This is a genomic window from Hymenobacter norwichensis DSM 15439, from assembly GCF_000420705.1.
Classification (GTDB): domain Bacteria; phylum Bacteroidota; class Bacteroidia; order Cytophagales; family Hymenobacteraceae; genus Hymenobacter; species Hymenobacter norwichensis.
Map to the genome: position 1 here is coordinate 173,015 of NZ_ATVL01000011.1, position 57,143 is coordinate 230,157.

The window sequence follows — 57,143 nt, forward strand, 5'->3', positions numbered from 1 at the left end:
ACCAACCTGGAGGTGGCCGTAGCTGCCGCCGACTTAGTAATAGTAGCCGTACCCATGGACGCCATGCTGACCGTGCTGCCGCTGGTGCTCGATGCGGCCACCGGCCGCCAGGTGGTGGTAGATGTGGGCTCCACCAAGGAGAAGCTGCTAGCCGCCGTAGCCGACCACCCAAACCGGGGTCGGTTCGTGGCCATCCACCCGATGGCGGGTACCGAGTACTCGGGCCCGGAGGCGGCGGTGCAACACCTGTTTGCCGGCAAGACGCTGGTGGTGTGCGACGCTCACCGTTCCGACCCCGACGCCGTGCAGACCGTGGAAACGCTGTTCCGGGCTCTGCCCATGCGCCTACTCTACCTCGATGCCGCCGACCACGATTTGCACGCTGCGTATGTGTCGCACATTTCGCACATCACCTCGTTTGCGCTGGCTCTCACAGTGTTGGAGAAAGAGAAAGAAGAGCAGCGTATCTTCGACTTGGCCAGCGGCGGCTTCGAATCGACGGTGCGGCTGGCCAAAAGCTCGCCGGCCATGTGGGTGCCCATCTTCCGCCAGAACCGCACCAACGTCCTCGATGTACTAGACGAGCACCTGCGGCAGCTCCAGGAACTGCGCCGCCTACTGGCCGAGGAAGATTACGACGGCCTGCGCCGCTCTATCGAACAAGCCAACCACATCCGTAAAATCATTTCCTAGCACAACTGTAGCCCGTGCTACACTCACCACTTCGAAACCTTACCAACCCATCATATGAACCAGACTGAACTTGCCCCGAAAACGGCCAACATCCACAAGAAAGCCCTCCTGATTTCTGGCCCGTGCAGCGCCGAAACGGAAGAGCAAATGCTTCAATCCGCCACTGAGCTGGCCGCTACCGGCCGCGTGGATATGCTGCGCGCCGGCATCTGGAAGCCCCGCACCAAGCCGGGCATGTTCGAGGGTATTGGGACAAAGGGGCTGCCGTGGCTGCGCAAAGCCAAGGAAATAACCGGCTTGCCGGTAGCCGTGGAAGTTGCCACCGCCAAACACGTCGAAGACTGTCTGGCTTTCGAGGTAGACGTGCTGTGGGTAGGTGCCCGCACCACTGGTAACCCGTTCTCGGTGCAGGAAATAGCTAATGCCCTGCGCGGGGTAGATATTCCGGTGCTGGTGAAGAACCCCATTCACCCCGAACTGGAGCTGTGGATTGGCGCCGTGGAGCGGCTAGCCAAAGCGGGCCTCACCGACCTGGGCCTGATTCACCGGGGCTTCGCTAGCTACGGCAACACCGACTTCCGCAACGCCCCCATGTGGCACCTGCCCATTGAAATGAAGCGCCGGATGCCCGACCTGCCCATCATCTGCGACCCGAGCCACATCTGCGGCCGCCGCGACACCCTCGCCGCCGTGGCCCAGCAGGCCATCGACCTGGACTTCGACGGGCTGATGCTGGAGTCGCACCCCGACCCGGACAACGCCTGGAGCGACGCCAAGCAGCAGGTAACGGCTGCCGCCCTCAAAACGATGCTGGAGGGCCTGACTTGGCGCCACGAGCCTACCAACCAGCGCGAATTCCAGACGGCGCTGGCCGGCCTGCGGGAGCAAATCAACCAACTCGACAATGAAATCATGCAGCTGATTGGCCGCCGCATGGGCGTGGCGCAGCAAATCGGGCAGTACAAGAAAGACAACGACATCACCATCCTGCAAACCAACCGCTACAGCGAAATCCTGGACCGGAGCCTGCGCCAGGGCGAGAAGCTAGGCCTTTCGCCGGAGTTCGTGCACACCTACCTCGAAGCCGTGCACTTGGAGTCCATCAACCGCCAGAACAAGGTGATGAACTCGTAGCCGGAAGTAACGACAGATATTGACAGGAACTATAACGGGAAGGGCAAGCAGAATTATTATTTCTGCTTGCCCTTCCCGTTAATTATGAACACCTTACGCCAGATATATTCGTTGTTGTAGGTGCTCCTGTAAGGAGCAGGTGCCCGATGTAGTGAACTATCAAATTAGCTTATCAAACCTGTTGCTGTATGTGGAATAAACGGAAGTTATTGGTGGGCGCTGCCCTTGTGCTAGTATCTGGCAGTGCCGTTGCGCAACGGTCGTTTTCGGTGGTGGCTGGCGGGCAGATGTATCTTACAAAGGCCCGGTTTGTGGAGGCCAAGCCAGCTGGTTTCGGGCTAGGCCTGGTACCGCACCTCTACTCCGGCTTCATGGTTGGCGCTGCTGTGGGACTTTCGCCGCGCTATGCTGTGCAGGCTACGGTAGGCATAGACGCATATGGGGTCAGCTTTCAAGCGCACAGGGGGAGTACCATGCGGTTTTCACAGTATGCCACTGAATACGCTCTGGTGCTTAGGCGGCAGTACGCAACGGGGCAAGTAGGGCACGTCTGGTTCACTGATTCGGGTTTCGATATGCTGCATGCTGGGGGTGGAGGCATTACGAGTTTCGGGATTGAAAGCAGCAATATGGTTGGGCCCGGTACTTCCGTATCAGGTACGATAATAAATGGCAAGTCGTATCGGGTAGGGGTACGGCTAGGAGCAGGGCGTGAGTGGGCCCTGAGCAGCCGCCATCATGTGGCGCTTCAGGCCATTGCCAGCATCGGGCTAAGTGATTTACGACACTACCGGCTACAAAACACGACTTGGCAGCAGGGACAAACCATCGACCCTATAGTTAAGGATGTGCTGATTGCCACCCGCGCCAGCTTTGTGGGGGTGCAGGCCCGCTACCGGTTTCAGCTATAGAAGGCGGTAATCTTGTAGGTAGCCAGCGGCCCCGGCAACTTGGCCATCTGCTGAGTTACGCCGTACTTACGGGCTATGCTCTTCTATACCGTCATGAAGCCCCTCGTGCAGGTTGCCCTGCGCGTGTTTTTTCGCCGTCTGGAAATCCGGCACCGGGACCGGCTGCAAACCCCAGGGCCGCTGCTCATGGTGAGCAACCACCCCAATACCCTCATGGACCCGCTGGTGGTGGCGGCCAACCGGCGCGAATCCATTGCGTTTCTGGCGAAGAGTACGTTTTTCAAGAACCCGATTTCGCGGGCCATTTTTACGTCCGGCAACTCCATTCCTATCTACCGCCGTCAGGACGTGGAAACCGGCGGGGTAGCCGTCACGCCTGAGCAGCTAGCCGCTCAGAATGAGGCTACGTTCGGCAAGTGCTACGACTATCTGGACAAGCGCGGGACCATCATGATTTTTCCGGAGGGTACCAGCGTGAGCGAGCGGCGGCTGCGGCCCCTGAAAACCGGCGCGGCCCGCATTGCGCTGGGGGCCGAGGCGCGCCACGATTTCAAGCTGGGTTTGCGGGTGTTGCCGTTGGGTATCAATTACTTCGATCCGCAGCATTTCCGCTCCGATGTGTTCATCAACGTGGCCCCGCCCATCCGGGTGGCCGACTACGCCGATGCCTACCGCCAAGACCCGCTAGCCGCCGCCGACCAGCTCACTGAGGACATCCGCCGGCACTTGGAGCAGCGCCTCGTCATCACGCGCGACGCGGCCGAAGACGAGTTGGTGCAGCAGTTGGAGCGCACTTTCACCGGCCACCTCATCGAAGACGACCCGCGCACGCTCTACGACAACTTCCAGCTTAGCCGCACGCTGCTGCAAGCCGTAGCCTACTTCGACCAGCATGACCCCGGCCGCCTCACCGAAGCCCGCGCCCACCTGACTTCCTACTTAGGAGAGCTGAAACGGCTGGGCCTCACCGATGAAGCCCTGGAGTCGGACCGGCGGGGCCGGACGCGGGGCGAGCGGGCGTTGCGGTCCGGCGTGAAACTGGTGCTGGGTTTGCCGGTGTATCTATACGGCGCCGTGAACAATTATCTGCCCTATAAGCTGCCCTCGGTAGCGGCCCGGCTGGCTACCAAGGAAGTGGAGTTTGTGGCGCCCATCATGATGGTGGTGGGCATGCTGACGTTCAGTATCGGCTACGCGCTGCAAATTGCGCTGGTACACCATTTCACCCAGGATTGGCGCTGGACTGCGCTGTACGCCTTGAGCTTGCCTCTGACTGGCTTCTACGCGCTGAGCTATTGGAACCAGCTGGCCGGCCGGGTGCGGCGAGTGCGGGCCCTGCGGCTTTTCCGGCAGCAGCGCCCTCTGATGGAAGGATTGCTCCGCAAGCGCGCCACCATCCTGCGCCTACTAGCCGAAGCCCGCGAAAAGTACCTAGCTCGGGAAATAGATTGAATGATTGGATAAGTGGGTGATTAGATGAGTGAAGCAGCCTCCATTCAGTCACCCACTCGTCCAATCCTTACCAGCCTACTTTCGAGCCAAAACCTAGCGTTAAGATATCGGTGGGGGAGATGCCGCCTTTATTGGGCAAAAGGCTGAGCAGGTATAGATCGTTGGTACCCAGTTCGGCGTAGGCGGATACGCGGGAGGGATTGGGGTGCTGCACAGTGGCAATACCAGCGTAAGTGAGGCGAGGCGTCACAAACAAGCCAGTACGTACTTTGGTGGAAAAAAAGTAGTAGCCGGGCGTGTAAGTGCTAGGGTCTTTACTGTCGCGGATGGTGGCGCCATGGGTGTAGTTGACGTAGCCGCCTACCCCCGCGCTAGCCCGCCAATGGTTGCCGAAAGTGGGCCGGATAGGCAAGTAGGTAGCCTTGAAGGTAAAGATGGTGAGCGGCTTGCTGCTGAAGCGGCGAGGCACGTAGCCCACCAATACCTCCGGCTCCAGCCGTTGATGCGCCAGCTGTACCCCGCCACCAAGTGCCACCGTGCCCGCTCCGCCTCCTACGTGCAGCGTCAGAAAAAACGGTGCTTTACCGGGCATCAACGGGTCTTGCTGGCCTGACTGGCCTTGCGCAGGTAGGTTACCTGCCAGACCAGCCACCACAAGCCCACTGAAAAGCAGTTGCCGTCCATCGAAAAGCATGGGTGTCAAATTGATAACGAGTGTAAGAGCAACTACAAGTCCATCTTCAGCCCTAATCCCAGCGTGAGGATTTCGGTGAAGTTCATGCCCTTGATGTTGGGTACGTAGCTGGCCAAATACAGGTCGTTGGTGCCTAGCTCGTAGTACGCCGAAATCCGGCGTGTACGGCCAGGGTTGGCGGCGCGGGGGGCCAGGTAGCTCAAGCGCCCGCCCAGTAGTAAGCCCACACGGGTGTCCGTCGAAAACCAGTAGTAGCCTTTGGTGTACTGGAACGGCTCTTCATCGTTGATGGTGCCGTGGGTGTAGCTCAGGTACATGCCAATGGTGAGGGGCCGCAGCTGAAATTTCTGGCCTAGCGGCACGGTGTACGGCGAGTACAGTACCTTGGCCGTAGCAATGGACAGGGCCGAGCCGGCCAATTTCTCCGGTACGTAGCCCACCAGAATGTCGGTTTCCAGCCGGTCGCGCACGGCTACAAAGCCAACCCCGCCGGACACCACACCCGCGCCGCCCGCCGTTTGCAGTGCCACATGGTGCAGCCGATACCAAGGATGAGCCACCGAATCGGGCGCGGCAGATTGGCCCAGTGCGGGCACGGCGGCACTCAGCCAGAACAAGGATAGAAGGCCGCGCATCAGAAAGCTATGGTTTTGAGGCGGAACTTCGGTTGGTCGTTGGCGTCGTTCCACACCGTCAGAATCACGTATTGGTTTTTCTGAAACGAGTAGGAGCTGATGTACGTCACGCCGTCATCAAATGGCTCACTCACCCCAAACGAGTGCGTGTGGCCGTTCAGCGCAAATGTGAGCTTGGGAGCTACTTCCAACGCCTTAGCATACGGTTCGGTCAGCTTTGGATCGAAGTCGCCATCTAGGGGGGGCACGTGGCACAGCACCACTTGGCGCTTGGCCCCATCGAGGCTACGGGTTTGCTGTTGCAGCCAGCCGATATCCGGAATGCGGCCGTTGAAGTTGTACTCCCGGCTGTTGGTGTCGATGAGGGTGAACTTGGTGTCGCCGTACACAAACGAGTAGTTCAGCGGCCCAAACACATGCTGGTATGCCTCCCGACCGTTGCCCACTTGGTCGTGGTTGCCAATAACGGTGAGGTAGGGAATGTCGAGCTTGCTGAGCCGGTCGTCCACCCAGCGCATCTCGCGGGCCAGCCCAAAGTCGGAAATGTCGCCGGCTACTACCATAAAGGACAAGCCCGATTGTTGGTTCACGCTTTCCACCAGCTTTTCGGCGTGGTCGTAGAAGCGCTGGGAGTCGCCGGTAAATACGAAGCGTAGGGTGTCGCCGGCGCGAAGTGGATTGGTAGCCATGCGCGCCAAGTTCTTGGCAGTCAGGTTGCTTTGTTCTTTCGAGCCGTTGTAGGCGTTTGGGCTGAATTCGAGCAGCTCGCAGCCGCTGAGCAGCCCTAGGGCTGCCACGCAGCCCGCCCAGCGGAGCTGGGGCAGAGTAGAAAATAGCATACAGGGAGGCCAAAAGACCAACAAACCATGCCCTCCACAACGGAAGGCAAAGATTACATACTATCGTAGGACCCTCCTGGTTTTTGAATTAAGCAGTGCTAAAGCTTGTCGCTAGCTGGCATCACACAAGCGTTTCCATTGAAAACGCGCCGCACTTTACAGGCGAGCCAAAAAGACTAACCTAAAGCAATTCTGTTTTTCTTTCGAGTTTCCGAAAAATAATGTGCCCGCCGTGCTGAAAACTACACCCTAAGTCCAGGTTCGGTACAACACGCTGCTTCCTACAACGCGTAAGCTCATCGGCAAACAGGCAACTACCTAACGAGCTGGCGTTGCGGTTTTCGGCTGCGGCTTCAGGGTCATTCGGAAGGCCTTGAGAGCCGCCGGATGATAGATGGTGCCGTGGGTTTCCTGGGGCATGGGCTCGTAGTGCCAGGTAAGGCGCTGCCCGGTTTTGCCGCGTAGGATTTCGGTTAGGCGCTGGGTACCCGCTACAATTTCGGGCTCGTTGCTGGTGGCCAGGAAGAGCGTTTTAGTGGTGCCTTTCTGGTTATCCAGCAAGCGGCTGACGTCCTTTACCAGTTGCTCGTTATTCCACCACAGGCTGGGGTCGAAGGCCAGATACGTGTCGAACAGGTCGGGTTCCAGCAGCAGGGTTTCCACCACAAACAAGCCCGCTAACGACTCACCCACAATGGCGGTTTCGGCGGTGGTGCGGTAGCGGCGCTTCACTTCCGGCATCAACTCCTGGCGGATAAACTGCCGGAACACCGCCGAGCCACCCACGCGGAGGGCAATCTGCTTGTCTTTCGGGTTAGTGGTCGGGCCGGTCAGGTCGCGCCGCCGCTCGGTGTTCTCAATGCCCACTACCAGAAACGGCCGCATCGTCTCGTTGCCCACCGATACCTGCACTAAGCCCGCTACGTGCAGAAAGTCCTCGGCCAAGCCTCCATCCGGCATGTACAGCACCGGCAGGCGCAAGTCCTTGGATTCAGCGTAGCCCGTGGGTAAGTAGACGTTGATGCGGCGCGTTTCGCCCAGCACTTTCGAGGCAATGGTAAACGTCTGACCAATTACCAGCGGGGCAGCTTTAGCCGGCTTGATGCTTTGCTGGCCTACTGCTGTGAACAGGAACAAACAAGGCAGTAACAAGAAAAGCAGCGCGCGTAGACGAGTCATAGAGTGGTTTTTTGAGGCAGATTTCAAAGCACTTGTGTAGCAGCGAATAAGCCCACAGTAACAGATATGGACGTCATGCAGAGGCGGAGCCGAAGCATCTTGCGTGCTGACGTCAGGATTATTATTCCAGCGTTAGCACGCGAGATGCTTCGGCTCCGCCTCTGTATGATGGCCTTTGTTAGTGCTTGAAAAACAAGTGTTTACAAGCAAGATGCCACGCGGCCTACTCGTCCAGATACTGGTGCACGAACTTGATGGCCATGGAGCCTTCGCCCACCGCTGATGCTACGCGGGCCATTGCCCCAGCCCGACTGTCGCCGGCGGCGAATACGCCGGGCACGCAGGTTTCGAGCAGGTAGGGTTCCCGGAGGTGTTTCCAGGAGGTGGCATAACGTGGGTCGAGTACCAAGTCGCGGCCGGTGAGCAGGAAGCCTTTCGCGTCGCACAAGGCAAGGTTGCATACCCACTCGGTGCTAGGCTTGGCACCAATGAACACGAACAGCGCCCGTGCGGTCTTCTTGGTCAGCTCCCCGTTGGTTTTCAGCACCACCGCTTCCAGGTGATCTTGCCCGCACACCTCGGCTATTTCCGTGAACGGCAGAATTTCGATATTAGGCGTATTGCCAATCTGCTCAATTAGATACGCCGACATTGAGGCCGCCAACGACTTGCCCCGGATGACGATGAACACATTGCGGGCGTAGGTGGCTAAGTACATGGCTGCCTGTCCCGCTGAGTTGCCGCCGCCCACAATGTACACGTCCTGCTGGTCGCAGGAGCGGGCCTCGGTGCGAGCCGCACCGTAATACACGCCAGCGCCGCTGAGGCGGTCCATGCCGGGCACATCGAGGGTGCGGTAGCTGACGCCGGTGGTGAGCACCACGGCGCGGGTGCGCACTTTGCTGCCATCAGTGAGGGTCAGTACTTTATAGCCGTCCTGCACGCACATCTCCGTTACCTCCTGCGGCGCCAGAATTTCGGCACCTAAGCGCACGGCCTGCGCCCAGGCCCGGTGCGCCAGCTCCGACCCGCTCAAGCCTGTTGGGAAGCCCAGGTAATTTTCGATGCGGGAGCTGCTACCGGCTTGCCCACCAAAGGTTTGGCGTTCAATCATCAGGGTTTTTAGGCCTTCGGAAGCGCCATATACGGCCGCTGCCATACCCGATGGGCCAGCCCCGATTACCACCACATCGTACAGCTCCTGGGTGGCCGTGAGGGTAAGCCCGATGTGCTGGGCCAAGTCGGTTTTGCTGGGCTGCGCCACTGCCACGCCATCCTCGTAAATCACCACGGGTAGGTCGGCGGCCGTGAGGCCTTTGGCGGTCAGTATCTCTTGCGCTTCGGGGTTGGTTTCGAAATCCAGCCACTGAAAGCCAACCATGTAGCCGCTCAGGAAGTCCTTGATTTCGTGTGACAACGGCGACCATTGGAAGCCGATAAGCCGCAGGCCGCTATACTTGGGCCGGTACTCGCGCTGCCAGGCGCCCAGCAAATCGTGGAGGGTAGGGTAAAGGAGCTGCTGGGGTGGGTCCCAGGGCTTCATCAGGTAATGGTCGAGGCGGGCGTTGTTGATGGCCCGGATGGCCGCTTCGGTATCGGCGTAGGCGGTGAGCAGTACCCGCTTGGCATCCGGAAAAATACCCCGCGCCTCCGACAGTAGCTCCACCCCCTCCATGCCTGGCATCCGCTGGTCGGCCAGAATCAAAGCCAGCGGCTCTTCCCGCGCCCGTAGCTCGTGCAAGGTGGTTAGAGCTTCCTCGCCCGAGTTGGCCCGCAGAATGCGGTAATCGCGCCGAAACTCACTGCGCAAGTCCCGGTCTATGGCATTAAGTACTTGCGTATCATCGTCAACTGCCAGGATAATCGGTTTTTTTGCGGTAGCCATAAGGTGAAATTGTGAACTAATGAAAGGGTGAATTTGATGTGCTAGTGAAAGAGTGAGTTGATATTTTGCTAGTGGTTTCTTGCGCCAGCAGAATGTCAACTCACCCTCTCTCTAGCTCACCATTTCACCAATGGGGAGCCAGGCGCAGAACTCGGTGTGGCCGGGTTGGGAGCTAACTTCCAGTTTGCCGCCGTGGGTTTCAATGGTGCGCAGGGCAATGTCGAGGCCCAGGCCAGTGCCCTCGCCGGCGGGCTTGGTGGTGAAGAACGGCTCCAAGATGCGGGGCAGAATATCGGCCGGAATGCCAGGGCCATTGTCGACAACAAATACCCGCACATACTCTCCGTCGAGGCGGGTGCGCAGCGTGATTTCGCCACCCGGCGGCAGGGCGTCCAAGGCGTTGTCGATGAGGTTGGTCCACACTTGGTTGAGGCTGCTGACCTGCCCGCTGACTTTCGGCAAGTCGGGTGCATAGTCACGCACGATGTTGATGTTTTTCTCGCGCAACTGATAGTTAAGCATGTTCACGGTGCTTTCCAGGCCTTCGTGCACATCAAGCGGAGCGAAACCGCCGGCGCGGTCCATGTGCGAGTAGGTTTTCACGTTGGTAACCAGCGTACTAATACGCCCGCCCGCTTCCTGCACATCCTGAATTAGGCGCTGCATGGTAAGCTGGGTGGAAAGCCAAATTAGCGCCGCTGGGCGCGACGGCTCGGGCAGGGCTGCCGTGGCCGTTTCGAGTTGCGCGGGCATTAGTCCGGCATCGAGTAGGCCGGTAGCCAGCGTGTAGGGGTCGGGCACTTGCTGGGTATCCAGCCAATCAATCAGCTCGTCTTCCCGGTCGGCGCGTGCTAGGCCCGAGAGTGGTGGGCCGGTGGGTGGGGGCGTGGCGGCCAGGGTGGTAAGGGCAGCCAGCGCGGCCGGCTCGGGGCAATGGTGCAGCAAGTTGCCGAACTGGGTGGGGGCGGCGTGCAGGCGAGTAGCCAGTGCCTCGGCGGCCCGCACAATGGCGGCGGCCGGGTTGTTGAGCTCATGCGCCAGGCCTGCCGACAGTTTGCCTAAAGCCCGCAGCTTTTCGTCGCGCTCCTGGCCGCGGGCCTCGTTGCGGACCCGGTCACTCATCAAGCCTACCAGCCGCTGCACTAAGTCGGGGCTGATGCGCTCTAGTTCCGGGAAGTGCTTGCGGTGGAGCAGCAGCACTACCGTTTCGCCAATGGCCACGCTCAGTCCCGCAATAACTTGGAGGCGAGAGTACGGCAGCACCCCGCTCACTTGGCCGGCTTCCACCCGAAAAATCGGTTCCCGGTTGCCGTTGCGAATGGCGTAGAACTGGATACCACCCTTGAATATCATCACCATAAACTCGGCCGGGTCGCCGGGCTGCATAATGGTCTGGCCCCCGGTGAATTCACGCTGCTCACCGTTCGCAAGCAGCCATTCCAACGTTTCAATTGGCAAATCGGCTAGCAGTGGAATCGTAGTGAAATCAACGAGGGTAAGCAACGGAGCAGCCATAGCAAAACGTGGAATAAGCAGCAAGAACGGTGGTCCTGACGAAAAAAGCAGGACAATTCTGATTACTAAATATACAACAACAAGATAGCGCCCTGAATGAAGGCGCTTTTCAAAGTGAGCGTAAGGCAACAAAGGGCTGGATAGACTAGAAGCATCTCTTTGATTATACCGCTCGAAAAGTTTGCCTTCTTCATAGCTACGGCATGAGCGGCCGACGGCCCAGCTGAACGTAGGGAGACTTTTTGTCTTGCACCAGCAGTGTGTCAAAAACTGTTTCTTGCCAAACTTTTCTGCCCGTTCCGGCATTATAGCTATTCCTCCCAACCCCTGTCAATGGCCAAGCTCAAGACCCTCTATTTTTGCCAAAACTGCGGTGCCCAATCGGCCAAATGGATAGGCCGTTGCCCGAGTTGCGGTGAATGGAATACCTACGTTGAAGAAGTAATTCAGAAAGAAGAAACTACGGCTAACAACGCCTGGAAAGCTAGTACCTCGGTAGGGACCACCAGCAAAGCGGCCCGTCCCCGCGTTATATCCGACATCATATTTGAAGAAGAGCCCCGTATCCGCACCCAAGATGGCGAGCTAGACCGGGTGCTGGGTGGCGGCTTGGTACCAGGTTCATTGGTGCTGATTGGGGGCGAGCCGGGCATCGGTAAAAGTACACTCATGCTCCAGATTGCCATGACGTTGCGCCAGCTTAAGGTGCTCTACGTGTCAGGTGAGGAGAGCGAGCAGCAAATCAAGATGCGGGCCGAACGGCTTGGCGAGCAGCACCCCAACTGCTACATCCTCACCGAAACCAACACCCAGAACATCTTCAAGCAAATCGACCAGCTGCAACCCAACGTGGTAGTCGTCGATTCCATCCAGACCCTGCACTCAGGCCTCGTGGAGTCGGGGGCGGGTTCGGTGAGCCAGGTGCGCGAGTGCACGCAAGAGCTACTCAAGTACGCCAAGGAAACTGGCGTGCCCGTGCTACTTATCGGTCATATTACCAAAGACGGCTCTATTGCCGGCCCAAAAATCTTGGAGCACATGGTAGACACCGTGCTGCAGTTTGAAGGCGACCGGCACCTGAGCTACCGGATTCTGCGCACCATTAAGAACCGGTTCGGCTCCACTTCCGAGTTGGGTATCTATGAGATGCAAGGCACGGGTTTGCGGCAAGTGAGCAACCCCAGCGAGATTTTACTTAGCCAGCGCACCGAGAGCCTCAGCGGCATGGCCATCGGGGCCACGCTGGAAGGCAACCGGCCGCTATTGGTGGAAGTGCAAGCCCTTGTAACACCCGCCACCTACGGCACTCCTCAGCGCAGCTCCACCGGCTTCGATGCCAAGCGCTTGAATATGCTGCTGGCAGTTCTCGAAAAGAGAAGCGGCCTGCGCCTCGGCCAGCACGATGTGTTTCTCAATATTGCCGGCGGCCTGCGCCTCGATGACCCCGCGCTGGACCTTGCCGTGTGCGCCGCTGTGGTCAGCAGCCTCAACGACGTGCCGATTCGGGGTGAAATCTGCTTGGCGGCAGAGGTGGGCCTAAGTGGAGAAATCAGGGCCGTGAGTCGGCTCGACCAGCGCCTGAGTGAGGCCGAAAAGCTTGGTTTTGCTGAGATGTACATATCCCATTTCAACGCGCGCGGTTTGGATATGTCCCGCTACGGGATTCGGGTGCAGCCAGCTGGCCGTTTAGATGAAGTATTGCAGGGTTTGTTTGGATAAAACAGGCAAAATGAATGTTCTTTAATTCACAACGAAAAAAAGGCCTTAGTTGGATTGGATTATCACAACCTAAATGCCTTATCTTCGATACGTGAATTGACTTTTACCGCGAATGATGCACATGTGAGTTGATTGCTTTCATGTATCATACCGGTATTATCCTCGTGTTATCAGCTTGAAATGTCTGCTCAGATGCCGTATGCTATTCGCTTTATAAAAGGGGCCCTGCTGGCCGCCGGGCTGAGCGCCTTTTCCTTGGGTACGCAGGCGCAAGGAACCGTCATGCTGACTGGCCGGGTAACAAGCCGCGCTTCCGATACGGTAGCCATATCAGTTCGCGAAAACCCCCTCGACCCCAAAGAGCAAATCACCTACGCTCGCCTCAACGACAAAGGCGAGTTTCAGATGGCCATTAAACTGGATGGTCCCGCCCGCGCTGATCTAGTGCACGGCGACGACGTGACGGACCTATTTCTGGAGCCTGGCGACGCCATGGATATTCGCTTCAAAGGCAGCGACTTGGCTACTAGCGTTAAGTATAAGGGCCGCGGCGCCGAAGCCAATACCTACCTCAATGAGGTAGACGAGCAGTTTGTGGAAAACGACGGGTTTCAGGTGCTGCCCGAAAACATCATGCTCTATGAGCCCGCCTTTCTGTCGTTTCTCGATTACCGCCGTAAGCAGGAAAAAAAGTTTCTGGCTAATGCCATTGAAGACGGCCATTTCAGTGAGGCGTTTAAGCGTTACGCCCAGGCCGAAATCGACTACACCTACGCCAACGACCGACTCACCTTTCAGGATTTGCGCGAACAGGTGGTAGCCACTGAGGGCCGGCTGAAAATGACGCCGACTTACTACGACTTTCTGAACGATAAAAGCCTCATCAGCAACGAGGCCGCCATGAAAAGCGAAACGTATCAGGAGTTTCTGCTGAACTACGTGCACTACTCAGCCGTGGCAGCGGGCAAGCAGCGCAACCACCCCGATTTCTACCAAGTCTGCTACGACATTGCCAAAACGCAGCTTAGCGGCACAGTACGGCCTGTCATTATGGGTCGCGTGTTGCAGGAGTCGTTCCGGTTTGGGCACGTGAAGCAGTCGGCGGCTATGCTAGCTGATTTTCAGGCCATTGACACGCAGAACCGTTACTTCCCGGTTTTACAGCAGGATTTTGAAACGCACAAATCCTTTGCTATTGGGGCGCCCGCACCCGATTTCGAACTGACCTCCGCTAATGGGGAAACCGTGCGGCTCCAGGATTTCCGGGGCAAGCTGGTGTACCTTAACTTCTGGCGCACCACTAGCGGCCTATGCCTGCGCGACCTACCCTACGCCGCCGAACTGGCCAAGAAGTTTGAAGGCAAAAACATCGTGTTCATCAACATTGCCATCGACGACAACGAAGGCGCCTGGAAGCAACTGGTAGTTGGCAAAAAACTGCCGGGTGTGCAGGTACACGCTAATGGCCTTCGCTCACCCATTGCCCGCGCCTACGCATTACAAGACGTGCCCGCGTATTTCCTGCTGGCCGAAGACGGTACCTTCCTCAACACCAAGCCCAAGCGCCTGAGTAGCCACGCCGCAGTTGATGAAATCAAAGAGTCATTCGGCAAAGCTAGCACCTACACCAGCCTGATGCCCTCCGAGGCCATTGCTAAATAGGAGCAAAATCTTAAAACCGAAAAAGCGCCGCCCAATCCATTGGGTGGCGCTTTTTAGTTAGGCGAGACTATACTTAATCCGCTCCGGGCTAAAGGCTTTTCGGCTGGCAGAACGTTGGAGTTGTTCACGCACCTATTAGGCGTTTTGCTTCTCAGCTACTTGCCCTTACGCGGTGCGGAAGCCGGAAGCCTGCTTGATGCTCCGGTCGTTGCCGGAGGCTGGGTCAGCGTAGCTGTGCTCACCTACCTCAATGGATACTTTCTTGCCGAGTAGCTGCTTGGTATCGAGGTCTTTACCAGCTTCCGGATGGATGCCTACGGCCGAGTAAAGCGACAGGAGAATGGGCATGGCATTAGGGGACGTGTAAAAGCGCTGAGTGATGAACCCGTCTTCGTTTTCCATGCGGGCCGCAAAGAACGGCACGTTCTGGTGTTCACTGGTACCTTCCTGAATGTCAGTTATTTCAACGGTGTGGCGGCCGTCGGGGAGGAAGCCTTTGTCTTGTCCTTCTTCAACTTGAATTTTCATAGCTGTTTGCTGCTGGATGGAGTTCTTTAAACGGCGGCCAATACTGTTAGGTTTCTGCCAATTCAATTAGCCATGCAGGTTGAATTCAACTATTGACTACAGTTGATGGTTCATGCTACTCAACTATAGGGTCTACCTTTACATCTGATGGCCTCACTGCTTACTGACTCGCTCAACTTCCTCTCGAAAGCTACGCCGCGCCGCGTCTGGAACACAACGCAGGTAGTGGGCGGCTACGCGCTGAGCAAGCTGACTGGCAAAGCCCGGCACTGGGGCCTACCAGTGGCGCTGAGTTTTGAGCCCACCACCAGCTGCAACCTACGCTGCCCGGAGTGCCCTAGCGGCTTGCGGTCCTTCACGCGCCCCACCGGCATGCTGCCCGACGACCTGTTTCGCAAGACGATAGACGAGGTAGCGTCGCGGCTGTGGTACCTGATTTTCTATTTCCAGGGTGAGCCGTATCTGCACCCCAACTTCCTAGAGTTGGTGAAGTACGCTTCCGACAAAGGCATCTACACGGCCACCAGTACCAACGCCCACTACCTCAACGATACCAACGCCCGGCGCACAGTGGAAAGTGGGCTGGACCGGCTGATTATTTCCTTGGACGGCACCACCCAGGAAGTGTACCAGCAATACCGAGTGGGCGGCAAGATTGACAAGGTGCTGGAAGGTACGCGCAACCTGCTGCGCTGGCGTAAAGAGCTGAAATCGAGCACGCCGCGGGTGGTGTTTCAGTTTCTGGTGGTGCGGCCCAACGAGCACCAGATGGACGAAGCCCGACAGTTAGCCAAGGAAATGGGCGTGGATGACGTGTGGTTTAAAACCGCCCAGATCTACGACTACCAGAACGGCTCCCCGCTCATCCCCACCATCGATTACTACTCGCGCTACGAGAACACGGGCAACGGTAACTGGCAAATCAAGAACCGGCTGCTCAACCACTGCTGGAAGATGTGGCACAGCTGCGTTATCACTTGGGACGGCCTGGTAGTGCCCTGCTGCTTCGACAAAGACGCCGAATACCGCCTCGGCGACCTGCAAACCCAAACTTTCCGCCAGCTCTGGCACGGCCCAAAGTACCGCGGCTTCCGCGCCTCCCTGCTCAAAGGCCGCGACCAGATAGAAATGTGCCGCAACTGCACTGAAGGCACCAAGGTGTGGGGATAAGTGAGTTGGTGAGATAGTGAAATGGTGAGTTTGATGTTCTAACTGCACAAGTGGCGCAAATAGAACATCAAGCTCACCATTTCACTATCTCACAATTTCACTTACTGGTGTCCCTTCGTGAGGTTTTTGCCCAAGTCTTCTACTTGCTTGAGGAATTCGTCGGTGTCGGTGTCGGCGTACACGCCGTAAGCCGAGGAGATGGTGCCTTTGATGCCATCGTTGGCTTCGATGGCGTAGAGGATGGACATATCATCCGGGTCACTTTCGCCTTCGAAACGATAGAAGTCTACGATGGATACCTCGCTGGCGGCGTAGCTTTTGCTGCGCTCGTTGCTGATAGTGTGCAACCGGCCTCCCTCTACACGAAAGTCAGCGGTGAAACCGTCTTTGCTGAGCTTCTGCTCCACTTTTACGAGCGAGCGTTCTTCTTCTTTGTCTTGCATGATAGTAGGAGTTCGGTATGGGAAAGGAAAGCAGAATCGTTAAAGTAGGGTTAAAACAAAACCCCCGTGCCAGCTATACGGAGCCGGTACGGGGGCAGGTTGCCGAAAATAGGAAATGCTGAATGCCGCGCTACTGCGGAGCCCGGGTGGCCGCCGCTTCAATGCTGCGTTGCAGCCGGTCCACGTCGATGGTGCCGCACGCACCGCCGCAGCCTTTGGCGCAGCCCGCCGAGGATTTGTCGAAGAATGCCCGCCAGAAAATGCGGCCCACATAGAACGAGGCCCCGGCGAACAACAATACGATGATGAGTGTCTGAATCCACATGATGCCTGCAAAACTACCAAGTTTCCATTTTGGTTGCCCGGATTTGATTTTTTGTTGCGCTGGTCTATGGTTCTAAACTGCGTGAACAGCAGACGGTTTAGGATGCCAGCATCTATGTAAATGACCGTCATGGTAAAAGGTCGTCATGCAGAGCGCAGCGAAGCATCTCGCTCGAATCGTTGAATTGGCTCTGCAACGTCAGCACGCGAGATGCTTCGCTCCGCTCTGCATGACGTTCCTCTTTCATGTGAAGTTTGCATAATACACACCCTTGTTACTCGTGCAGCTGGAAGCTGAAATTTCAATCAGGCGGCTTCCGGGTTGAGTAACTTGTAATATTTAAGCTTTTAGTTGAGAATTTGGTAGATACTTGTGGGTAAGCCTACGCTTGATGTCCTACATTTGACCATATGCCTGCATCCTAGCCGGCGTGTTCTGCTTCCAAATAACTCCAATCTGAATGCAAACTTTTACTCTTCGCAACAAGCTGGCGGGCGGGCTGCTGCTGCTGGGTGTAGGTGCCTACGCGCAGCCCAGCACGTACCCACGCAACGGCGTGTACGACAAGCGGCCAGGCCTGTACGCCTTCACCCACGCTACCATTTTCACCGATTACAAAACCAAGCTAACCGACGCCACGCTGCTAGTGCGCGACGGCAAAGTGGAAGCTGTAGGCCCGAACCTAAAGATTCCGGCCGGGGCCGTGGTGCAGGATTTGAAAGGCAAGTACATCTACCCTGGCTTTGTGGACCTGGCCGCCAACTACGGTTTGCCGGAGGTGAAAGCGCCCGAACGAACCGGCCGCCGCCCGCCCCCGCAGTTCGAGAGCAAGAAGGCCGGAGCCTACGACTGGAACCAGGCCATCCACCCAGAAACGCAGGCTGCCAACGAGTTCAAAGTGAACGACGAGCAGGCCGACGTGTACCGCCGCCTGGGTTTCGGGGCGGTGCTCACCCAGCAGCCCGATGGCATTGCCCGCGGCACGGCGGCGCTGGTGACGCTGGCCACCGTTGGCCACCGCGAAAACGAGGTGCTGCTGGTAGAGCGGGCCGCTGCCGGTTTCTCCTTCGATAAAGGCACCAGCACCCAGAACTACCCCGGCTCCTTGATGGGCAGCATTGCGCTGCTGCGCCAAACGTTTCTGGATGCCGACTGGAACCAGCGCAGCTCCAATAAAGAGCAAAACCTGTCGCTGAAGGCTTGGCAGGAGCAGCGCAGCTTGCCGCAGCTCTTCGAGGTGACCGATAAGCTGAACGCGCTGCGGGCCGACAAACTGGGCGACGAGTTTAAGACCCAGTACATCATCAAGGGCCGCGGCGACGAGTACCAGCGCGTAGCCGACATCAAAGCCACCGGTGCGCCGTTCGTTGTCAGCCTCAACTTCCCCGATGCTTACAACGTGGACGACGTGTATGACGCCTCGCGCATTTCGCTGGAAGAGCTGAAGCACTGGGAAATGGCGCCCGCCAACGCGGCGTTGCTTTCCAAAGCCGGGGTGACTATTGCGCTGTCGGCGGCTGACCTCAAGGACAAGAAGAAGTTCCTGCCCAACGTGCGCAAAGCCATTCAGTACGGCCTAACCGAGGAGCAGGCCTTGCGGGCCCTCACCGCTACGCCCGCCGAACTCATCAAAGCCCAAGACAAAGTTGGCAGCCTCCGGCCCGGCCTGACCGCCAACTTTCTGGTGTGCTCCAGCCGGTTGTTCGCCGAAGACAACGTGCTGCTCGACAACTGGATACAGGGCGAGCGGTACCAGCTCAGCAACCTGCCCGCCGACTACCGCGGCGTGTATAAGCTCAACTTGGTTACCACGGAGAAGGTAAAAGACAATCAGTTCAAGATTGGAGCGGATATGGCTATGATCATTGATGGAAAGCCAGAGTCTCCCCAATTGAAGATAGCACTAGCGCCGGGTGACACTCTGAAAGGAAGGATTGCCGTAAATGGAGAGCTAGCTACCATTGTTTTTCCTTTTAGTAAAGCTAAAAACGCAGAGCTAGCACGCCTCACTGGCTACTACACCCCCGAAACGCGCGTTTTTCAAGGCGACGGCCAATTGCCGGAGAACTTTCAAGTAAAGTGGAGCGCAAAGCGCCAGGAGGCCGCCAGCCAGGCCGCCAAGCGCGACTCCGCTAAAGCGCCTGAGCCAGTGCAGTTTGGGGCGGTGCTCTACCCGTTTGCGGCGTACGGGCGCAGCGCCATACCGCAGCAGGAAACCGTACTCATTCGCAATGCCACCGTCTGGACCAGTGAAGCCGCGGGCAAGCTGGAGAATACCGACGTGCTGCTAGTAGGCGGCAAAATCTCGAAAATTGGGAAGAGCCTAGCCGCCAAAGACGCCCGCGTAGTGGACGGCACTGGCAAGCACGTAACGCCCGGAATTATTGATGAGCACTCGCACATCGGCATCATTGGTGGCGTGAACGAGGGCACCCAGGCCGTAACGTCGGAAGTGCGCATCGGCGACGTGCTCGACCCCGAGGATGTGGACCTGTACCGCGACCTGGCCGGCGGTGTGACGGCGGCACAGCTGCTACACGGCTCAGCCAACCCCATTGGGGGCCAGTCGCAGCTGATTAAGATGCGCTGGGGTGCCGCGCCCGAAGACCTGAAAGTGGCCGGCGCCGACCCGTTCATCAAGTTTGCGCTGGGCGAAAACGTGAAGCAGTCGAATGCCGGCGAAGCCAACGTGCTGCGCTTTCCCCAGTCGCGCATGGGCGTGGAGCAGGTGTTTGTGGATGCCTTCACGCGGGCCAAGGAGTACGAAAAGGAGTGGGCTGCCTACAACAAGTTGGGCAAAGGCAAGCAGAAGAAAACCGACGCCCCGCGGCGCGACCTGGAACTGGAGGCGCTGGTGGAAATCCTGAACAACAAGCGCTTCATCACCTGCCACAGTTACGTGCAGAGCGAAATCAACATGCTGCTGAGCGTGGCCGACCGGATGAACTTCAAGGTGAACACCCTCACCCACATTCTGGAAGGCTACAAAGTGGCCGACAAAATGAAGGCCCACGGAGTAGCGGCCAGCACCTTCGCCGACTGGTGGGGATACAAAAACGAGGTGCGCGACGCCATTCCTTACAACGCCGCCATCATGCACGACGCCGGCCTGAATGTGGCCATCAACTCCGACGATGCCGAAATGAGCCGCCGCCTCAACCAGGAAGCCGCCAAAACTATCAAATATGGCGGCCTATCAGAGGAGGAAGCCCTGAAGCTAGTCACTATCAATCCGGCTAAGATGCTGCACATCGACAACCGCATGGGCAGCCTCAAGGAAGGTAAAGATGCCGATGTGGTGGTGTGGAGCGGCCACCCGCTGAGCGTGTACTCGCGCGCTGAGCGCACCTTCGTGGACGGTCGGCAGTTCTTCGACCTTGAATCCGACAAGGTGCTGCGCCAGGAAATGGAGCGGGAGCGGCTGCGGATTGTGCAGAAAATGCTGGCCGCCAAGAAAGGCGGCGCGCCCACCCAAACGCCAACGGCCAAAGCAACCGGCCACTTCCATTGCGACACTGAGGGCGAGGGCAAAGAACTAGACCAATAGTAAAGAACGACCAACTCCCCTCCTCAGCTGAGGAGGGGACGCGGCGCCGCAGGCGACGCTGGGGTGGTTGGCCTCGTTGCTGACGTTGCTAAACTCAGCAGAAGACCCGGCAGACGTAGCCAACGAGTAAACCACCCCGCCCTTCGGGCACCCCTCCTTTCAACAAGGAGGGGAACCATCCTTCTTATGAACTCAACTATGAAACAGTTTCTTCTCTCTTTGCCTTTGCTAGCGGCTTTCACGGCGGCGGCGCAGGTGCCCGTGCCGGCTCCTGCCCAAAGCAAACCTATTTTGCTGGTGGGTGGCAACCTCCACGTCGGCAATGGCACGGTAGTACCCGATGCCGCCGTGGCGTTTGATAAAGGCCGTATTACGTATGCCGGAACCCAAGGCGGATTCACACAGCGCACTGGCTACGAGGTGATTGACGTAAAAGGGCAGGAGGTGTATCCGGGCCTGATTCTGCCTAACACCACGCTGGGACTCACCGAAGTGGAATCCATCCGGGCGACGGTGGACGAGCAGGAAGTGGGCACCATGAACCCCCACGTCCGCTCCCTGATTGCCTACAACACCGACTCCGACATCATCCCGACGGTACGCACCAACGGCGTGCTGCTGGCCCAGATTACGCCCCGCGGCGGCCTGCTTTCCGGCCAAAGCAGCATCGTGCAGCTGGATGCGTGGAACTGGCAGGACGCCGCCGTGCGCCCCGATGACGGCCTGCACCTGAACTGGCCGGCCATGGTGCTCAAGCTCAGTGCCGCCGAAGACGAAAAAGCCCTGGAGCGCCGCAACAAGGACCGCCAAACCCAGCTGCGCGACCTGGAAGCCATGCTCACGGAAGCCGCCGCCTACAAACAGCTACCAGCCGGCCACCGCGAAAACCTGCTCTTGTCTTCGCTAAGCGGCTTGTTCGATGGCTCCAAAACCCTGTTCATTCACGCTGATTACGGCAAGGAAATCGTGGAAGCCGTGAGCTTTGCCAAGCGCCTGGGAGTGCAGAAAGTAGCCGTGGTAGGCGCCCGCGACGCCTGGATGATGCTGGACTTCCTCAAGCAGCACGACATTGCTGTAGTACTGTCGCGCACGCACGCCCTACCCCGCCGCCCCGGCGACGACTACGACCTGCCCTACAAACTGCCCAACATCTTGCAGCAGGCCGGTGTCCGCTACTGCCTTGATTATGAGGGTAGCATGGAAACGGCCGGCTCCCGCAACCTAGCCTTTATTGCGGGCACTTCTGCCGGCTACGGCCTCACCAAGGAGCAAGCCCTCACCGCCGTAACACTCAGCCCCGCCCGCATCCTGGGCATCGACAAAGACTACGGCAGCCTGGAAGCCGGCAAAAGCGCCACCCTGGTCGTGAGTAGCGGCGACTTACTCGACATGCGCACCAACAACATCACCCGCGCCTACATCGACGGCCGCGCGTTCAGCTCCGAGAACAAGCAACTCTACTTAAACCGCAAGTTTAAGAGTAAATACAGCCTGAAATAGAAGCCCACCTGAACAGGCAAAATAGCCCGTCATGCAGAGGCGCAGCCGAAGCGTCTCGCGTGCTGACGCTAAATTACTAATTCAACGATTCGAGCGAGATGCTTCGGCTGCGCCTCTGCATGACGTTCATTAATATGGTGTAATGCTAGCAGGCCAATAAAAAGGCCCGACTCTATATAGAGTTGGGCCTTTTTAAATTCGTGGACTGTCAGGCTATTACTTCCAGTGCTGCCGAATGGTTTCCTGCATCTTCTCGTGGATGTGGCCGTTGCTGGCTACCACTTCGCGGCCGAAAATAGGGTCGCCATCCTCGGTGAACTGCGTGACGCGGCCGCCGGCTTCGCGTACCAGCAGGATGCCAGCGGCTACATCGTAAGAGTTGATGTTGAACTCGAAGTAAGCGTCGAAGCGGCCGGCGGCTACGTAGGCCAAATCCAGCGCGGCGGAACCCACGCGGCGCAGGCCGTGGGTGTTCTGCATGAATAAGCTCAAGATAGCCAGATATTGGTCGAGCCGGTCGAACTTGTAGTAGGGGAAGCCAGTGGCCAGCAGCGTGTCGTGCAGGTCGTCGGCGGTGGATACGCGCAGGGGCCGCTCGTTGCAGAAGGCGCCGCCACCCAGCGCCGCCCGGAAGCATTCGTCCTGGTTGATTTCATACACCACGCCTACCACTAGCTCTTGGCGCTGCATCAGGGCCACGCTCACGCAATAAGCCGGCTGGCCGTGGATGAAGTTGGTAGTGCCATCGAGCGGGTCGATAATCCAGTTGAATTCCTCGGCCCGGCCCACGGTGGTGGTACCTTCTTCGGTGATGAAACCAGCTTCGGGCAATAAAGCGCTTAGCTCGGCTACTAACTGCCGCTCACTCTGCTGGTCCACATACGATACCATGTCGTGCAAGCCTTTATTCTCCACGCGGCCGCGGTCGAAGTTCTGGGCTTCCTGCCGAATAAACTGGCCAGCGCGGCGGGCAATGTCGGCCACTTGGTGGCTGAGTTGGTTGAAATCCATGAGGTAAGAATATGGCACAAGCTACCGCTTATGCCGTGTGCAATTGAATGTCGAGCGTGTAACTACAATCATGAGGTAAGTGGGAGCCACTGGCCATCAACCAGCTTCTCGAAACTGCTCTTTTGGAGTTGACTATCAGTGTGACCTTTTACGCGCACTGGAGTAATCCAGTCCTGTTGGCAACCTTCCAAAGGGTCTGGCACTACCTGCCAATCAGTGGGGGCAACTCCATACTCCTCACCGGCGGATTCTGCCTCAGCCACCGAGTCATACCACTCATCCCATAAGCAGCTTGCATCCTCGATTTTGTTGTAGCCAAATAGGTACACGCCACCATCTGTCTCGTGCATCATCAGGCGCTTCAACTCAGATACAGGCTGAGTGATGAAAGCTGTTTTCCTCATCGTTAGCCAACCTTTTGTCGGCCACGGGCAGCTTGTACCACCACAAAGCCCAGCAGCAATACCGCCAGCACCTGCGTGGTAGGGCCTAGTAGCTCGCCGTGCTGCACGTAGAAGGTTTTTTCCTCGTTTAGGTGCACGGTGCCGCGCTGGGAGGCTTGCACCCACCAGTTGGTTTGCTGCGTGATTTCGCCTTTCTGGTTGATGAAACCTGAAATGCCGGTGTTGGCTGAGCGAGCAATGTCGCGGCGGGTTTCGATGGCGCGCAGGGTGGCGTATTGGATGTGCTGCAAATGGCCCGGCGAGTCGCTCCACCAGCCGTCGTTGGTGATGATGCCGATGAGCGTGGCGCCGTTTTTCACGTATTGCGCCATGAAGTCGCCGTACACTGACTCGTAGCAGATGCTTGGTCCGAGGCGCAGGTTGGGGTCAGTGGTGTTGAACACGGTGCGTTCTTCCTGGCTGCCGTAGGAGCCTACCACGCCGCCCAAGTCAATGTTGGCAATGAGCTTGGTGAGCACCACTGGTACCTTCTCCACGCCCGGCACCAGCCGCGACTTATGGTAGAACGTAACTGCGCCGGTAGCGCCCGGAAAATGCGCGGCCGTATTGAAGATGTCGTAGTACCCTAGGTCGTCGCGGAAGCGGGCGGTGGGCGTGGCCGTTTCCTTAGTTGGGCCGTACATTTTGATGCTGGTGATGCCCGTAATAAGCTCCACGCCAGGGTGCGCGGCTAACCACTGGCGCAGGCGCATCACCTTGGGGTTCATCTCGAAAGCGGCTTCGGAATACACTTCCTCCAAGGCCGTTTCGGGCCAGAGCACCAGCTTGGTTTGGGGCGTGAGCTGCTGCTCGGTCAGGCTGATGAGGCGGCTAAGCTGCTGGTCGTACGGAATGAAATTGGGGTTGCTGCTGAACTTCTCTAGGAATGGGTCTACGTTGGGCTGTACCACCACTACCTCGGCAGTTTTGCCCTTTTCCTGGTAGGTAGCCCCAATGCCATACGACAGCGCAACCGGCAGCAAGATAGCCAGCAACGGCGCCAGCCAGCGGGTAGCTAACGGCCGGCCCAGCGGTGCGGTTCCGGGCTGGTGCACAACGCCGGCTTGGCTGGTGCGAGGAGCGTTGCTAGAGAAACCGAACCACGCCCGGAACACCAGAATATTCACCACCCACATCCAGAGCGAGCCGCCCAGGAAGCCAGTGTACTCGTACCACTGCACCCACTGGTTGGCTTGCGCGAAGCCGTTGCCGAGCGTGAGCCAGGGCCAGGTCAGGTCCCAGTGCAGGTGTAGCTGCTCGAAAGCAATCCAGTAAATGGGCAACGAAATGTAGCCCAGCTTGGGGCCCGCCAGCCGCTTGGTGTGGTAGAAGGCCATGGTGGGAATGCACATCAGCAGGGCATTGAGCACCACCGCCGCAATGCCGCCGCCCAAGGTGCTGAAACTCACCCACCACGTAGTGAAGGCGTTCCAGAGCACCAGGGACAGATAGGTGTAGCGGAACACTTTCCAGCCGCTGGCGCCGCGCTGCGTCAGGAGTTGCTCCATGCGCAGGTACGGCACCCAGGCCACCAGCAGCACTGCCGCCAGTGGGGCCGGATGCACCGGCCAGCCCAGCCACAGCAATGCGGCACCGAGCACGGCCAGCAAACTGGGCTGCCAATATGCCAGGCCAGTAGCCGGGGCGGTGGCCTGCACTTCGAGAGTTGATTTAGTCGTCACTTTCTTCTTCGGTAGCGTAACGGTCTTCTTTAATACGTTCTTCTTTGCGGCCCTGCACCACCAGCACAATCTCGCCTTTGATGGCGGCCCGGGCGGCGAAGTTGGCGGCCAGTTCGGAGAGCGGGGCCGTTACGGTTTCTTCAAACAGCTTGGTTAGTTCCCGGCTCACCGACGCGGGCCGGTCGGCACCCAGTACCTCGGCCAGCTGCTCCAGCGTTTTTACAATGCGGTGCGGCGACTCGTAGAAAATCATGGTGCGGTGCTCATGCGCCAGTTCTTTGAGGCGCGTCTGGCGGCCTTTCTTCACCGGCAGAAACCCCTCGAACGTGAACCGCTCGGCCCCAAAGCCCGACTTCAGCAAGGCCGGCACAAAGGCGGTGGCGCCCGGCAGGCACTCCACTTTCAGGCCCCGCGCCAAGCACTCCCGTACCAACAAAAAGCCCGGGTCGGAAATTCCGGGCGTGCCCGCATCCGATACCAGGGCCATGGTTTCGCCGCGTTCCAAGCGTTCCAGCAGGCGCTGCACTTGCTGGTGCTCGTTGTGAAGGTGGTAGCTGAGCATAGGCTTCTTCAACCCCAGGTGCTGTAGCAGCCGGCCGCTGGTGCGGGTATCCTCAGCCAACACGGTATCCACTTCGCCCAAAATCCGGATGGCCCGCAGGGTAATGTCCTCCAGGTTGCCAATGGGCGTGGGCACGAGGTAAAGCAGCGTCGGGGTGGTTTCTGACATGGCGCAAAGGTAGGCAGGGAACAGGTGAGGAGGTAATGAGGGTAGGAGGGTAAGCGTTGTGGGTGAGAAGGTGGCACGATAAATTCTTTCCCCTGTTGCCTTCTTACCCTCCTGCCCACCTACCCCCTCGCACCCCCGTGCTGGGCGGCCATCTCATCAATGGCGGCGGCCAGCCGATGGTCGCGCTGCGTGACGGTGTTGCCCGCGTCGTGGGTGCGCAGCCGGAACTCCACGGTACTGTATTCGTTGGCCCACCACGGGTGATGGTCGAGGCGCTCCGCCGCGGCGGCCACGTCGGTCATGAAGGCAAAGGCCGCCTTGAAATCGGGGAAGCGGAAGGTGCAAGTCAGGGCGTTGTCGTGTTCAATCCACATAACGGGTCAGGTTAAGAAAGCTGGTCGCGTACTTCCATCAAAGCAAAGCCGAGCAGGTTGAGGCCGCGCCACTCGCTGGGGGTAGCGGCGTGCGGACTATCCTGCGCCAGCCCAATGCCCCAGATGGCATCCACGGGGCTGGCTTCCACTAGCACGCGCGACTCGGTTTGCATCAGATACTCCCGCAGTTCCGGATGCTGGCTGAACTTGGCCGCGTTGCCCCGCACCACCACCTCGAAACGGGCGTCATTCCAGCGGGCTTCATCGAAGTTCTGCACCCGGCGCCCTAGCTTTTTGGCTTGGTCAGGGTGGGTGGCTTGCAGGATAAGCGTACGAGTGGCTTCGTCGTTGAACAGGCGGGCTTTTTCGGCCATCATGTAGTGCTCGGCGGTGGCGTAGGTGTCGCCCTCCACAGTAAAAGACGCCGGGTGCCATTGGCTGAAACACTCTTTGCCTAGTGCGGCTTCCGCCGGGCGGGTATGGCCCCAAAAGAAGAGATACTTCACTGGCTGACTAGCGTCAAGGTGTTGGAGCAGGCTGGTAACGGAGCGGATAGGAGGGAGCATAGTAGAAGTAGTACCGTTGAGAAAGGAGGAGCGAATAAAACGCAGAGGTGAACAGCCTAATGTTGGGCTACCCAACTCCGCAATAGGCGGTCATCTGGCGTAAGCGCAACAGTCAGAAAATTAGGGTCTATAGTAGACCATCCAACGGGGTATTCCAGCAGCCTAACGGGACGGCCATTTACCGGGTAGAAATGCTGAATTCTGATACTATGTTGTAGCAGTTGTTTTTTAGTCAGCTTTGCCGAGCCCGGTAAGTTTAGGGAATCGGGCAATGACATAGGAGTAGGCAAGATATAAGTAGTTTGCTCCTGGTACGGTGGCCCAAGTAGCTGCATGACTTGCTGGCGCGACATGCCTACGTGTAGTTGCTGATTCATCACTTCCTCTACCATATGACGCCTGGGATTATACCTGTCTGTCATATCTGCGTTTCTTAGCCATACCTGCTGATCAAAAGCCGTTGAGGGTTGGCATCCGCTAACTATAGCTGTTATAACCACGCCCCAATAACACGGATAATTTAAGGCAATAGTAGAAGCTAGATGCCGTAACAGTATCTCAACAAGACGGCTGGTGAAAAGGGTAGGAGTAGGTATAGCGAACCAGATAAACGGCAGGAATATTTTAGGGAACTGAAGCCACCAAAGCTAAACCCAAATCCGCACGCCTCAGTACACATACATAATCACCCACCACGAACTCACTTCTGCTATGGCTATTGACCCCAATGACCGTCCCGTCCGCGTCATCAACCTCGACGACACCACTGAGCAAGAAATGGCTGCCGGCCATATCACCCCCGGCGGCGACCCACCCAAAAAAGAAGCGGCCCGCGGTGGTTTTGGCAACCGGGAAGGCAAAGAAGGCTACGGCACCGACAGTGGCACCGGCATAACGGCAGTAGCCGTAAACGAAGACGCTGACCGGACCGAGCACCCCGCCGATAATATTCGCTCCGACGACGAAGGCCGCCCAATGCAGCCCAATGAGGATATTCCCAATCCCGACCTCATCAACGACGACGATGACGACGCCCCAATAGAAGCGCGCCGCCCGGTAGATGAATTGGACGCCGATGATGCCCGTTCCGGCCCCGACGAAATGGAAGACCCAGATTCCGGTGTCGGCATGGGCCAGATGGAGCAGCGCCAGCCCACCAACGCCGACCTCGCCCGCCAAGGCACCAACGCCGACCTCACCGACCCCGACGCCACCGATACAGCCATCGACCAGTAGTAGTTTGTGTGTTACCAGTGGTTAGCTGCTAGGTTATAGACACTGGTAACTAGTCACTATTGATCAATATTTCTCACCCTTTAATTTTCACTGCCATGTCTGACCACAGCAATAACACCAACCAGCAGTCGAAAGAAAACCACGGCAGCCCTACTCAAAGCGAACAGCCCAAAGGCGCTGGCAACTTGCCCGTAAACGACCTGGACGAGCAGACCGAGGAGAGGTTGCAGCAGGAAGCTGACGATGCCGGCCTCCGTCATCCCAACCGCAACCTCGATAAGCCGGACCTTGACAAGCCCGCTTACAACTAATAAGCACCGAGTAACGAAAAGCACTTGCCGCAACAGGCAGGTGCTTTTTTCATTTCCTGTATTGCTCAAACGAAATCCAAGCGGAATCATCTAGCCGCCACCTGCTCGTTCCATATTCCTCACCTGTTCTTGCTGCCTGACCTATGGCCCGCTACGTCACCACCGATTTGCATGGCTGTCTGCAAACCTTCCGGCAGCTGCTAGAGCACGAGTTGCACCTGACGCCGGACGACGAGCTATTTGTGCTGGGTGACTACGTAAACAAAGGCCCCGATAGCCGCGGCGTGCTTGACTACCTGATGGCCCTGCCGCAGCGTGGGTTTCGGGTGCACTGCCTGCGCGGCAACCACGACCAGGAGTTACTGGATGCCGCCAAGGGCCTGCACCACCTCACCTGGGCCTCTGCCGCCGACCGGCAGCTCACCCTAGAAAGCTTTGGCGTGACGCGCTCCGAAGACATTCCGGATGTATATCTGCGCTGGCTCGACGAACTGCCGTACCAGCTCGATACGGAAGGCTTTGCGCTGGTACACGCGGGCTACAACTTCCGGCTGCCCCCCAACCAGTTGCGCACCGATTGGCACACCATGCTTAACATCAAGCAATTCACCTATGACGCCTCCCGCCTCCAAGGGCGCCACCTGATACACGGCCACGTACCCACGCCCACTGCTGAAGTGCAGCGCCAAGTCCGCGTGAAGGCCGGCGCTATCAGCCTCGACACAGGTTGCGTGTACCGGCATAACCCAGAGCTAGCTCACATGGCTGCCCTCAACCTCGATTCTTTCGACCTGACGCTACTGCGTAACCTAGAAGCACCTTATGGCATAGCCCGCCGCTGAGGCCACCGCCTGCTATAGCCCACTGCACCTCACTCTATGCTATTATATGGAGTGGGTCTTTTGTGCTTGTGCTATCACTTATCTAGGATTCGTTTTCAGTAAATATGAATTTATAATATGAGAACCAAAATATTTTCAAAAACCAACTGGTATAATTACAAAACAAGTATTGTTATTATGAGTCTGATTGGTTCTTTGTGGAATCATTCTATGTTGATAAAAGACAGTTTTAAAGATGCTTATACATAGCTTTGATAGTGTTGTGAATTGCGTTCATCTACAAAAAGTCAGTGTTTATCGAGAATTGCTGGATGCTTAATACAGATTAAATCTAAAATTTACTTGTGATTTGGTTTTTGCACTTATATTTGATGAGTGATACAAAGGGCAATGTCACTGGGTTGTTTAAAATTTGAACTATACGGTTTTCGAAAGTCCGTTTAGTTACGACTCTAACCCAATGCCACTCGGTGCACCTGCCACGCACGGTGTTATAATCATCTCAAGAGGCTGTTGGATTGTGGCGGCAGCGCGCCCGCTTTTTTAACTGTAACTACACGACCAAATCAGAATGAAAACACAACTACTTCGTTCGACCTTTTCCGCTGCCACTGAGGGCAATCCCGTGCGCGGACTGCTGGCTGGATCTTTTCTGCTGCTAGCCTCATCGGGCTGGGCGGCACCCATCGTGAAAACGGTTGGGGCCGGCGGCAACTATCCCACTATTAGTGATGCCTTAGCTTCAATCGTTGGGGTGCCTTCCGACGCAGTTAGCATTCAACTGCTGGATGCCAACTACACCGAAAACGTGCGCATCACGCAGGCGGGTACAGCCCTCAACCCTATTACCATCCGGCCCGCTGCCGGAGTAACCACTGTTATTGAAGGCACGCTTACCTTCGATACGGGTAGCCGCTACGTAACGGTGAGTGGCAACAATGGCACCGTTAACCGGGCGCTTACTCTCAAGCAAACCGACGACCTAGTGACAACCGTTCTGTTTCAGAACGACGCGCAAAACAATGCCGTGGTGAATGCCCAAGTGTTGGGCAGCTGCCGGCAGCCAGGCTTCGGGGTAATAACTATTGGTAACGCGGCCAGCGGCGGCACCGGCAACGACCACAATACGTTGCGCGGCAACCGGATTGCCAACGCTTCGAACTCCTTGCTGCCCAGCACCCTAATTTATGCCCTGAACCTGCGCAATGGCGTTGCCAACGATGCGGTTACCGTAGTGGACAACGAGCTAGTGAATTTCGAGCGCAATGGCTTGCAAGTATTGGGCGGCAACGGCCTGAACTGGAACGTATCCAACAACAGCATCTATTATGATGCGGCCATCGTGCCCACCGCCGCCCAAACGGCCATCGACTTCGAGCCAGGCGTGGCCTCTACCAACAACACCATCAGCGGTAACAAGATTGGCGGCCGCAATGCCCAGAGCGGCGGCGGTTCTTGGTTGAACGATGGCGCTTCGTTCCGTGGCATTGTGGTTACCTGCGGTATGGGCGTTAGCAGCACACTCTCCGGCAATTCGGTGAGCAACGTGAGCATGACCAACACCTTCCAGCCACTCACGGCCATGAGCCTGGAGAGCGGCCAGACGGCGGTGGCCAATATCACTGTAACGAATGTGAGCAGCGGCCAAGGTGGCGTAGTTAGCCTTAACTCCAGCGCGGCCACCGAAGTAACCAGCTTCACGGTAGCCAGCGGCCAGATTGTAAATGTGGAAGCCGGTGGCCGCCTGAACGTAACGGGTACGCTCCGCAACAACGGCCTACTGAAAAACGCCGGTAACGTGCTGGTAGTAGGTGACTTCATTAATGCCAATACGGGTACTTACAACCAAACCCAGGGTACGCTCGAAATTACGGGCAACATGACCAGCCAGGGGGGCTTGTTCACCAGCGTTGGGGGCTTGGTGAAGCTCACCGGCAACGGGACGCAAACCGTAAGCGGCGGGGTATATTTTAACCTGGAAGTGAACGGCACCGGCACCAAAACCATTACCGCCGATGCCGACATCATCAGCCAGCTCACGCTGACTAACGGCGTGCTAGCTACTGGCTCCAACACCCTCAAACTACTGGAGCAGGCCAGCATGACCGAAACCGATAACAGCTATGTGCTGGGTAAGGTGCTGGCCACCCGCAACGTGCAAGCTGCTACCACCCAGCGTTTTGGCGGTATCGGCCTGGAAATGACGCCGAATAGTGGTTCGGTACTGCCTGGCACTACCGACGTGCTGCGCGTAACTGGCACGGCACCCATTGCATCCAACGGCAACCAGGGCATTCTGCGCTATTACGACGTAAACGCTGCCACTTCCAGCGGCCTCGACCTGAGTTTGAAGTTCTCTTACCTCGACCACGAACTGAACAGCGTTACGCCCGCCAACCTGCGCTTCTTCAAATCGGTTGATGGTGGTGCGAACTGGATGCCACGCGGCATCACTAGCCGCGGCACCGGCTACGCTCAGTTGAACAACGTAGATGGCTTCTCGCGCTGGACCTTGGGTGACGTGCAGCGTCCGCTACCAGTGGGCATCACGGCCTTCCGCGCCGTGCGTCGCGACCGGCAAGCTCTCGTAACCTGGACTACCGCTACCGAAACCAACAACCGCGGCTTTGGGGTGGAAGTAAGCACTGATGGTCGGCAATTCCGTCCGCTAGGCTTCGTGCTGGCGCAGGAAGGTTCTGCTACCACTACCCGCTCGTATCAGTTCATCGATCAGGAAGACAACAAGAAAGGTGTGCGCTACTACCGCCTGCGCCAAGAAGACCGGGACGGCCGCACCACCTATTTCGGGCCGGTTACCGTATCGTTCGACCAAGCCGTGGCCGCACAGTTTGCCGCCTACCCCACCGCCTTCAGCCAGAGCCTAACGGTGGAGCTAACCGCCGCCGCCGCCGCTCCGGCCGCCTTCACCCTCACTGACGCCTTGGGCCGCGTAGTGTGGCAGCACACCCAATCGGTAGCTGCCGGCTTCAACCAAACCCAGCTGACGCCAGAGTGCCCGGCCGGCAACTACATCCTGACCGCCAAGCTCAACGGTACCGTGCTGCGCCAGCGCGTGGTGCGCCAGTAGAAAGTTTATTAAACGTAACCCAAGGTGACCTATCGTTATCCAGGCATTCGACAGAGCTAAAATACTTTCTGTGGCCAGCGCCAATTATTAGCAAGAGAAAAGCGCCACTCCTTTGGGGTGGCGCTTTTATTTCACCTAACCCAAGGCCGCTACATACTGAACGCCCTATCTTGTTCGTGTAGCGTTAGGCGCTGATACCTAGTGGACTGGCGCTAGGCAGGCTATTTCAGTACGAGCCGTTGTTTACTACATTCCTTATCCTCTACTTAATTACACATGACGAAGCCCCACGCCAATGAACTGCCGGCCGCCACTGCAGTGCCCGCCTTGCCCGTACCGCACATGCGCCACGTAGCCACGGCTCCGGCGCAACTCCGGAAGCGGGCCTGGGTGAAAGAGCGGGCGTTTCTGCTCCAGAATATCGTGCGCGGCAACCTGGTGCATAATACGGGTGGGGCCCTGAACGTCATGCGGCTGCTCACGCTGCATAAGATGCCCGCCGGGCTACTGTCGGCGGAGCACCCGTGGGTGACTGGCCAAATGCCAGATGCCCAAGGTGCCGTCTGGCCCCGCAATGTGGTGTTCCGGACGGCCGTGGGCTCCGAGTGGGCTGTGGCGGACTACGTGCCGGAAGCCGACGAAATTATTGCCAGCAAAGTGGGTAAGTTCCTGGCTGCCATGGTGGGTAAGTCGGTGCCGACACCGGAGATTCCGCATGGCACACGCCGCCGGATGCCGCACGCCATCAACTACTTGCACGGGGCAGTGCACTACAACGGCCTTACGCTGCTGTTCAACAACTTTGCGGAGGCGCTGGAATACCTGGCCGATACTCGTTTCCGTAAGGAGCTGCGCCGGCTTATTCGGATGGAGCGGCGGGAGGTGACGTTGGTGTTTCGGGAGCGGAACTACAACCCAGTGGAGTACGCCTATTTTTCGGCCTTCGTGATGTCGCACTTGCCATGGTTTGCCAACGTGAACGGCGCGCAGCGGCGGGTTATGTGGGGCAACCCCTCGCCGTATCCGGCCGTGAACATTATCAATGGCAAGTGGGTGGCCGATACCGAGCGCCTGCGCCGCGGCGACACCGCCAGCATTGTGCGGCCCCCTGTGGAGCTAGGCCAGTATTTCCAGGGGGAGTATGGTGTAGCCACGCGCGGCGCCAACAAGCTGGAAAAGACGCACGCTTTCCTGATCAATAATTGGGTGCGGCGCCGAGGCTTCCGGGGTGGGCTGTATTTCGTGGACCGCCGCAAAATAGAAGCGGAGCGGTATCAGCAGTACCAGGCTACCAACGGCCAGAGCTTCATCGGCAACGAGACAATCCAGAATCCGCTGCGGCGGAAGAAGTGAGTGAGGAGGTTAGTTTTATGTTCGGTTTGCACCAGCTACGTAGTTGAAACATCAAACCCACTCAGTCACACCTTGTCCTGCCGAATAAGGCGGCGGTACACGTCCACCATTTTTTGCTGCGACAGGCCTAGCTGGTACATAGCCGTAATGAGGTAGTAAATGCCTTGAAGTCGCCAGACGCCATTGTCGCGGTACTTGCGGGCCGACGTGACGATAGGACCGGGCAGCACCCGAAACGGAGCAAGCCTTTTCAGCCGGCGCGCAACGTCCTGGTCTTCAAACACTAACATGTCTTCGCGGTAGCCGCCAGCCTGCTCAAAGACGTCTTGGCGTACAAACAGGCTTTGGTCGCCGAAGCGAAACACGTTCAGGCCAAAGCGCGTGAACCAGGCATTGGCTTTCAGGAACCAGCTCGGGTGGTCGAAGGCCAGGCGGTAGCAGCCGGCCCCAGCTCCCTGCGCCACGGCCTGCCTGATTTCGGCAGTGAATCCGGCGGGCGGATAGGTGTCGGCGTGCAGGAAATACAGGATGCGGCCAGTGGCCTGAGCAGCACCGAAGTTGAGTTGCACGGCGCGCCCCTTGCGGGAGCATAGTACCACCCGCGCACCCGCCTGCCGGGCTTCGGCGGCCGTGTCGTCGGGGCTGTGGGCGTCTACCACCAGCAACTCCAAATCGGCATCCGGTCCGGTAACTAGGCGCAGGTGGTGCAGCAGCCGCCCAATGCTCCCGGCTTCCTTGTAAGTGGGAATGATGATGCTGATGGAAGCCGCCCCGTCGGAAGCGGTGGGCCAAGGAACAGAGCGCATCTTCACCGAGACGAGAAAAGGGCTTTTGCGGTTGCTACTGTTCCGGCTGCTCGCCGCCGAACAGATTTCCGCGCTACAGGTCGTGCGGGAAAAGCTCAGGGGCCCGCAATGCCGCCTGCGCTTCGGCCCAATAAGGGTTTTGGGTGTTCTGGGATATGCTGTATAAGGTAACGCGCGCTTGTTCGCGCTGGCCGGTGCGCAGCTGGGCCATAGCCAAATGATAGCGCGCTTTCCCTGCCAGCTCCGACGCCGGCAGTTGAGCGGCGCGGGTCAGGTAAGAACGGGCCGCCCCGGCCTCATCTTGGCGCAGCAGCATAACCCCCGTATAGTAAAGCAGCGTATCGTCGCCGAGGGTGGAGGCCGGAATCCGCCGCAAGGAGTGCAGCGCTGCTGAGTAGTGCCCGTCGCGGTACTGGCGCATGGCCTTGATTAACAACGGATTGTTGGTGCGTTGAGCAGTTGCTTCCGGTAGGCCAGGGTCGGGCACGTAATAATGGGCCCAGGCACGTTCGGCATCGAGCGGGCGTGCCCGAAACAGAAACCAGGCTCCTAGGCCAAGCGCCAGCACGAGGCCGACTACCAGCAAACTCCAGCGTATGCGGGCTGCTTGGGTGCGTGTTTCAAGGTTGGTTAGTGCTGTTTGCCGTTCGTCGAGGCGCTTATCCAGATTGCGTAGGCGTAGGCGCAAAGTTTCGTGGCCGGCCACCCAGCGCAAATCGGCGGTGAACTGCTCGTATGCTTGAAAGGCAGCGCTTAGGTTTTCGTCCTGCGCCAGCCGTTGTTCAAACGCTTCCTGCTCTGCTTCCGACAGTTGCCCGTCGGCGAATCGTTCTAGTTCATCCAGATAAGGGCGCAGATCCATTTAATAGTTGATTGGTAAATAGTTGACTTTTTGGGCGTTGCTAGAAAAAGAGTCATATGCTGGTCGTTCAACAATCAACAATGCAGCAACCAGCTGGTAAACCTTCCCTTATTCACCCCGCAGGTGTAGCTCATAGAGGCGGCGCAGGCAACTAGCTTTTTGTAACCGCCCAACAGTGGCGTTGGCAAAGCCCATTTTACCAGCCAGCTTCTTGAAATTATAGCCTCGGAAATAAAAGAACATGAGCACTTGCTGACAGTCGGAACCAAGCTGCCCGAACTGCTCTAGTAAGCGGCTGCGGCGGCTGGCTTCGGCTACTGGCAGCGCCGCGGAGGTGGCTTTGAGTTGCTGTGCAGCCATGTGGTACATGTGTTCGAGTACGTCGTCAGGCAGCTTGGTCAGGCGGCCATCGGCCACTTGGTCGTAGAACTCCAGCAAAACCGACCGAAATAACTCGTGCGCGGCGGCTGGGGCCAACTGGTGCTGCTGGCGGGCCCAGGCGGCAAATATGTCCCGGTGCTCCTGATAGAAGGTGGTCAGGAACGTCTGGTTGCCCACGCGTAGGTGGGTTAGCGTAGCGGCAAGAGGCTGTGGCATAGCACCAGAAATTAGAAAAAACGACGGCTTTACTGAGTGGTATCCGCTCGAATATCAAACAAGATAACGTGTAATTCCGGGTTGAAGATTAGCAGCAAGGCCCGTTTTTAGGTTTCCACTCCGATAAATAAGCAGGTTCGTGCCAGCAGACAATCGAATACAATCTTTGTGCAATTGCCGCTGCCAGTCGTTCAACCGCCCCAACTGCCGTATCTTGGCACTGCCCGCAGCTAGCCGAACGAGCGGTACCGCATCGGGGTTGTAGTGCTGCATGTTTTTCAAACGCCGTCCGAAGTTGCCCGCCGAGCTGTCCGATGCCGAGCTGCTGACGCGCTACCGCCAGCACGGCGAAGTGGCCGACTTGGGCGTACTCTACGAGCGGCACATGCCCGAGGTATTTGCCATCTGCCGGCGCTACTTGGGCCCCGGTGATGCTGATGCCCAGGATGCGGTAATGCAGCTCTTCGAGCAGCTAGTAGATAAGCTGCGGGTGCACGAGGTGGAAAACTTTCCGGCGTGGCTGCACGCTACGGCCCGCAACCACTGCCTGATGGTGCTGCGGGCCCGCCAGCGGCCGGGGCCCGACCGTGGCGGGGCATTGGTGCTGCATTTTCCTGATGCGGCCGATATGGAATCGGTGGTGGCCGAGCATCTGGAACCTGATGACCCCGACGAAGCCACCTTCACCGAAGCTCGCCTGCAAGCCCTGGAGCACGCGCTGGCTGCCCTACCCGCCGGCCAACGACGATGTTTGGAGTTATTTTTTCTGGAAAAGAAATGCTACCGCGACATCAGCCAGGAAACTGGTTTCGACCTGAATTCAGTTAAAAGTCATCTGCAAAACGGCAAGCGCAACCTTCGGCGCTACCTCGAATCAGCTCCGCCCACCACGTCTTTCACTTCCGATGCGGCCCGATAATCAGTCCCCTGCTTCCTTCCTGTCTGCCGGCTTACCGGCGGGGCAGCACTTGCCGATGGCAGTGCTGCGGCAGTACGTGGCCGGGACGCTGTCGGCGGCCGAGCAGCACAGCGTGGAAGCACATACACTGGCTTGTGCCCGGTGTGCCGATATCCTCGAAGGCCTTTCACAAACCAGCCTATCTACCACCGACCAGTCCCTAACCGACTTACAAGCTAGGCTGCGTACCCGCGTCGCCGAAGAAAAGATAGAGCCCACGCCGGTAGTGCCGCTGTGGCCCTTCCGGCAGATAGCGGCAGCTGTGCTGGTGCTGCTGGCGGCAGCAGCTTTGTGGCTGGGTGTGCGCCGTACCACCGAAGGCCCGGCTTCTGCTCCGCAAATAGCTATGCAGCGGCCCGCCCGTTCATCGGATGCAGTACCGCCCCCGGCGCCCATGTCGGTTCCCGAAGCGGCTGGCGCAATGGCAGCTGCTACCGCGCCAGCAGACCAGCAAACCTCTGCCCGCCGTCCATCGGCGAGCCCGCCGGTAGCCTTGCGGCGGGCACACCGGCAGCCAATTGTTTTGCCTGATGATGAGCAGGGAAACCGTGACGTAGCGGTCCTGATGGAACCCAGCGGCGCAGGCAACCAAGCCACTGGTGTGGCGGATAGCAAAGAACTTGTTGTAACGGATTCTGGTGGTGTGGCCCGAACGGATAAGCAGGCTGCTTCAGAAGGATACGCGTTGAATAATTACAGAAAATTGGAGCCAGAGCCTATGGCACCAAGGGCTGCAAAAAAGAAATCTTCGGATGGTACAAGAGCTCTAGCGGGTAGTATCATGTCGGCAACGGCCGCGCCGGCTGGTATGCGGCTGGTACGCGGCCAAGTAACCGACCAAACCAACGGAGCCGTTTTGCCGGGTGTAACGGTGCTGGCCAAAGGCACAGCCATCGGGGCCAGCACGGCAGCTGACGGTTCGTTTGCGCTACTAGTACCGGACTCAGTGAAAGCCCTGACGTTCCATTACATAGGATATACTGTGTCGGAGAAAACCCTGAAAGCTGCTGATAGCACCGTGGCCCTGGCCCTGGCGCCCGACACCAAACAGCTCAGCGAGGTAGTGGTAGTGCGGCGGGAGCGGCCCCCAGCGCCAATGTCTGTTGGGGCATTGCCGGCTGGCGGCTACAAAGCTTTCCGGGAGTACCTAAAGAAAAATTTGGAGTACCCCGAGAAAGCGCTGAAAGACAATAAAGAAGGTACTGTGAAGCTCCGCTTTACAGTGGACGTAGATGGCAGCTTACAGGATATCAAAGTGATGAGTAGCCTGTCAGAAGAGTGCGACGCGGAAGCTATTCGGTTGTTGAAAGAAGGTCCCCGGTGGTATCCCGCCATTAGCAAAGGCCGCCGCACAGCCCGCTCCGTTGATATTAGCGTACCGTTTAGAGTAACTGAGTAGCGGAGTGATTATAAACACGGCGCTACGCAGCAGTAGGTTAAATTCCAACAAAGCAAAAGCCCTTGGCGCGTGGTTCGCCAAGGGCTTTTGCTTTGTTATGAGCTGCTCTTAGAGTGTTCATAGCTACAACCACTCAGTTGTTTTGCTATGCTCTAGCCGCTGTAGCCGCCGCCGCTTTCGGGTTCAGTGGCACTGCCGCCGGCTTTATCGGGAGTAGGAAGTTCGGGCTCTGTTTTTACTTCCACTTGGCTGTAATCGGGTGCGCCGTTACCGGCAACGGGTACGGGCGCTTCTTGGTTTTCGTCGTTGGGGGGAGTAGTAGCAGGAGCTTGGGCAGTGGTTGGGGTGTTGCCGGGTACAGCCAGAGCGTCGGACTCAGATTCGAAGGTCGTTTTCATGGGGTGGCGTTAAGCTAGTGAGTGTACGTGTACGCAGCCGGGCCGCGTAAAGCTGTACTGAGGCTACGCAGAATTATGGGGTGATACACTACCGAATGCCACCCGGCGAAACCCACCAGGTTTTCCCACCTGAAAAGCCCGGCAAATACTAGCAAGTGCACTGCCGATTTAGGTATTTTACAGTCTGTCTTACTCCCACTCTATTCTTAGTTTTTATGTTCTTGTCTACCCGATGGCTACGGCCGGTATTGGGCATGTTAGGCGTGGCCGGCAGTGTAGCAGCGCAAGCTGCTGCCGGTCCTCAATTCGTTGAAAACAAAAGCCAGTGGGCCGCGCCAGTGCGGTTCCGGGCCGAGGTGCCGGGCGGCAGCGTATTCCTAACTGCCACTGGCTTGGTGTACGACTGGCGCAGTGCCGCCGACCAGCAACGTGCCCACCATGCTGCGGAGGTGGCAACCCGCACCCACCAGCCAGCCGCCGAGGTAGCTATGCACGGCCACGCAGTATTCGTTGATTTTGTGGGCGCAACGGCCGCCGCGCAATCGGTAGGGCAGCAGCCACTACCAGCGTATCACAACTATTTTATCGGTAGTGACCCTAGCCGCTGGGCCAGCCACGTGACGCTGTTCGAGGAAGTGCGCTACCAGAGCCTCTATCCCGGCACCGATTTGCGCGTGTATGGCACCGACAACGGCAGCCTCAAGTATGATTTCATTGTGCAGCCGGGTGGGCAGCCTGCTGCCATTGCCCTGCGCTACCGCGGCACCGATGGCCTTAAGCTGCAGGCCGATGGTACGCTACTAGTGCACACTTCCGTAACCGATGTGGTGGAGCAGCGCCCGTATGCCTACCAACTGATGCGCGGGCAGCGCCGGCCGGTATCCTGCCGCTACCAACTCACCAACAATGTGTTGCGCTACAATTTTCCGCAGGGCTACGACCATAGCCAGCCTCTGGTAATCGACCCGGTGGTGGTAGCGGCTACGTATTCGGGTAGTACTGGCCAGGTGTGGGGCGCCGCCACCGGCTACGACAACGCCGGCAACATCTATACGGCCGGTTTCGGGCAAAGCAATGGGTACCCGGTTACGCCCGGCGCCTATCAGGTATCGTACCAGGGCAGTACCGATGTAGCCATCAGCAAGCTCAACCCAACCGGCTCTCAGCTCTTGTACGCTACCTATCTGGGCGGAACCGGCGCCGACGAAGTCCGGGCCTTGCGTACCAACAGCGCCGGCGAGCTGTACGTGCTGACTAGCACCTTCTCGGCAGACTTCCCGCGCACGGCTGGCTGCTACGATGCCAGCGCCAACGGCTTAGCCGATGTGGCTGTTACGCACCTGAATGCCACTAGTACGGCCTTGCTGGGTTCAACGTATGTGGGTGGTAACACGGTGGATACCCCCATAGAATTAGCCGTAACCAATACTGGAGTTGTAGTGGTGGGAACTACTGCGTCGTCTAACTTTCCTACCACTTCTGGCGCTTACGACCGGACTATTGGAGGCACCGACTCATTTGTAATCAGCCTGAATTCCTCCATGACCACGCTACAGTGGAGCACCTTTCTGGGCGGTGCTTTAGGAACGGAAACCAGCACAGCAATACAGTTGGAGCCCAATGGCAACGTGCTGGTGACGGGTACTACCGGTTCTGCCGATTTTCCGGTGACACCCGGCGCGTTGCGCACCACATACGCTGGTTTCAACGACGGTTTCGTGGCTCGTTTGCGAGCCGATGGCGGCGCGTTGCTGGCTTCTACGTTCTTTGGCTCGGCAAACGGAGCCAACGCCGTAACGCACCTGGACGCCGATGCCGCCGGCAACATAGTGATATGTGGCACGGCCGCCGGCACTCTGGCTACCACACCAGGCGCCCTCGCCGCTCCCAATGGTCGGGTTTTCGTGGCGGGCTTGAACAATGCGCTTACCACCCAACGATTTCTGGCTAAGCCGTTCAATAGCTTCTCTATTGCCATTCAGTCGTTTAAGCTCGATAACTGCGGCAACATACACTTGGCCGGTTTCGATAGTGGCTCCGGACTGCCTGTAGTAAACTCTTTGCCCAATGGGGTTTCGGGTGGGTTTTATACCACCACGCTGGATGGCGCTGGCACCACTCGGCTGTTCGGCTCCTACTTCGGCCCGGTCGGGCAGCACACGCATACTTCCTCGCACCGCATTGATGAGCAGGGCCGGCTGTACCAAAGTATTTGCACGGGTAGCGGCTTCCCTACCACCAGTACGGCGTATGGTCGTACGTCGCGCACCAATGGGCTCGATGTACTGGTGTTCAAGCTCGACCAGAACTCCGGTGCTGGAACTTCGGTGCGGGCCGCCGTGGCCCCTATCGATTCGGCTTGTGCGCCGCTACGGGCAGCATTTGTAAACAACACCATGGGCAGCACCCGTTTCCGCTGGAACTTTGCCGATGGCTCCGCTCCGGATACCACCCAGGCGCCGGTGCACCTGTTTCAGAACCCAGGCACGTACCGGGTGCGGCTGGTAGCACTGGGTACCGGGCTGGCCTGTTCCCGCAACGATACCACCTACGTAACCGTGCGCGTGAAAGCTAAGCCCACGGTAGCCTTGCCCCGTAACCTCACTATATGCCCCGGCGGCTCGCTCACGCTGAATGCCAGCAACCCTGGCACCACGTACCGGTGGAGCACAGGCGCCACCACAGCCAGCATTGTAGTGCGGCAGCCCGGCAAGTATTCGGTGCTCGTAGATAATGGCCGCTGCTCTACTCGCGACAGTACCACGGTTCGGTTGGTAGCTTCGCCCACTCTCTCGGCCGATACCACGGGCTGTATTGTAGGTGGAGTGGTGCTGAAAACCACAGCCGAGCCGGGCAGTGCTTACCTCTGGTCGACGCTGGCTACTACGCCCAACATTGTGGCTACCACCTCCGGCCGCTACACGGTGCGCATCACTCAGGGCACCTGCATCGAGGAAAAAGAGGTGAATGTAACGCTGCTGCGGCCGGTGTCGCCACCCAACGTCATTACGCCCAACGGCGACGGCAAGAACGATACCTTCCGGCCCTCCGAAGCCACCACCATTGAGCCTGGTACGCGCCTGCGCCTCTACAACCGCTGGGGCCGGCAAGTGTACACCACCGACGAGTACCGCAACGACTGGGGCCCCGGCCAGCCCGCCGGCGTGTATTACTACACGCTGGAAAACCTGCACTTCTGCACGCCCTACGTGAAAGGCTGGCTGGAAGTAGTGAAGTAGCGCGGCGCCTTCCGCGTGCCTTCCGTACTTTCGCAGCGGGTAGCGTTGCCGGTTGCCATTTCAAGGCCGTCGGCGCTGGTCACCTGAATCTTGTTACTTCCTCACTTCATTCCCTAGTATGCAGTTCCGTACCGAGAAAGACACCATGGGCACCGTGCAGGTGCCGGCCGACGCCTACTTTGGCGCCCAGACCCAGCGCTCCATCGACAACTTCCAGATTGCGCAGGACATCAACCGGATGCCCAAAGAAATCATCCGGGCATTTGCCTACCTCAAGAAGGCTGCCGCCCTCACCAACCGCGACGCCGGGGTACTGGATGCCGACAAAGCTGAACTGATTGGCCGCGTGTGCGACGAAATTCTGGAAGGCAAGCTCGACAAGGAATTCCCATTGGTGGTGTGGCAAACCGGCTCGGGTACGCAAAGCAACATGAACGTGAACGAGGTGGTAGCCTACCGCGGCCACGTGCTGCAAGGCGGTAGCCTCTCGGACGAGAAGAAGGTGCTGGCCCCCAACGACGACGTGAATAAGTCGCAGTCGAGCAACGACACCTTCCCGACGGCCATGCACATTGCGGCCTACAAGATTCTGGTGGAAACCACCATTCCCGGCATCGAGAAGCTGCGCGATACGCTGAAGAGCAAGAGCGAGCAGTTCATGCACATCGTAAAGATTGGCCGCACCCACCTCATGGATGCCACCCCGCTAACAGTAGGGCAGGAGTTTTCGGGCTACGTGTCGCAGCTCGACCACGGCTTGCGCGCCATTAAGAACACGCTGGCGCACCTGAGCGAACTGGCGCTGGGCGGCACAGCCGTAGGCACGGGCATCAATACGCCTAAAGGCTACTCTGAAAATGTAGCCAAGCACATTGCCGACCTCACCGGCCTGCCTTTCATCACGGCTGAAAACAAGTTTGAAGCCCTGGCCGCTCACGATGCTATTGTGGAAGCCCACGGTGCTCTGAAAACGGTAGCGGCTTCGCTGATGAAAATTGGCAACGACATCCGCCTGCTAGCCTCGGGCCCCCGCGCTGGTATCGGCGAGCTGCACATTCCGGATAACGAGCCCGGCTCCAGCATCATGCCCGGCAAGGTGAACCCCACCCAGTGCGAAGCCATGACCATGGTAGCGGCGCAGGTAATGGGCAACGACGTGGCCATCAACATTGGCGGCATGAACGGCCACTTCGAGCTGAACGTGTTCAAGCCGGTGATGATTTACAACTTCCTGCACTCGGCCCGCCTGATTGGCGACGTGTGCGTGAGCTTCAACGATAAGTGCGCCGTGGGCATCGAGCCTTTGGAAGTGAATATCAAGAAGCACGTGGATTCGTCGTTGATGCTGGTAACGGCCCTCAACCCACACATTGGCTACTACAAAGCCGCCGAAATAGCCCAAACTGCCCACAAAAACGGCTCAACCTTAAAGGAAACCGCCCTGCAACTCGGCTACCTCACCGAGGAGCAGTTCGACGAGTGGCTGAAGCCCGAGGATATGGTGGGCGAAATCAAGAAGTAGTAAGCTAAGACAGGCAGGGTAGAGCTAGCCTATTCCAGCCACTAGCTACAACCTTCCGAGTATAGTTCACGAACAACGGGCAGTCTGCTACCATGCAGGCTGCCCGTTTTCATGCCTGCTTACCCGCAATTTGTAGCGCCTTTCCGGGCCTTTCTCGACGTAATTCCCTGCAACGGCCGGGTGGTAGTGTATTGCCATTTTGATGCCGATGGGTTGGCGGCCGGGGCCTTGTTTGGGCGCGGCTTGCGCCGAATTAATTCAACTTGGGAAGTAATAGTGCTACCGTCGGGCAAAGGCGAAAATGCTTTCCTGACGCCATCTGTGCAAGACAAGCTGCTGGCGCACAAGCCTGATGCGCTGCTAGTTACCGATCTGGGAGTGCACGCGCACGGTACGCTGGAAACGGCCGGCGTGCCTGTGCTCTACGTCGACCACCATATCCCGGAAGGCATGCCCCCCGCGGGTAGCACCGTACTTACCGGCTATGGCTTGCCCGACCCCGTGCCGTGTTCGGCGTGGCTGGCGTATGAGCTGCTGGCCGCCGAAACCGATATAACCGACCTGCGCTGGGTGGCGGCCATCGGTATCCTTTCCGACCTCGGCGACCAGGCCGCGTGGCCGCCTCTGGCTGAAGCGAAAAAGCAGTTCACCGCCAAGTGGCTGAAAGAGGCCGTGGCTATGTGCAATGCCGCCCGGCGGGCCGGTGCCTTCGACCTCGACCTACCCCTGCGCTACCTAATGCACGACGAAAATCCGCGGGGCTTGGCGCAAGATGCTACCCTAGCAGGCTACCGCGCCGAAGTAGCCGCCGCCCTGGCCGTGGCGCGCAAAATGCCGCCTAAGTTTCCGCCGGCCGGCCCTAATGCTTCACCCGTAGCCCTTATCACCATCAACTCGCCCTGCCAGATACATCCGTTGGTGGCGCAGCAATGGATTCAGCGCCTACCCGACCGGGCAGTGCTGTGTGCCAACCTCGGTTACCTGCCCGACGGGACTATTGCGGTGGCTGGCCGTGCTGCCAGCCGCAACATTCATATTCCCGATCTGCTGCGCGAAGCTTTTGCCCGAACTGGTGCCGAGCCCCCTGCCAATTTCGCGCATGGGCATCCGCAGGCCAGTGGCGGGCACTTACCACCTGCGCAGTACGAGTTGCTTTTGCAGGGTTTGGGCTTTTGAAACAAAGCACTGCTACCATCTTCTTTTTTTCGGGCATCTTTAGTGGTTCATCCTCACGCACTATTTCGTATGGATTTCTCGCAGGACATCATTCTCGAAAATAACCGGGCCCTGTTGCGCCCTCTGGCTACCACCGATTTCGAGGCGCTGCAAGCCGTAGCCTTCGACCCCGAACTGTGGCAGTTTACCCTCACCCGCGCCGACGACAAGATTAGTCTAGCCGGCTACATTGCGGCGGCCATGCAGGGCCGGGAAGCCCACCTCCGGTATCCGTTTGTAATTATCGATAAGGAAACCAACCGGGTGGCGGGCAGCACCAGCTACTACAACATAGCCGCCGAGGATGCCCGGCTATCCATCGGCTATACCTGGCTGGGTACTGATTTCCAGCGCACTGGCTTGAACCGGGCCGTGAAGTATTTGCTGTTCCGGTACGCGTTTGAGGGGCTGGGCTGCGAGCGGGTGGAGCTGGAAACCGATTCGCACAATCAGAAATCGAAGGAGGCTATGCGCCGAATGGGAGCCGTGGAGGAAGGTACGTTGCGCAGCCACCGATACACGCAAAACGGCCGCCGCCGCGACACCGTGATTTTCAGCGTCATCAAGCCCGAGTGGAACGTGCTGCGCCAAGGTACTTTCCACGAATTCGACGCCCGTGAATCCTCCTAGCCCTAATCTTCAACCCCGGCGGTTTCCGGCGGTGCTGCGCCAGCGGGCGGCCAGCTTTGGCTACGCGTTCCGAGGCGTGGCTGCGGCGTTGCGCTCCGAGGTGCATTTGCAGTTTCATGCCGTAGCTACGGTGGTGGTAATAGGGTTGGGGTTCTACTTCCAACTGGGCCCGACGGAATGGGCATTGGTAGCCTTGGCCGTCGGGCTAGTTTGGGGGCTGGAACTGGCCAATACAGCTATAGAGGCTGTAGTGAACCTGGTGTCGCCAGAGTATCACCTGTTGGCCGGGCGGGCTAAGGATGTGGCCGCTGGTGCGGTACTGGTAGGTGCCGTGGCGGCGCTGATTGTGGGGCTGTTGGTATTCGGTCCGCGGCTATGGGCGTTGATGAATTAGGGTGTGCGAATGAGAGGATAAGAGGAGCCCAGGCATAATAGGTTGATCTATTTCTGTTCGTTTCCACTTGTCTTTATAACCTCTTACCCGCACACCCACTTACACTCCTACCCTAATAACAGAACCCTGCGCTCCGGCGGGCGTAAGCTGAACGTCAGGCTACGCTAGTGGCAGGCCTGACTAGTTTTCGCGCCTACTTTCTCTCGCCTTATGCGCCCCTTTACGTTCGTTTCGTTGCCCGCTGTGGCCTTGCTGCTACTTAGTGCGGCCTGCCAGAAAAATGTGGTGGTTACCACGCCTACCGACACGCCTTCTGCGGGTACTACCGGCATCATTTCCACACCTGCACCTGTTGCCAAGAACACCACAACTCCTGTGCCCGACGGGGGCGTGGCCCAGTTTGATACTACGGCCCGGCCTGGTTGGCTGGAAAAACGAATTCAGCAGATAACCGCCGAACCCCCGCAAAATCCAGCGGCGCGCATTATGCGCTATCGGTACGAAGGCCAGGTGGTATACTACGAAACCCTAGGCTGCTGCGACCAGTTTACCAGCCTCTACGACCAAAACGGTAAGCTGATTTGCCATCCCGAAGGCGGTATCACGGGTAAGGGTGACGGTAACAGTGCCTGCCGCTATTTTGCAAAACGCCGTACCGAAGAGCGTCTGGTTTGGCAGGACTCGCGGTAAGAGGGTTGCCTAGATGGCAGCAAAACTGCTATCCGCTTGGTAATATTGCAGCGCAGCTACAAAAGCTGTACACATTTCATAAACCATTGCTACGCATCTGTAATTAAGGGCTCTGGCTAAATGCAGCCATTGTTCTTGCAGAACGCTGTACTTACATTACTGCCATGATCAACACCAACGAAAAGCTGGGGGCCTACAACGTGTGGGCCAATGCCACCCTGCTCGGTCACCTCGATAAACTAGTAGCTGGCGGAGCCACACTCCCGGCCGGAGGACTTCGCATATTCAGCCACGTACTCAATGCCCAAGCCATCTGGCTGGGCCGCCTGACTGCTACGCCTAGCCCCGTAAAAGTGTGGCAAGAGCATGATTTGGCTGGTTTACACCACTGGCATGAGCAAACTTCGGAGCGGTTTCAGCAGTATGTGAACAGCGCCGATGATGCCGAATTGCAGCGCCTGATTTCGTACACCAACTCCATCGGGGAAACCTACACCAGCCAGGTGTCCGACATTTTCACCCACGTGCCGGTGCACGCCAACTATCACCGCGCCCAAGTGGCCAAAGAGCTGCGGGCGGCGGGCCTCGAACCCATCAATACCGACTTTATTACCTACTGCCGTGAACTGTCGGCTAAAGAGGCCCTGGCCGACGTGCCCAGCCTGTAGCCAGTAGGGTAGGTAAGATAAAAAGCCTGTTTTGGGGTTGTCTTCGGCTACCGAAACAGGCTTTTTTCTGTTGTATCAGCATCCGTACCCGACTCATCTTCTCCCATTATGCCCGACTCGTTGGTTGTTCCCGTCCTGACCACAGAGCGCCTCGCCTCTGCCTACACGTACCCTGCTTACCGTCAGCTGATTGATGCCGCGCTGGCCGACGACAAAACCACCGGCCCCGAGCAGTCGGAAGCCCTGACGGCCTATACCCGCCTCAACGTGCAGCGCATGCAGCGCCTCGATAAAACCACACGGGTACTGCCCGAACTGACTGCGGCGGTAGCTAACCTGCGCCAGAGCTACATCTGGCTGATTATCACTGAAGGATGGTGCGGCGACGCGGCTCAGATTGTACCCGTGCTGGAAGCTGTGGCGCAGGCCTCAAGCGGGCGTCTCACCACGCGCTACGTACTGCGCGACGAGCACCTCGACATCATGGACCGGTACCTCACCAACGGCAGCCGCTCCATCCCGAAGTTGGTAGTGCTGAACCCTGACACCCTAACGGAGGTGGCTCACTGGGGCCCCCGCCCGGCAGCAGCCCAAAAGCTCTTACTCGAACTGAAAGCCCAAGGTGCCACCCACGAAGAGTACGCCGAGAAAATACACGCTTGGTATGCGCAAGACAAAACCCAAGCTACCCAGCAGGAAATTCTAGCGCTGGTGCAAGGGTTGGAATAAGTAGTAGCTGACACGAAACAGAAGCGTCCTTCAGCAGAATAGCTGAAGGGCACTTCTGTTTGAAAACAACGGTGCTTACGGCTGAGGCTTTTTAGAAACGTAGAGCACCCCGTTCTGCTCGCCGCAGAAAGAAAAGTCTTTGCCACGGCCACACAGCGGTGCCGAACCAGTTACATACAGCCGGGATGAAGCATCAAAATAAACGCTCGTTAATTGGTGCTCTTGGGGCAAACTCAGTTGCTTTCCCATTGAAGTCCTGATGCCTACCGTTTCAATGTATGAGCTGCTGGATTGTGGCGAAACTGGAGTGACCAGGAAGTCGATGGAGTATTCCATACCCGAAGCGGAAGTAGCTCGGTTGCGCGCTACTTTGGGCTCAAAATCGTTGCGGCGCCTCCAATCAGTATAGGGCTTCCAGGTCATGCCTTGGTCTAAGCTGAAATAGGACGGATAAATGGCATAGGCAGTGGCGTTGTTAGACGCTGACCCGAGTTGCGCATTGAGGATGAGCAACGTGTCCTGTAGCTGTAAAAAGCCTAATAAACTACTATTGCTCCTGTAATCGGCGGTACGCCAGGTCCGGCCCCGGTCAGTTGTCCGGTATATCTTGTAACCAGTTGTGATAAGCAAGGTGCCGTCGATGTCGCCGTGCACAGCTTCAATTGCTCGGTCGTCGGGTGCCCGCAGAGCGTACCAGTCGGCGTACTCGGGCTGGACTTCATCCTCCGCATCTTTCTGGCAGGCTCCCAGTGAGAGAAGTAATAGGCAAGAGATAAGTGGCAGTTTCATAAGTAAATAGAAATTGAGGATAGAGCTAAAGGTAAACAAGCAGCCCATAGCGGCCGCCTCTTTGAGGTTAAGTTCTCGAAAATAAAAAAAGATATGCGGGGCACTCGATAGAATCTGCCAGCGCTAAGGCAAGGGTTATAGTAAGTAGTGATACCTAAACAAAAGCCGCTTCCTCGAACAAGGAAGCGGCTTTTGTTTATCAGCTGAACCAGTGAGTTTAGTTCAGTTGAATCTGGCCCAGGTCGGTGGTTTGGTCGTTTACGACGCTGACGTTGGAGCGTACCACGTTGCGGTAAGTGGGCTGGCCGCTAGGGGCCGTAGTGGTCGGGAACAGCTCTACCCGGTAGGTACCAGCAGGTAGACCACTCAACTGGAAAGCCCCGGCCGCATCAGCCGCTGTGCTGAAAGTATCGGGTACGGTGATGGACGACCGGATGGCTAGTACCTGCGGCAGGGCCGCCACTGGCGTAACTGTGCCGCGGAGGCTAGCCTGCAAGTTCTGCGCTACCACCCGGATAACAGGCTTCAGCAGGTACCGCTCTTTTCGGTCGTTGCCGGGGCGCCAGTTGCCACGCTCCACAATGGACTTCGCCACATCGAAATCCAGCAGCAGTTGAAAGGTCTGGCGAGCCTGCAATGACGCTTTATTTAGCTTGAGCTTCACGCCGGAGGTCTGGCCGCTGGGCGTTTTAAGGTCGTAGCGCTGCCCATCCCGGCCCACAACATAGCTATCAGGACCCAGCAGCAGGCGGACTTCTTTCAAGTCACCGGGCTCGAAATCGGTGCTGACCAACAGGGCTGAACGGCCGTTTACATACTCCAATACGTTGATAGTTTGGGCTTGGAAGGGGAGTAGTTTCCAGCCTTCGGGGTCGTTTTCCTCTTTGAGGTGCACTTCCAGCTTCAGTACGTCCAGCACCACCCGTTGAAAATCACCTGGGCCATCCATCAGCCGGACTTCCAGCTTGGAGTTACTGGATTCGGCTTTGCTGCAACTAGCAAAGGCAGAGGCACTTAGCAGGGCCAGCGGAAGGAGGTGGCGTAATTTCATAGAGAGGCAACAGGAAATGTAGAAAACGAAAGAAGCAGCTCGGTACGTCATCTGACCGCCAAGCTGCTTCGCTGGAGGCAACGAGCATGCCGGCTCGTGCCTCTAAAGTACAATAAAATTCTATTGACCGGTTTTTGTACTATCCTTAGTAGCCGGCTCCGTTGGTTTCGGTGGGTCTTGTGGCGTAGGAGCAGGCGTGGCCTTTTTCGGCTTGCCAAATAGCAGGTTGTTGAGGCCCTGCTTGGCTTTCGATTCCAACTCTAGGCGCTTCTTCTCTACCTCCTGCTGGGCCTTGGCCTGTAGCTCCTGCTGGCGGCGCTGCAACTCGCGCTGCACGCTGTCTTGCGCCACTTTGGCCTGAGCTTGTAGCTTGAGCTTCGCGTCGTCTACTTTGGCTTGCACCACGCTCGTTACAATGTCTTTGGCTTGGGCCTTCACGCTACCGGTGGTCAGTTTCACCTGTGGGCTGCTTACGGTACCGCCAATGTTGAGGCCTAGTGTTACTCGCTTGGTGCCCTTGATGTCGGTGACGCCGGTAAGACGCGTTAGCTGGCCAGTGAGCTGGCTGCCGAGCTTGCCAGTGGGTACGTTCAGGGCCGTTACGTATTCTAGGCCGCCGTTGCTGATGTTGTTGGAGCCGCCCACCGTCATCTTGATCTGGCCCACGGTGAGGTCGAAGGGCTTCACAATAAAGTTGCCGTTGATGATTTCGGCGGCCACGTCCTTATTGTTCACCGCGAAGCTTTTAAGCTCCTGAAGCTGCGTGAGGCTGCTGATTTTGGTGAGTACCGGCGAGCCGCTTACTGCCGCCCGCACCACTTCAAACAGGCCCTTGCCAGTAAGCGTGCTGTAATTCGGCATCATGTCGGGGCCCATTTCGCCGCTCACCTTGAAGTTGGTGGAGAAGATACCTTCCAGATTGTCGGCCAGCGGTATCATGGCCTTCACCGAGTTGAAAGCGTTGAAGGCATTCTGGAAGTTCAGGTTCTTGATGTTCAGCCCGAAGTCGAATTTTGGGTGCGCCAGGTTCTTGCTGCTATACGAGCCATTGGTAGCAAAATTACCGCCCAGTGTGTTGAATGTAAGGCCATTGAGGATAGCGGCTTCGTCGCGCACGGTCACGGTGCCCTTCACGTTGTCGAGCTTGAGGTTGTCGTACACCACTTGCCCCACCGTCGAGTTCAGCACCAAATCGAAGTACTTCGGAATCTGCAACACACCGTCGGCCTTGGTAGCAGTAGCCGGGGCTTTGGTGGCGGCCGTAGCCCCCGCCGTCGGCTTGGCCGATACCTCGTCCACCATCCACTCGTTCACGTTGAAGCGCGAACTACTTACGTTTAGGTTGCCGCGCAACGGCTGGCCGGGCGTAAACAAGTAGCCCATGTAGTTGCTGATGGTACCCGACGCCGCAATGTCCGACGAGCCCACGAAGCCGCTCATGTTTTGCAGCACAATCTTGTCGTTGTTGAAGCTGGCTGTGGCTTTGGTTACCTTCATGCCCTGCGGCAGGTCGGGGCTCTTGTAGGTTACGTTTTGGGCATTCACCGTACCCGAAGCCACCACCGTCTGATAGCGCCCGGCTTCAATGTCGGCCATGTTGCCTTTGGCGGCAATGTTTCCGTTGAGGCGGCCCGTTACGGTCATGCCTTCCAGCGGGAAGATTTTGGTGATTTTGGTTAAGTCCACCACGCCTTTCACATCGGCATCGAAGCGCAGCTTGTCCACGCCCTGGGTGGCCACCCGGCCTTCGAGTGGCTCGCCATCAAGCAGCATCCGGAAGTTGCTGATGTCCACCCGCGTATCGTTGAGCTGGCCGGTGGGATTGAGCACAGTGCCCGTTACGGTGAGGTTCTGAATGGGCGCCGGGAACTGCTTGCTTTTCACGTAGCCATTGCTCAGGTTCATTTTGGCCTGCACCACCGGCATCTGCTTATCGGAGTACGTGCCTTTGGCCGTGCCATCCACGAACAGTTTGCCCCGCAGCACTAAGTCCTGCACGGGGTACACCTTCATCATTTCGGCCAGGTCCACGTTGGCTTTCACGCGGCCGTCCACCTTCATGGGCTCCAGTCCGTCGATGGCTACGTTACCGTCAATGGGGTTGGCGCCCAGGTCCAGGTGGAACTGCTTCACGTTCACCTTCACGTTGTTGGTGAAACCCGAGGGGTTGTCCACCACCATATCCACATTAATGTTCTTGGCCGCCTGTGGCAGTTGCGGGTAGTGGAACGTGCCGTTTTTCACTTGCAGATTCACGCCGTAGCCAGGCATCTTCACTTCGTTCTGCACACCCTTGAAGTAGCCATCAAACGCCACCTTGCCGCCGGCTTCCACATCCTTAAACTGCTCGGTATATACGCCCGGCACCAAGCTCAGAATATTCTTAAAGTCGGTTTCTAAGGCCTTGAACGTTAGGTCGTAGGTGATATCCGTAGCGTTGGGCAGTCCAATAGAGCCCGCAAATTGCGCTGGGAAGTCGTTGAGCTGCACCTTATTATCTTTGAAAGTGAACAGCATCTTGTCCAGGTCCATGGCCATCGTCACGTCGGCGGTCAGCTTCTTCTTGCTCACGTATTCGGTGCCGTCGTAGGTCATCGAGAACTGCTCGGCGCTAGTCTGGCTTTCCATGTCGAACACGTTGCGGGCGAAGTCGCCGGAGCCGGTGTGGTTGAGGCCGCGCAGTTCCATCCCGAATGGAATGGTGCGGTCCTCATAGCGCAGTCGTCCGTTTTTCACCTCCCAGCCTTTAATAGCAAGGCTCACTTGGCTGGTATCCTGGCCCTTGGCCGCAGCCGCCGAGTCGGAAACCATGATGTCGTAGTTGGCTAGGCCACTTTTCAGCACTTTCACGCTGATGTCGGGCCGGTCAAGGGTCACGCTGTTTATCTTGATTTCGTTGCCGCTTACCACGCTCATCAAATCCAGCCCCACCCGAAAAGAGGGTAAGTAGGCCAGCGTGTCGCGCGCAAACGAGTCCTGCCCAATCACGCGCAGTTCATCAATGCCCAGCGCTAAGTCAGGAAAGCTGCTGAACAAGCTCAGACTCACATTCTTGGGGTCATACTGCACCTTGGCATTCACCCGCTCGGCCAACTGCTTATCAAGCGCCTGCTTGATTTTGTCCTTGAACAGAATGGGGGTGAGGGCCACGCCCGCCACCAGTACCACCAGAAAAATCAGTAAGCCAATCCAGAATTTACGCATATTGTTTTTTGCTTAATACTTGGTTGTCAATAGCTAAAAGGTGAAGCTGGGCACATTGAGCACGCCAGAAAAGTCGCGCCTGCTTCTGTTAGCAAAACAAGCACCACTTACCAGGAACCGCCACTCAGAATTGCCGGGGCAACGTTTGAGTGCCGACCAGCTTCCTCTCCCTTACGCACGGAAGGGCAGCTGTTTCGGACTGCCGCAAAAATAGCAGCCCTATCTTGTGGGCTCGGGGTGCTGGGCCAGAAAACGAGGCCACTCATCGATTTATGGCCCCGATATTCTACTAATGAGCAAGAAATTCAGCAATTTAGTTTCGGCAAAGAACCTCGACCGGGCACTAGGAGCCGTTGGTCGCTCGTTTATTACGTTGAGAATGGGGCAGATTGGATGCAGAACTATGGGGACTCGCACGCTACGGCAGCCGTTGTTGGCCGGGGCTTTGGCGCTGGCATTGCCAGCCGCCGCGCAGGACCTGTATTTCGCGCAGCCATACGCTTCGCGCTTGCACCAGAACCCCGCTTTTGCCGGCTTCCTCGACGATGCCAGCATTACGCTGAGCTACCGCAACCAGTTTCCAACGCTGGCCGGTACGTTTCAAACCAGCCAGCTAGCTGCCGACTATCGGTTTGAGGATCAGCATAATGCCGTGGGCCTGCTCATCAACCACGACCGGACCGGTGGCCTCGGCTACACCCGGTTTGAGGTGGGCGGCATCTACGCCTACCACACCCGGCTTACCAAAACCTTGGCGTTCAGCGGGGGGCTGCGGGCCAGCTACGGCAACCAGCGCATCAGTTACGGAAACCTCGTTTTCGGCGACCAGCTTTCCGAAGATGGATCCACCGACATGCCTACGCGGGAGCCAATTGACTTCAAGCCGGTTAATTATGCCAGCGTGGGCGTAGGCATGCTACTCTACTCCGAGAACTTCTGGGTATCATTGGCAGGGCAGCATCTCAACCAGCCTGATATAGGTTTTCGGACCCAGGCCAGCTTGCCGTTGCGCTATGAGTTGAGCACGGGCTACAAACACTACTTTGTGCGCCGCACCGAGAAGCAGCAGTACCGTGAAATCAGCTTGACGCCCACTGCGCACTATGTGCGCCAAGGCGGTTCCGAGCGGGCTGAGTTGGGATTGTACGGTACGGTTACGCCACTCACGCTCGGGCTGGTGTATCGAGGTGTGCCATTGCCGGGCGCGCCTAAGCCACAGCAAATCCTAACGGCTATTGCAGGGCTCACCGTTGGAGCCTTTCGGGTGGGATATGCTTACGATATAGGCCTCAGCGCGTTGAGCGCCGAATTGGGTGGGGCGCACGAAATATCTTTGTCACTTCGCGCGTTTGATTCATTTGATGCTGCTTGGCGCCGACTAAAACGACAGAATTACCCGGCGGCACCTTGTCCGGCCTTTTGAATTTTTGTATTATTGCAGCAGTTTGCCTCTTCTAAAGTCTTTTCTAACAGGTAGTTTAATACTAAATCATGAATTTTTCCAAGTACCTGCATTTTGCGGTTCTAGGGGCCTGCGTCCTGGCTTCCTGTAGCAAAGACGGCCATGGCACCGCTACCAAGCCCGGTAAGTACAGTTCCACCACGGGCATGGAGTACAACACCGAGGAGGGCATGAAGGTGGCCGACTACAAAGGCATTCCTGAAGGCCCCGGCCTGATTTTCATTGAAGGTGGCCGCACGGTGCTCGGCTCACAGGAAGAAGACGTAACCATGACCCACGACAACGTGGAGCGTACAGTTACTATTGCTTCCTTTTATATGGACGAAGCTGAAGTGGCCAACATCCACTGGTTGGAATACTTGCACTTCATCCGCAAAGACTCTTCCGAAGAATTCTACCAGTCGGCTTTGCCTGACACCACCGTGTGGGCCCGCGAACTGTCGTTCAACGACCCGTACGTAGACTATTATCTACGTTATCCCGGCTTCCGCTACTTTCCAGTAGTAGGGGTAAGCTGGTTGCAGGCCAACGATTATTGCACCTGGCGTACTTCTAAAGTAAACGAAACGCTCGCGGCTAATGCTGACGGCGGCGGTGGCGGTGGCGGCTTGTTCAAGAAAAAGAACAAAGGCGGCGACGCAGCCGAAGGTACTTCGGAAGGTGGTGCTAAAATCGCCATCGAGAACGGCAACACCCTGCCGAACTACCGTCTGCCCACCGAGGCAGAATGGGAATACGCTGCACAGGCTCTCGTAGGCACGCAGGAAACCGGCAACGAAAACCAGGAGAACAAGCGTATCTACCCCTGGGATGGTCGCCAAGTGCGGAACCCATACGGCGGCAAGATGGGCCAGTTCCTAGCTAACTTCAAGCGTGGCCGCGGTGACTACGCTGGTATTGCTGGCTCCTTGAACGACGGCGCTATGATTACCGAGTATGTGTACGCTTACCCACCAAACGACTACGGCTTGTACAACATGGCCGGCAACGTAAATGAATGGGTACAGGACATCTACCGTCCGCTCTCGTTTGAAGACGTGGAAGATTTGAACCCCTTCCGCCGCAACGGCTTCCTTGACCCCGCTGAGAAATACGACAAGAAAGGATATCAGTCACTCATCGACGACCACGTGCGCGTGTACAAAGGTGGTTCGTGGCGCGACGTAGCCTACTGGCTCTCGCCCGGCACTCGCCGCTTCATGGGTGAAGACTCGGCCACGGCTACTATCGGTTTCCGTTGCGCTATGATCAACGCCGGTTCCAACAAGTAAGCTTCACGTATTTCGTGGACGACTACGAAAAGGCCACCTCACATGAGGTGGCCTTTTCAACTTTATACTGTGTCAGTCAATAAGTTGCCTTAAACAAGCACAGCAGCTTTACGCCGGATATAACATCCGTGATTATCGGTCAGCGCTGGCAATGGTGGCTATGCTGACCTCGGCGGCGCCCGCGGCTAATAAGGCAGCGGCGCAGGCTTCGAGCGTAGCGCCGGTGGTCAACACGTCGTCTACTATAAGTACGTGCTTGCCCTGGATGGCTGCCACATCAGCGGCTTCAAAAACTGCGGCTACGTTCTGCCACCGTTCAAGGCGGTTTTTGCGGGTTTGCGAATCGGTGTGCTCTAGGCGGCGGAGGGCATCGGCGTGCCACGGAATCCCCAAACTTTCGGCGAGGCCCGCGGCAAACGGGTCGGATTGGTTGTAGCCGCGCTTAGCCAGCTTGCGGGTATGCAGCGGCACTGGTACTACTGCATCAAACTGGTAACCTTGCCGAGCAAGGTCGTGGCCGTACCAGCGGCCGAGTACCAATCCAATGTCGCGCTGGCCACGGTATTTGAGCTGATGAAGCAAGTGCTGTACTCGGCCTCGCCGCAGGAAGCGCAAATAGCTGAGGGCGTAGCGTACGGGTACGCGGCCCCAGAAGCGGCGCGCCAGCGGATTAGCGTCGGCAGGCAGCAGGTGGTAGTCAGTGTAAGGAAGTTGGGCCCGGCAGATGGTACATAGGTGGTCTTCGCCACGACTTAGCGGTTCCTCACAGGCCAGACATACTTTAGGAAAGATCAGGCCAACGAAATCGGCAATGATAACTGGAAGAGGCATAGCTGATTACTGATAGATGGTAGTGAATAGCGAATGAATAAGTCGCTGCGGCGGTTTATTGCAGCAGCCAAGCGGAAAAAGACGGCCTCTTAAACTTAACTAAGTTTGTAGTGCAAAGCAGATAATATAATAGCTCTTTCGCAGAGCGTATGTCTGTTGCCAACGCCTTTGGAAGGCACACACTTAACTCAGCAACCACACATGTCACAAGTAACTGAATTCAACGAGTATCGCCAGCGCATGAACGAGAAAATCATGGCGGCTGATAACAAAGTCATCAAGCGGTTTTTCAACCTCGATACCAACACCTACCAGGCCGGCGCCTTGGACGTGAAAACCAAGGAAATGCTGGGGCTGGCGTGCAGTATGGTGCTGCGTTGCGACGACTGTATCAAGTACCACCTCGGCAAATGCTACGAGGAGAAGCTGACCGACGAGGAAATCTACGAGGTGTTTGCCATTGCCAACCTCATTGGTGGCAGCATTGTGATTCCGCACTTCCGGCGGGCGGTGGAGTACTGGGAAATCCTGAAGGAAGAGGCCACTGAGCCCGCGCCGCTGCATTCCCACGACGCATGAGCTACCTAGATCCGCAGGAAACGGAAGCCGAGTTTGAGGCGCGCTGGTGGCAGCTGATGAACGACATGCGCGAGCGGTTCGGCAAGAAGCCCGACCTGAACGCGCTGCTGTTGCTCATTGGAGTGCAGGAGCTGGGCCAGGGGGCCGGGCCATTCACCAAAGAGCAGAAACAGGACCTAATGCACATTGCCACCTGTAAGCTGTTCAGCCTTTCGGGCCATTATGAGCGAGAATACGTGGACGAGGAAGGCTGGCCTCACTACCGCCTCCTGCAACCAGTGCCTTTCGCCAGTTTGAAAGAGCAAGAGCGCCTACTTAAGTGGCACATATTAGAGTATTTTGACTTGGAAGAATAGATAGTTGTTGAGGGTTGCATGGCTGG

General features: G+C 57.6%; 51 protein-coding genes (1 of these 51 cut by a window edge). 28 read left to right on the plus strand and 23 right to left on the minus strand.

Annotated features, from left to right (window positions below; all coding sequences use genetic code 11):
* From G536_RS0121370 to G536_RS0121385, 4 genes are all read left to right on the plus strand, one after another.
* Positions 1–693: the 3' portion of a prephenate dehydrogenase gene (locus tag G536_RS0121370; protein WP_022825644.1), read on the plus strand. It extends 156 nt beyond the left edge of the window; the window shows 693 of its 849 coding nt (coding positions 157–849); its start codon lies off the left edge, out of view; its stop codon occupies positions 691–693.
* 54 nt (positions 694–747) lie between these two features.
* Positions 748–1,827, plus strand: a complete 1,080-nt coding sequence (locus G536_RS0121375; protein WP_022825645.1) for a chorismate mutase — start codon at positions 748–750, stop codon at positions 1,825–1,827.
* A gap of 188 nt (positions 1,828–2,015) precedes the next feature.
* A complete protein-coding gene (locus tag G536_RS0121380; protein ID WP_022825646.1) occupies positions 2,016–2,738 on the plus strand; it encodes a hypothetical protein in 723 nt (240 codons plus the stop codon).
* 75 nt (positions 2,739–2,813) lie between these two features.
* On the plus strand, positions 2,814–4,190 hold the full coding sequence (locus G536_RS0121385; protein WP_022825647.1) for a lysophospholipid acyltransferase family protein: 1,377 nt from the start codon (positions 2,814–2,816) through the stop codon (positions 4,188–4,190).
* A 67-nt stretch (positions 4,191–4,257) separates the two neighbouring features.
* Here G536_RS0121385 and G536_RS0121390 read toward each other — a convergent pair whose 3' ends face one another.
* The 6 genes from G536_RS0121390 to G536_RS0121415 form a co-directional block, all read right to left on the minus strand.
* Entirely contained in the window at positions 4,258–4,884 is a 627-nt protein-coding gene (locus G536_RS0121390; protein ID WP_022825648.1) for a hypothetical protein, read from the minus strand.
* Positions 4,885–4,916: 32 nt separating this feature from the next.
* Positions 4,917–5,519, minus strand: a complete 603-nt coding sequence (locus tag G536_RS29295) for a hypothetical protein (RefSeq protein WP_022825649.1) — start codon at positions 5,517–5,519, stop codon at positions 4,917–4,919.
* Positions 5,519–6,358 carry a metallophosphoesterase family protein gene (locus G536_RS0121400; protein WP_022825650.1) on the minus strand — a complete coding sequence of 280 codons (840 nt, stop codon included), beginning with the start codon at positions 6,356–6,358 and terminating at the stop codon, positions 5,519–5,521. The genes G536_RS29295 and G536_RS0121400 overlap by 1 nt, the downstream gene beginning before the upstream one ends.
* Before the next feature lie 318 nt (positions 6,359–6,676).
* Positions 6,677–7,537, minus strand: a complete 861-nt coding sequence (locus tag G536_RS0121405) for an alpha/beta hydrolase (protein ID WP_026880457.1) — start codon at positions 7,535–7,537, stop codon at positions 6,677–6,679.
* 223 nt (positions 7,538–7,760) lie between these two features.
* Positions 7,761–9,422 carry an NAD(P)/FAD-dependent oxidoreductase gene (locus G536_RS0121410; RefSeq protein ID WP_022825652.1) on the minus strand — a complete coding sequence of 554 codons (1,662 nt, stop codon included), beginning with the start codon at positions 9,420–9,422 and terminating at the stop codon, positions 7,761–7,763.
* A 111-nt stretch (positions 9,423–9,533) separates the two neighbouring features.
* Positions 9,534–10,937 (minus strand): sensor histidine kinase, encoded by a 1,404-nt coding sequence (locus G536_RS0121415; protein WP_022825653.1) that lies wholly within the window; start codon positions 10,935–10,937, stop codon positions 9,534–9,536.
* 333 nt (positions 10,938–11,270) lie between these two features.
* On the opposite strand from G536_RS0121415, the gene radA reads away from it, so the two are divergent.
* The gene (radA, locus tag G536_RS0121425; protein ID WP_022825655.1) at positions 11,271–12,656 is read left to right on the plus strand and encodes a DNA repair protein RadA; all 1,386 of its coding nucleotides are present in this window, start codon (positions 11,271–11,273) and stop codon (positions 12,654–12,656) included.
* Between the two features lie 180 nt (positions 12,657–12,836).
* Positions 12,837–14,318, plus strand: coding sequence for a TlpA family protein disulfide reductase (locus tag G536_RS0121430; RefSeq protein WP_084708768.1), 1,482 nt, complete (start codon positions 12,837–12,839; stop codon positions 14,316–14,318).
* 165 nt (positions 14,319–14,483) lie between these two features.
* Here G536_RS0121430 and G536_RS0121435 read toward each other — a convergent pair whose 3' ends face one another.
* A complete protein-coding gene (locus G536_RS0121435) occupies positions 14,484–14,846 on the minus strand; it encodes a hypothetical protein (protein ID WP_026880459.1) in 363 nt (120 codons plus the stop codon).
* A 147-nt stretch (positions 14,847–14,993) separates the two neighbouring features.
* Between G536_RS0121435 and G536_RS0121440 the strand changes: the two genes are divergently transcribed.
* Positions 14,994–16,016, plus strand: a complete 1,023-nt coding sequence (locus G536_RS0121440; RefSeq protein ID WP_022825658.1) for an SPASM domain-containing protein — start codon at positions 14,994–14,996, stop codon at positions 16,014–16,016.
* A gap of 101 nt (positions 16,017–16,117) precedes the next feature.
* On the opposite strand, the gene G536_RS0121445 is transcribed toward G536_RS0121440, so the two are convergent.
* Both G536_RS0121445 and G536_RS0121450 read right to left on the minus strand, forming a co-directional pair.
* Positions 16,118–16,459 (minus strand): hypothetical protein, encoded by a 342-nt coding sequence (locus G536_RS0121445; RefSeq protein ID WP_022825659.1) that lies wholly within the window; start codon positions 16,457–16,459, stop codon positions 16,118–16,120.
* A 130-nt stretch (positions 16,460–16,589) separates the two neighbouring features.
* The gene (locus G536_RS0121450) at positions 16,590–16,784 is read right to left on the minus strand and encodes a hypothetical protein (protein WP_022825660.1); all 195 of its coding nucleotides are present in this window, start codon (positions 16,782–16,784) and stop codon (positions 16,590–16,592) included.
* Between the two features lie 460 nt (positions 16,785–17,244).
* Between G536_RS0121450 and G536_RS0121455 the strand changes: the two genes are divergently transcribed.
* Complete coding sequence (locus tag G536_RS0121455) at positions 17,245–20,331, plus strand: amidohydrolase family protein (protein ID WP_022825661.1); 3,087 nt, start codon at positions 17,245–17,247, stop codon at positions 20,329–20,331.
* 198 nt (positions 20,332–20,529) lie between these two features.
* Complete coding sequence (locus G536_RS0121460; protein WP_022825662.1) at positions 20,530–21,831, plus strand: amidohydrolase family protein; 1,302 nt, start codon at positions 20,530–20,532, stop codon at positions 21,829–21,831.
* A 216-nt stretch (positions 21,832–22,047) separates the two neighbouring features.
* Here G536_RS0121460 and G536_RS0121465 read toward each other — a convergent pair whose 3' ends face one another.
* The 6 genes from G536_RS0121465 to G536_RS0121490 form a co-directional block, all read right to left on the minus strand.
* The gene (locus G536_RS0121465) at positions 22,048–22,860 is read right to left on the minus strand and encodes an inositol monophosphatase family protein (RefSeq protein WP_342664774.1); all 813 of its coding nucleotides are present in this window, start codon (positions 22,858–22,860) and stop codon (positions 22,048–22,050) included.
* Positions 22,861–22,910: 50 nt separating this feature from the next.
* Entirely contained in the window at positions 22,911–23,246 is a 336-nt protein-coding gene (locus tag G536_RS0121470; RefSeq protein ID WP_022825664.1) for a hypothetical protein, read from the minus strand.
* A gap of 2 nt (positions 23,247–23,248) precedes the next feature.
* On the minus strand, positions 23,249–24,967 hold the full coding sequence (gene lnt / locus G536_RS0121475; protein WP_245575873.1) for an apolipoprotein N-acyltransferase: 1,719 nt from the start codon (positions 24,965–24,967) through the stop codon (positions 23,249–23,251).
* Positions 24,957–25,697, minus strand: coding sequence for a 16S rRNA (cytidine(1402)-2'-O)-methyltransferase (gene rsmI, locus G536_RS0121480; RefSeq protein ID WP_022825666.1), 741 nt, complete (start codon positions 25,695–25,697; stop codon positions 24,957–24,959). Before rsmI ends, lnt begins: the two co-directional genes overlap by 11 nt.
* Before the next feature lie 119 nt (positions 25,698–25,816).
* The gene (locus G536_RS0121485) at positions 25,817–26,071 is read right to left on the minus strand and encodes a 4a-hydroxytetrahydrobiopterin dehydratase (protein WP_022825667.1); all 255 of its coding nucleotides are present in this window, start codon (positions 26,069–26,071) and stop codon (positions 25,817–25,819) included.
* 11 nt (positions 26,072–26,082) lie between these two features.
* Positions 26,083–26,637, minus strand: a complete 555-nt coding sequence (locus G536_RS0121490) for a riboflavin biosynthesis intermediates N-glycosidase (protein WP_022825668.1) — start codon at positions 26,635–26,637, stop codon at positions 26,083–26,085.
* 711 nt (positions 26,638–27,348) lie between these two features.
* On the opposite strand from G536_RS0121490, the gene G536_RS0121495 reads away from it, so the two are divergent.
* The 5 genes from G536_RS0121495 to G536_RS0121515 all read left to right on the plus strand — a co-directional run bounded on the left by G536_RS0121495 (position 27,349) and on the right by G536_RS0121515 (position 33,467).
* Positions 27,349–27,873 (plus strand): hypothetical protein, encoded by a 525-nt coding sequence (locus G536_RS0121495; protein ID WP_022825669.1) that lies wholly within the window; start codon positions 27,349–27,351, stop codon positions 27,871–27,873.
* A 95-nt stretch (positions 27,874–27,968) separates the two neighbouring features.
* Positions 27,969–28,184: a hypothetical protein gene (locus G536_RS29300; RefSeq protein ID WP_157530834.1), complete on the plus strand. Its 216-nt coding sequence runs from the start codon at positions 27,969–27,971 to the stop codon at positions 28,182–28,184.
* A gap of 143 nt (positions 28,185–28,327) precedes the next feature.
* The gene (locus G536_RS0121505) at positions 28,328–29,026 is read left to right on the plus strand and encodes a metallophosphoesterase family protein (protein ID WP_022825671.1); all 699 of its coding nucleotides are present in this window, start codon (positions 28,328–28,330) and stop codon (positions 29,024–29,026) included.
* 571 nt (positions 29,027–29,597) lie between these two features.
* A complete protein-coding gene (locus G536_RS31080) occupies positions 29,598–32,114 on the plus strand; it encodes a T9SS type A sorting domain-containing protein (RefSeq protein ID WP_022825672.1) in 2,517 nt (838 codons plus the stop codon).
* Between the two features lie 276 nt (positions 32,115–32,390).
* Positions 32,391–33,467, plus strand: a complete 1,077-nt coding sequence (locus tag G536_RS0121515; RefSeq protein WP_022825673.1) for a hypothetical protein — start codon at positions 32,391–32,393, stop codon at positions 33,465–33,467.
* 65 nt (positions 33,468–33,532) lie between these two features.
* On the opposite strand, the gene G536_RS0121520 is transcribed toward G536_RS0121515, so the two are convergent.
* From G536_RS0121520 to G536_RS0121530, 3 genes are all read right to left on the minus strand, one after another.
* Positions 33,533–34,273, minus strand: coding sequence for a TIGR04283 family arsenosugar biosynthesis glycosyltransferase (locus tag G536_RS0121520; RefSeq protein WP_022825674.1), 741 nt, complete (start codon positions 34,271–34,273; stop codon positions 33,533–33,535).
* Positions 34,274–34,346: 73 nt separating this feature from the next.
* A complete protein-coding gene (locus G536_RS0121525) occupies positions 34,347–35,135 on the minus strand; it encodes a tetratricopeptide repeat protein (protein ID WP_022825675.1) in 789 nt (262 codons plus the stop codon).
* 108 nt (positions 35,136–35,243) lie between these two features.
* Positions 35,244–35,732: a hypothetical protein gene (locus G536_RS0121530; protein ID WP_022825676.1), complete on the minus strand. Its 489-nt coding sequence runs from the start codon at positions 35,730–35,732 to the stop codon at positions 35,244–35,246.
* Positions 35,733–36,003: 271 nt separating this feature from the next.
* Here G536_RS0121530 and G536_RS29310 point away from each other — a divergent pair, with 271 nt between their 5' ends.
* Positions 36,004–36,651, plus strand: coding sequence for an RNA polymerase sigma factor (locus tag G536_RS29310; RefSeq protein WP_022825677.1), 648 nt, complete (start codon positions 36,004–36,006; stop codon positions 36,649–36,651).
* Positions 36,638–38,089: a TonB family protein gene (locus G536_RS0121540; RefSeq protein ID WP_026880462.1), complete on the plus strand. Its 1,452-nt coding sequence runs from the start codon at positions 36,638–36,640 to the stop codon at positions 38,087–38,089. The genes G536_RS29310 and G536_RS0121540 overlap by 14 nt, the downstream gene beginning before the upstream one ends.
* Positions 38,090–38,241: 152 nt before the next feature.
* Here G536_RS0121540 and G536_RS32530 read toward each other — a convergent pair whose 3' ends face one another.
* On the minus strand, positions 38,242–38,487 hold the full coding sequence (locus G536_RS32530) for a hypothetical protein (protein ID WP_022825679.1): 246 nt from the start codon (positions 38,485–38,487) through the stop codon (positions 38,242–38,244).
* Between the two features lie 215 nt (positions 38,488–38,702).
* On the opposite strand from G536_RS32530, the gene G536_RS0121550 reads away from it, so the two are divergent.
* From G536_RS0121550 to G536_RS0121585, 8 genes are all read left to right on the plus strand, one after another.
* Entirely contained in the window at positions 38,703–41,726 is a 3,024-nt protein-coding gene (locus tag G536_RS0121550) for a DUF7948 domain-containing protein (RefSeq protein WP_084708770.1), read from the plus strand.
* A 118-nt stretch (positions 41,727–41,844) separates the two neighbouring features.
* On the plus strand, positions 41,845–43,248 hold the full coding sequence (fumC, locus tag G536_RS0121555; RefSeq protein ID WP_022825681.1) for a class II fumarate hydratase: 1,404 nt from the start codon (positions 41,845–41,847) through the stop codon (positions 43,246–43,248).
* A 111-nt stretch (positions 43,249–43,359) separates the two neighbouring features.
* On the plus strand, positions 43,360–44,424 hold the full coding sequence (locus G536_RS0121560) for a DHH family phosphoesterase (protein ID WP_022825682.1): 1,065 nt from the start codon (positions 43,360–43,362) through the stop codon (positions 44,422–44,424).
* A 69-nt stretch (positions 44,425–44,493) separates the two neighbouring features.
* Positions 44,494–45,093 (plus strand): GNAT family N-acetyltransferase, encoded by a 600-nt coding sequence (locus tag G536_RS29315; protein ID WP_022825683.1) that lies wholly within the window; start codon positions 44,494–44,496, stop codon positions 45,091–45,093.
* A complete protein-coding gene (locus G536_RS0121570) occupies positions 45,080–45,487 on the plus strand; it encodes a diacylglycerol kinase family protein (RefSeq protein ID WP_211223350.1) in 408 nt (135 codons plus the stop codon). Before G536_RS29315 ends, G536_RS0121570 begins: the two co-directional genes overlap by 14 nt.
* 210 nt (positions 45,488–45,697) lie before the next feature.
* Complete coding sequence (locus tag G536_RS32805) at positions 45,698–46,177, plus strand: DUF6970 domain-containing protein (RefSeq protein ID WP_022825685.1); 480 nt, start codon at positions 45,698–45,700, stop codon at positions 46,175–46,177.
* Positions 46,178–46,341: 164 nt separating this feature from the next.
* Positions 46,342–46,845 (plus strand): DinB family protein, encoded by a 504-nt coding sequence (locus G536_RS0121580; protein WP_022825686.1) that lies wholly within the window; start codon positions 46,342–46,344, stop codon positions 46,843–46,845.
* A gap of 108 nt (positions 46,846–46,953) precedes the next feature.
* The gene (locus G536_RS0121585) at positions 46,954–47,574 is read left to right on the plus strand and encodes a thioredoxin family protein (protein ID WP_022825687.1); all 621 of its coding nucleotides are present in this window, start codon (positions 46,954–46,956) and stop codon (positions 47,572–47,574) included.
* 75 nt (positions 47,575–47,649) lie between these two features.
* On the opposite strand, the gene G536_RS0121590 is transcribed toward G536_RS0121585, so the two are convergent.
* The 3 genes from G536_RS0121590 to G536_RS0121600 form a co-directional block, all read right to left on the minus strand.
* Positions 47,650–48,363 (minus strand): hypothetical protein, encoded by a 714-nt coding sequence (locus G536_RS0121590; RefSeq protein WP_157530836.1) that lies wholly within the window; start codon positions 48,361–48,363, stop codon positions 47,650–47,652.
* A gap of 217 nt (positions 48,364–48,580) precedes the next feature.
* A complete protein-coding gene (locus tag G536_RS0121595; protein WP_022825689.1) occupies positions 48,581–49,414 on the minus strand; it encodes a DUF4382 domain-containing protein in 834 nt (277 codons plus the stop codon).
* Positions 49,415–49,534: 120 nt separating this feature from the next.
* A complete protein-coding gene (locus G536_RS0121600) occupies positions 49,535–52,618 on the minus strand; it encodes an AsmA-like C-terminal region-containing protein (protein WP_022825690.1) in 3,084 nt (1,027 codons plus the stop codon).
* A 403-nt stretch (positions 52,619–53,021) separates the two neighbouring features.
* Here G536_RS0121600 and G536_RS0121605 point away from each other — a divergent pair, with 403 nt between their 5' ends.
* Positions 53,022–54,041 (plus strand): PorP/SprF family type IX secretion system membrane protein, encoded by a 1,020-nt coding sequence (locus tag G536_RS0121605; protein ID WP_071837791.1) that lies wholly within the window; start codon positions 53,022–53,024, stop codon positions 54,039–54,041.
* A 68-nt stretch (positions 54,042–54,109) separates the two neighbouring features.
* Positions 54,110–55,351, plus strand: a complete 1,242-nt coding sequence (gldJ, locus tag G536_RS0121610; protein WP_022825692.1) for a gliding motility lipoprotein GldJ — start codon at positions 54,110–54,112, stop codon at positions 55,349–55,351.
* 132 nt (positions 55,352–55,483) lie between these two features.
* Here gldJ and G536_RS0121615 read toward each other — a convergent pair whose 3' ends face one another.
* On the minus strand, positions 55,484–56,182 hold the full coding sequence (locus tag G536_RS0121615) for a ComF family protein (RefSeq protein WP_022825693.1): 699 nt from the start codon (positions 56,180–56,182) through the stop codon (positions 55,484–55,486).
* Between the two features lie 201 nt (positions 56,183–56,383).
* On the opposite strand from G536_RS0121615, the gene G536_RS0121620 reads away from it, so the two are divergent.
* Positions 56,384–56,761 (plus strand): carboxymuconolactone decarboxylase family protein, encoded by a 378-nt coding sequence (locus G536_RS0121620; RefSeq protein ID WP_022825694.1) that lies wholly within the window; start codon positions 56,384–56,386, stop codon positions 56,759–56,761.
* Positions 56,758–57,117, plus strand: coding sequence for a hypothetical protein (locus G536_RS0121625; protein ID WP_022825695.1), 360 nt, complete (start codon positions 56,758–56,760; stop codon positions 57,115–57,117). Before G536_RS0121620 ends, G536_RS0121625 begins: the two co-directional genes overlap by 4 nt.
* The last annotated feature ends 26 nt before the right edge of the window (positions 57,118–57,143 follow it).

What these genes read in the sequence shown, in the direction of transcription:
- fumC (WP_022825681.1), top strand. Translation starts at nt 41,845, where the DNA reads ATGCAGTTCCGTACCGAGAAAGACACCATGGGCACCGTGCAGGTGCCG.
- G536_RS0121405 (WP_026880457.1), bottom strand. Translation starts at nt 7,537, where the DNA reads ATGACTCGTCTACGCGCGCTGCTTTTCTTGTTACTGCCTTGTTTGTTC.
- G536_RS0121455 (WP_022825661.1), top strand. Translation starts at nt 17,245, where the DNA reads ATGCAAACTTTTACTCTTCGCAACAAGCTGGCGGGCGGGCTGCTGCTG.
- radA (WP_022825655.1), top strand. Translation starts at nt 11,271, where the DNA reads ATGGCCAAGCTCAAGACCCTCTATTTTTGCCAAAACTGCGGTGCCCAA.
- G536_RS0121375 (WP_022825645.1), top strand. Translation starts at nt 748, where the DNA reads ATGAACCAGACTGAACTTGCCCCGAAAACGGCCAACATCCACAAGAAA.
- G536_RS0121550 (WP_084708770.1), top strand. Translation starts at nt 38,703, where the DNA reads ATGTTCTTGTCTACCCGATGGCTACGGCCGGTATTGGGCATGTTAGGC.
- G536_RS0121430 (WP_084708768.1), top strand. Translation starts at nt 12,837, where the DNA reads ATGTCTGCTCAGATGCCGTATGCTATTCGCTTTATAAAAGGGGCCCTG.
- G536_RS0121540 (WP_026880462.1), top strand. Translation starts at nt 36,638, where the DNA reads ATGCGGCCCGATAATCAGTCCCCTGCTTCCTTCCTGTCTGCCGGCTTA.
- G536_RS0121615 (WP_022825693.1), bottom strand. Translation starts at nt 56,182, where the DNA reads ATGCCTCTTCCAGTTATCATTGCCGATTTCGTTGGCCTGATCTTTCCT.
- G536_RS0121530 (WP_022825676.1), bottom strand. Translation starts at nt 35,732, where the DNA reads ATGCCACAGCCTCTTGCCGCTACGCTAACCCACCTACGCGTGGGCAAC.
- G536_RS0121625 (WP_022825695.1), top strand. Translation starts at nt 56,758, where the DNA reads ATGAGCTACCTAGATCCGCAGGAAACGGAAGCCGAGTTTGAGGCGCGC.
- G536_RS0121580 (WP_022825686.1), top strand. Translation starts at nt 46,342, where the DNA reads ATGATCAACACCAACGAAAAGCTGGGGGCCTACAACGTGTGGGCCAAT.
- G536_RS0121595 (WP_022825689.1), bottom strand. Translation starts at nt 49,414, where the DNA reads ATGAAATTACGCCACCTCCTTCCGCTGGCCCTGCTAAGTGCCTCTGCC.
- G536_RS0121385 (WP_022825647.1), top strand. Translation starts at nt 2,814, where the DNA reads ATGCTCTTCTATACCGTCATGAAGCCCCTCGTGCAGGTTGCCCTGCGC.
- G536_RS32805 (WP_022825685.1), top strand. Translation starts at nt 45,698, where the DNA reads ATGCGCCCCTTTACGTTCGTTTCGTTGCCCGCTGTGGCCTTGCTGCTA.
- G536_RS0121495 (WP_022825669.1), top strand. Translation starts at nt 27,349, where the DNA reads ATGGCTATTGACCCCAATGACCGTCCCGTCCGCGTCATCAACCTCGAC.
- G536_RS0121435 (WP_026880459.1), bottom strand. Translation starts at nt 14,846, where the DNA reads ATGAAAATTCAAGTTGAAGAAGGACAAGACAAAGGCTTCCTCCCCGAC.
- G536_RS29315 (WP_022825683.1), top strand. Translation starts at nt 44,494, where the DNA reads ATGGATTTCTCGCAGGACATCATTCTCGAAAATAACCGGGCCCTGTTG.
- G536_RS0121560 (WP_022825682.1), top strand. Translation starts at nt 43,360, where the DNA reads ATGCCTGCTTACCCGCAATTTGTAGCGCCTTTCCGGGCCTTTCTCGAC.
- G536_RS0121390 (WP_022825648.1), bottom strand. Translation starts at nt 4,884, where the DNA reads ATGCTTTTCGATGGACGGCAACTGCTTTTCAGTGGGCTTGTGGTGGCT.
- G536_RS0121440 (WP_022825658.1), top strand. Translation starts at nt 14,994, where the DNA reads ATGGCCTCACTGCTTACTGACTCGCTCAACTTCCTCTCGAAAGCTACG.
- G536_RS31080 (WP_022825672.1), top strand. Translation starts at nt 29,598, where the DNA reads ATGAAAACACAACTACTTCGTTCGACCTTTTCCGCTGCCACTGAGGGC.
- G536_RS29310 (WP_022825677.1), top strand. Translation starts at nt 36,004, where the DNA reads ATGTTTTTCAAACGCCGTCCGAAGTTGCCCGCCGAGCTGTCCGATGCC.
- G536_RS0121515 (WP_022825673.1), top strand. Translation starts at nt 32,391, where the DNA reads ATGACGAAGCCCCACGCCAATGAACTGCCGGCCGCCACTGCAGTGCCC.
- G536_RS0121445 (WP_022825659.1), bottom strand. Translation starts at nt 16,459, where the DNA reads ATGCAAGACAAAGAAGAAGAACGCTCGCTCGTAAAAGTGGAGCAGAAG.
- G536_RS29295 (WP_022825649.1), bottom strand. Translation starts at nt 5,519, where the DNA reads ATGCGCGGCCTTCTATCCTTGTTCTGGCTGAGTGCCGCCGTGCCCGCA.
- gldJ (WP_022825692.1), top strand. Translation starts at nt 54,110, where the DNA reads ATGAATTTTTCCAAGTACCTGCATTTTGCGGTTCTAGGGGCCTGCGTC.
- G536_RS0121470 (WP_022825664.1), bottom strand. Translation starts at nt 23,246, where the DNA reads ATGAGGAAAACAGCTTTCATCACTCAGCCTGTATCTGAGTTGAAGCGC.
- G536_RS0121460 (WP_022825662.1), top strand. Translation starts at nt 20,530, where the DNA reads ATGAAACAGTTTCTTCTCTCTTTGCCTTTGCTAGCGGCTTTCACGGCG.
- G536_RS0121590 (WP_157530836.1), bottom strand. Translation starts at nt 48,363, where the DNA reads ATGAAACTGCCACTTATCTCTTGCCTATTACTTCTCTCACTGGGAGCC.
- G536_RS0121410 (WP_022825652.1), bottom strand. Translation starts at nt 9,422, where the DNA reads ATGGCTACCGCAAAAAAACCGATTATCCTGGCAGTTGACGATGATACG.
- G536_RS0121605 (WP_071837791.1), top strand. Translation starts at nt 53,022, where the DNA reads ATGGGGACTCGCACGCTACGGCAGCCGTTGTTGGCCGGGGCTTTGGCG.
- G536_RS0121525 (WP_022825675.1), bottom strand. Translation starts at nt 35,135, where the DNA reads ATGGATCTGCGCCCTTATCTGGATGAACTAGAACGATTCGCCGACGGG.
- G536_RS0121505 (WP_022825671.1), top strand. Translation starts at nt 28,328, where the DNA reads ATGGCCCGCTACGTCACCACCGATTTGCATGGCTGTCTGCAAACCTTC.
- G536_RS0121485 (WP_022825667.1), bottom strand. Translation starts at nt 26,071, where the DNA reads ATGTGGATTGAACACGACAACGCCCTGACTTGCACCTTCCGCTTCCCC.
- G536_RS0121380 (WP_022825646.1), top strand. Translation starts at nt 2,016, where the DNA reads ATGTGGAATAAACGGAAGTTATTGGTGGGCGCTGCCCTTGTGCTAGTA.
- G536_RS29300 (WP_157530834.1), top strand. Translation starts at nt 27,969, where the DNA reads ATGTCTGACCACAGCAATAACACCAACCAGCAGTCGAAAGAAAACCAC.
- G536_RS0121520 (WP_022825674.1), bottom strand. Translation starts at nt 34,273, where the DNA reads ATGCGCTCTGTTCCTTGGCCCACCGCTTCCGACGGGGCGGCTTCCATC.
- G536_RS0121490 (WP_022825668.1), bottom strand. Translation starts at nt 26,637, where the DNA reads ATGCTCCCTCCTATCCGCTCCGTTACCAGCCTGCTCCAACACCTTGAC.
- G536_RS0121585 (WP_022825687.1), top strand. Translation starts at nt 46,954, where the DNA reads ATGCCCGACTCGTTGGTTGTTCCCGTCCTGACCACAGAGCGCCTCGCC.
- rsmI (WP_022825666.1), bottom strand. Translation starts at nt 25,697, where the DNA reads ATGTCAGAAACCACCCCGACGCTGCTTTACCTCGTGCCCACGCCCATT.
- G536_RS0121400 (WP_022825650.1), bottom strand. Translation starts at nt 6,358, where the DNA reads ATGCTATTTTCTACTCTGCCCCAGCTCCGCTGGGCGGGCTGCGTGGCA.
- G536_RS0121415 (WP_022825653.1), bottom strand. Translation starts at nt 10,937, where the DNA reads ATGGCTGCTCCGTTGCTTACCCTCGTTGATTTCACTACGATTCCACTG.
- G536_RS32530 (WP_022825679.1), bottom strand. Translation starts at nt 38,487, where the DNA reads ATGAAAACGACCTTCGAATCTGAGTCCGACGCTCTGGCTGTACCCGGC.
- G536_RS0121620 (WP_022825694.1), top strand. Translation starts at nt 56,384, where the DNA reads ATGTCACAAGTAACTGAATTCAACGAGTATCGCCAGCGCATGAACGAG.
- G536_RS0121600 (WP_022825690.1), bottom strand. Translation starts at nt 52,618, where the DNA reads ATGCGTAAATTCTGGATTGGCTTACTGATTTTTCTGGTGGTACTGGTG.
- G536_RS0121450 (WP_022825660.1), bottom strand. Translation starts at nt 16,784, where the DNA reads ATGTGGATTCAGACACTCATCATCGTATTGTTGTTCGCCGGGGCCTCG.